This is a genomic window from Paracoccus sp. SCSIO 75233 (genome assembly GCF_027912675.1).
GTDB lineage: Bacteria > Pseudomonadota > Alphaproteobacteria > Rhodobacterales > Rhodobacteraceae > Paracoccus.
The window spans coordinates 3,057,844-3,115,514 of sequence record NZ_CP115757.1 but is presented as its reverse complement, the minus strand read 5'-3'; the positions used below and the strand labels follow the sequence as shown (position 1 = coordinate 3,115,514).

The window sequence follows — 57,671 nt, the reverse complement described above, 5'->3', positions numbered from 1 at the left end:
ACCAATCGGCGTCATAGCCCCTGTCCGCAAGCATCCAGCCGGCCTTTGGCAAACTGCCCAGCAGCGCTGCCGCGCCAGTGTAGTCGCTCACTTGCCCGGCCGACATGAAGAACTGGATTGGGCGTCCTTTCGCATCGGTGACGGCATGCAGTTTCGTGTTCATGCCGCCTTTCGTGCGCCCTATCTGGCGCGCGCGCCCCCCTTTTTGACCCGCAGGCTTGAGGCCGTGCGATGTGCTTTCAGGTAAGTCGCATCGATCATGATCGTCTTGTGTTCGGCACTCTCAGCGGCCAGGCCCATCATGATCCGGGCGAAGACGCCGTTCTCGCACCAGCGCTTCCAGCGGTTATAGAGCGTCTTTGCCGGGCCGTATTCCCTCGGCGCATCGCACCATCGCAACCCGTTGCGATTGATGAATATTATTCCACTCAACACGCGACGGTCATCAACGCGTGGCTTGCCGTGACTTTTGGGAAAGAACGGTTTCAGACGCGCCATCTGCGCGTCCGTCAGCCAGAAAAGATTGCACATTCATCAGATCTCCTTGCGGAGCCTGAATCACGTCAAACGCACGAAATCAATGGGTCTGGAGCCTAGCTTATACTGCCCTAATCACTTGCCTCTATACACGCATTTTCAGGCCGCCTAAGCTGCCCCCAGCATCACATTGGGGGGAACCATGTCCGATATCGTCATCCTGTCCGGCGCTCGCACCGCCATCGGCACCTTTGGCGGCAGCCTCGCCACCGTCGCGCCGATCGACCTCGCGGCCACCGTCACCCGCGCGGCACTTGAGCGCGCGGGCACCGCACCCGACCAGATCGGCACGGTCGTCTTCGGCCATGTCATCAATACCGAGCCGCGCGATATGTATCTCTCCCGCGTCGCCATGCTCGACGCAGGCATCCCCGACACCACACCGGCGATGAACGTCAACCGGCTCTGCGGCTCCGGCGCGCAGGCCATCGTGTCGGCCACGCAGGCGCTGATGCTGGGCGACGCCGATTTCGCCGTCGCGGGCGGTGCGGAATCCATGTCCCGCTCGCCCTACGCTGTGCCGCAGGCGCGCTTCGGCACCAAGATGGGCGACGCGAAGATGCTCGACATGATGACCGGCGCGCTGACCTGCCCGATGGGCACCGGCCATATGGGCGTCACCGCCGAAAACGTTGCCGCCGAGAACGGCATCAGCCGTGAGGATCAGGACGCCTTCGCCCTCGAATCCCAGAACCGCGCTGCCAAGGCCATCGCGGACGGGCTGTTCGCCGAGCAGATCACCCCGGTCGAAATCAGCAGCCGCAAGGGCCCGGTCTTGTTCGAGGTCGACGAACACCCCAAACAGACCTCGGCCGAGAAACTCGCCGCGCTGAAAACCGTGTTCAAAAAGGACGGCACCGTCACCGCAGGCAACGCCTCGGGCATCAATGATGGCGCGGCGGCGCTGGTCCTCGCCCGCGAAGACGCCGCCAAAGCCGCCGGCCTCACGCCCCGTTTCCGTATCCTCGGCTACGCCCATGCCGGCGTCCGGCCCGAGGTCATGGGGATCGGCCCCGTCCCCGCCGTTCAGAGCCTGCTGAAACGCACCGGGCTCTCGGTCGGCGATTTCGACGTGATCGAATCGAATGAGGCATTCGCGGCCCAGGCCCTCGCCGTCAACAAGGAACTCGGCCTCGACCCGGCGAAGGTGAACCCGAATGGCGGCGCCATCGCGCTTGGCCACCCGGTCGGCGCGACGGGGGCGATCATCACCGTCAAGACGATGTACGAGCTTGACCGCATCGGCGGCAAACGCGGCCTCATCACCATGTGCATCGGCGGCGGCCAGGGCATCGCCATCGCGATCGAGCGGATCTGACGGCGGCGCGGCCCCCTCTGCCGGGGGCCGGTTCCCCCACCCCGTCCCGACAGAGGGCAAGCGCCTGCCCGCGGGATGGCGCAGCTTTCGGTCGGGCGGCGCGGTTTATTGCGCAGCCCACATCTTTTCGCGGAGCAGCAAGACCATCGTCACCAAAGCGCCAGCCCGTCCGGGCGGGCAGGCGCTTGCCCGGCGGGGCTGCGCCCCTTGTTCCGGGCCGAGCTATCGCAGGACGCGACCATACAAACGCCGAGGCTCATTCCCTCGCAACACGGGGCCAGCGGCCTGCCGTGGATGGCCGCACCAGCGTTTGTGCTGGGCAGTTTATGGCGCAGCCACATCGAACCGCTGTCCGGCGCGGAACGGCACCAAAGCGGCCAGCCGCCGGGACGGCAGGCCGCTGGCCCGGGCCGCTACGCGGCGCGATTCCGGGCTGGTGTGGGAGGGGATGTCAGCTTTGAATCTAGTGTAACCAATGCTGCAAGTTACATGAACATCTGAATTGTAGGATCCAAAAAAAGAGTCAGTTGGCCGTAACACAACCCCAAGGTGGAAACTCTGACCCACAAAGGTTTGGGTCCGTTTCGCTTAGTCCTCCTGGGCCCCCTATGTATATCAAGCTTCCAGTGACATTGTAGAGTTTACTTGCCTGTCCACCTTGCCATATATCGTTGCCGACTTGCCAAATTGCGATACCTTCGCTGACCTCCATTCCCGAAGCCGGATCAAGCGCGTTCAATTGACAAAAAGTTGCAATCTCTGATACCGGCTGAAGAGATATAAGGCCATCTTCGCCAACAATATGGTAAGTGGGGATTTTCGACGAGCGATCGGCTTCAAACCATGTATGCCTCATTCCGTTTGAGAATCCGCGGCTTATGCCGCTGACTCGTTCATCTTCAGGGGACAGAAACACAGGTTTGCTTTCTAGCCAAGTTCCATCGGTACCCGCCGGGATATCAAAAGTCGCAAGTTCACTTCCCCCAAGTTCAGAAACCGTTATGGGCCGGTCCAACTGGCCTTCAACAGTTGTGTGCAAAACGCGAAACGGCTCTTCATAGTCGACCACTCTTTCGTCAATTTGATCGGCTGCAACACACTTTAACAGGGGGTCGATCATAAGCCGCCTCTCACCCAAATTAGAAACATAGAACGTCACACTCCGCTCAGAAACCGAACTCAGACTTACACTAATTTTGGGCGGGGACGGAAAGAATGCACTTCTGATTTGTGGAAAAATAGAGAACAGGAAAGCAATGAAAGCGAGGATAAAACCAAGAGCAGGAGTCCATGTCTTAATGTGGCGACGCAAATCCTGATATGATCCACATTCAATGCAGATTTTCGCTTGAAGGTCGATTTTATTTCGACACTCAAGGCATTCTCTATCATTTTCCACGCTTCAAGTCTCTTTTTAGGTTGCGAGCCAACTTCCCAGTGTATCAGGGTGTCACGGTCTCCATTCCAGAACAACCCAATGGGACATGTGATCTAATACACTTGATATCAGCTTCACCCCCCACATTGACCTCCGCCCCCCACCATGCGAACCCTTCCGGCGCTTTTCAAAGGTGCCCGCATGTCCGACTTCACCAACGCCGTTACCGCCGCCGAAACCGCCCTCCGCGATCTCTTTCCGGAGACGCCGCTGCAACTGAACGACCATCTCTCGGCCCGCTACGGCACGGAGATCTGGCTGAAGCGTGAAGACCTCACACCCGTGCGCAGCTACAAGCTGCGGGGCGCGTTCAATGCCATGCGCAAGGCCATCGACGCGGGCAGCACGCGACATTTCGTCTGCGCCTCTGCCGGGAACCATGCGCAGGGCATGGCTTTTGCCTGCCGCCATTTCGGCGCGCGCGGCACCATCTTCATGCCGGTCACGACGCCGCAGCAGAAGATTGCCAAGACCCGCATCTTCGGCGGCGACAGTGTCGAGATCGTGCTGACCGGGGATTATTTCGACCAGACGCTCGCCGCCTCGCAGCAATTCGCGGCCGAAAACAGCGCCGCCTTCCTGTCGCCCTTCGACGCCGCCGACGTGATCGAGGGGCAGGCGACCGTCGCCCGTGAAATCCTGACCCAGCTTCCCGCCCCGCCCGATCTCGTCATTCTGCCGGTCGGCGGTGGCGGATTATCGGCGGGGATGACGGGTTACATGGCCAGCGCCGCGCCCGGGACGGAATTCATCTTCGCCGAGCCGCAAGGCGGGTCCAGCCTGAAGCAGTCGCTCGCCGCCGGGGTGCAGGTGACGCTGCCCAAGGTCGACAGCTTCGTCGACGGCGCGGCCGTGGCCCGGATCGGGGATCTGCCGTTTGCACGGCTGCGCGGCTTTTCCGCCGATCAGGTGCTGACCGCGCCGGAGGACAGGCTGTGCATCACCATGCTCGACATGCTGAACGTCGAAGGCGTGGTGCTGGAACCCGCAGGCGCGCTGTCCATCGACGTGTTGCAAGACCTCCATGCCACCGGGCAACTGACCGGCAAGCGCGTCGTCTGCATCGTCTCCGGCGGCAATTTCGATTTCGAACGCCTGCCCGAGGTGAAAGAACGCGCCCAGCGTTACAGCGGCGTCAAGAAATACTACATCCTCCGCCTGCCACAACGCCCCGGCGCGCTGCGCGATTTCCTCGAAATGCTCGGTCCCGATGACGACATCGCGCGTTTCGAATATCTCAAGAAATCGGCCCGCAATTTCGGCTCCGTCCTGATCGGCATCGAAACCTCCGACCCGGCGAACCTCACCACGCTCACCGCCAAGCTCGACGCCGCCGGCTTCACCTATCAGGACATCACCAATGACGACCTGCTCGCCCAGTTCCTGATCTGACCGTTTCCCGGCACCCCCACTTGTGAGACCAGCCAAAACCGCATAATCCGGTGCGACATCAGAAAGGACTCGCCCATGACCGCGCCGAAAAAAGTCGTTCTGGCCTATTCCGGGGGCCTCGACACCTCGATCATCCTCAAATGGCTCCAGACCGAATATGGCTGCGAGGTCATCACCTTCACCGCCGATCTCGGTCAGGGCGAGGAACTCGAACCGGCGCGCGCAAAGGCCGAACTGCTGGGCATCCGCCCCGAGAATATCCATATCGACGACCTGCGCGAGGAATTCACCCGCGATTTCGTCTTCCCGATGTTCCGCGCCAACGCCGTCTATGAAGGCCTTTACCTGCTGGGCACCTCCATCGCGCGCCCGCTGATCTCCAAGCGCCTGGTCGAGATCGCCCATGAACACGGCGCCGACGCCATCGCCCACGGCGCCACCGGCAAGGGCAACGATCAGGTCCGCTTCGAGCTCTCCGCCTACGCGCTCGATCCCAATATCCGCGTCATCGCGCCGTGGCGCGAATGGAACCTCTCCAGCCGCACCAAGCTGATCGAATTCGCCGAACAGCACCAGATCCCGATTGCCAAGGACAAGCGCGGCGAGGCCCCGTTCAGCGTCGACGCCAACCTGCTCCACACCTCCTCCGAGGGCAAGGCGCTCGAAGACCCCGCCGTCGAGGCCCCCGATTACGTCTATCAGCGCACCGTCAACCCCGAGGACGCGCCGGACACCCCCGAACATATCGAAATCACCTTCGAAAAGGGCGACGCCACCGCCATCAACGGCGAGGCGATGTCGCCGGCCACCATCCTGACCGCCCTGAACGAACTTGGCCGCAAACACGGCATCGGCCGCCTCGATTTCGTCGAAAACCGCTTCGTCGGCATGAAATCCCGCGGCATCTACGAAACCCCCGGCGGCACCATCCTGCTGGAGGCCCATCGCGGCATCGAACAGATCACGCTGGACGCGGGCGCAGGCCACCTGAAAGACAGCCTCATGCCCCGCTATGCCGAGCTGATCTATAACGGCTTCTGGTTCTCGCCCGAGCGCGAAATGCTGCAAGCCGCCATCGACAAATCACAGGAACACGTCACCGGCACGGTGCGGCTGAAACTCTACAAGGGCTCCGTGCACACCGTCGGCCGCTGGTCCGACCATTCGCTGTATTCCGAGGCCCATGTGACCTTCGAGGACGACGCCGGCGCCTATGACCAGAAGGACGCGGCCGGGTTTATTCGGTTGAACGCGCTGCGGTTGAAGCTGCTGGCGGCGAGGAATGGGCGGGTTTGAGGTGATGGGTTGGGCAAAGCCGACGTGCGGCTACGCGGCTTGGCTACCTCACTTGGTGGTGACAGCAGCCATTCAATGACTCCGTAGAAGAACCTTTTCTTGAGCACGCCCGTCGGTCGGTGAGGAAAAATTAGCCGCGCCTTGGGCCAAAGTCTGCTGCTTGTAGAGCCGAGGCTCTTCTAGGTCGATCCGCATAGATATTAATTGTCCCTATTCAAGATCTCTACCTATACGCTGTCATGTATTCCAAGGGCGTGGTTCAAATTGAGTAAGTTCGAAAATAGGGTCAATCTCTGGCTACGAGAAGACGAGCCGAGCCTCTTCGGAAAGATATGGAACGGCTTGGTTTTTTTCCGCCACAATACCCTATTGCGGGACTTTAGTATCGGCAGACTGCTGAGCTGGCTCACTAGGTTGGCCATGTCAGCTTCGGGCCCGGCGATCACACACTTCGTTTTTAAGAAGATCACGCTGGTGGAAGCGGTGGTCGCCTCTACCGTGATTTTCTGTCTGTTCACGATAAATTCACTTCTTGAACAGTGGCTAAAGCGCAAGAGCAGTGTAGTTGATGCTGCCTCGGCAGAGACCTGGGTCCGTATTGGGGACCTGATAACTTCCGTCAAATCTTCGGCAACACCAGCGAACACGCGCGATGCCTCCATCACGGCTACGTTGGGCGTCATCGAAGGTTACGCGCGTACCGTTACCCGGTCGCCAAGAGGCGAAATTTCTGTTAGCCTTGCTCTGTACGACGGAGGAGGTGCGACGAGGATGAAGATCAAGCACCGCAACCCCGGTAACGAAAGACCGATTGGACGCCCTGTTAGGAATTTGAACAGGGTTTTAGGGCATATTGCTTGTCAGTCTGGTCCTGGCGCGCGTGTGGTTAATGATCTGAAGGACTTTGGACAGGAGGCAATGTTCAGTCCTACGCAATCGTCGAGGAACTACCGTTCACTACTTCTGATTCCGATTACGTCAAGTCGGACACAAAAGATAAAAGGCTTCATTTCTATAGACTGCGCCAGACCCTACGCATTTTATAGGAACCGGGCCAAGCAACTGGTGGTTACATGTGAGCCACTGATTGACCATGTCCAAGAGCAGTGTTGAGAGGTCGAAGAAATGCCACTAGTGAAAAAAAATACAGTAAACGGTCGTTTTTCTGTCGCCTCAGACAAAGGTGGACCAGCTTCCACTAAGTTGCATTCTATTATGCTGGAAGCGAAGCGCATTCGAATGGCGCACGCGGAAGGCAAACTGACAGCAGAAGAGGCGGCAGAAAAACTGGGCGAACTGTACAATATTTATCGTTTCAAATCATATAGGAAAGGCAACTCTCTCCTTTCCGCTTGAAGCGTATACAGAGTGTTACGCTCAACCAAGCCGACGTCGCCACGGGACTAAGTTTGAAATCCTACAGTCTCTACGCTGAGTGTTTACTTGCTCAGCACTGCAGATGTTGGCCGGGATTGGACGTGGGGCAGGGGACGCTGAGCGACCGCGATTTGCCATAGAACGAGCGCTCGCTCAGGCCCTTCTGCTTCACTACCCGCCCGGAACAAGGCGCTTTAGCGCCGCCGGGCAGAGGACGACCGCCCGCACGGGCGTTCGCTTCGTCGCCGGTCCACACCGACCAGCCGCACAGCGATACGGCACCATAAACCGCCCGGCCACCACCCAAGGCAGCGCACGCCCGCGGTCGCCCGCTGCCCTCTGCCGCTCTCCGGGGGCGGCGTGATCCGGGCCGCGCTGTTTCAGCGGATCGCCTCACTGCCCGCGCTGCGCCGAAGCCCTGCCGCCGGGGCAGGTCTGGCGGCCCCCCTCTCCGTGCCTCCGCCGCCGTCATCCACCCCGTCAGCCGGGTCCACGACCGCCATGTTGCGGGGCCGGTGTACGCCCTGTGTACAGCCTGTGTACGCCCGGTGTACGCGCTGTGCGGCCGGCTTCCCATAAGCTGCGTCTTATGGATGCCGTTCAAAACGCCTCCGCGATCAGCGTGACGGAGATCACCACCAGCAGCGTCATGATCAGCCGGTCGAACAGCTTCACCCCGAAGCGTTTGACCAGCCACGCGCCAATCGGCATGCCAAGAAACAGCGGCACGCAGCCCATAAGGCTGAACAGGAATATCTGCCGGTCCATCACCCCCAGCCCGATCTGGGATGGCAACTGAACGCACGACATTCCAAGGAAAAAGATCGAAATCGACGCGATGAACCGCAGCCGCCCAAGATTAGCCGCATGCATGAAGGTCACCGAAACCGGTGCCGAAATCCCCGCCGCGCCCTGAAGCACTCCCGCCGTAAACCCCGCCGGCGCCGCCAGCCGCCGCGCGGTCTCATAGGGCAGCGACCAGCCCGGTTTGAACAGCTTGAACCCGACATAGCACAGCGCCAGAACACCCACGACCAGCGACAACAGCTCTCCGGGCAGATTGGCCAGCAAAACCGTGCCCAAAAACGCCCCGATCCCGGCCCCAAGCGTCAGTCGCCACAGGAATCCCGCGTCCTCAAGCGAGTGCCGGTAATGCCAGCCCTGCCATATATTTGAAGCTATAGCAGGCAGCGTGAACGCGGCCACGGCATAAGGAACGCCAAAATAAATCGACATAACCGGCACCACCAACACCGGCGCACCGGCGCCGATGGCGCCCTTTAGAATTCCCCCGGCCATGAAGGCGAGCATTGTTATGATGAATTCCGTCATGTCGCCTGTCCAACCCGGCACCCGTTACGCAAGGAGACATAGCGGGCAGTTCGGACCCTTGGCAATACGGGCGCGTGCTCAGATCGCGTCGGGCTGCTGGCTGGGATGGGCGGCGGCGAAGGCTGGCAGGGCGTCGCAGGCGGCGCGGATGTCCTGAAGGCGTGGGAAGGCGGTTATCTCCACCCCGAAGCGGTCGGCGGAGAAAAGCTGCGGGATGAGACATATATCGGCGAGGCCGGGACTGGTGCCGAAGGTGAACGCACCCGCATGGGTCTGTGCGGCAGCGACAGTTTCGCAGGCGGAAAGGCCTTCAGCGATCCAATGACGGCACCAGTCTTGCGCGCCGGTTTGGTCCAGCCCAAATCTCGCTTTGAGGTGGTTGAGCACCCGCAGGTTTTGCAGCGGATGAATATCGCAGGCGATGATCTGTGCGAAAGCGCGGACTTGGGCGCGGGCGACCGGATCGGCGGGGAGCAAGGGGGGCTGCGGATGGACCTCCTCCAGCCACTCGATGATTGCGAGGGACTGGGACAGAACCTCCGTGCCGGTATCCAGTGCCGGAACCAGACCCTGCGGGTTTATCGCGGTGAAGGCGTCGGCCTGTTGCTCACCCGCGCGGAGATTGACGGGCAAGACTTCGGGTTGCACGGATTTCAGGTTGAACGCGATCCGGCAGCGATAGGCGGCAGAGGAACGGAAATAGCCATAGAACTTCAACGCCACAGCCTTCCCCCGGATGGTCTTCCTGATTGGTTCATAACTTACCTCCCGCGCATGGTTGCAAATTCAACCATATGCAGAACTGCGGGCGTGCGCAACAACGCCGCACCAATGCCCCCAACAATACGCGGCCAGCACCGGCCAGATGGCTTCACCGTAAACGTCGTGCTGACCGCATCTGGCGTAACCGCTCGGGATCGTTCATGATCCTGCCAGACGCGAAGCCGGGTGCGGCGCGCAGATAACGGGGAGACAATATGAGCCTGATTGACCGCCTGTCCGCAGAGCTTGACCAGATCCGCGATGACGGGTTGTTCAAGCGGGAACGTGTCATCACCTCCATGCAGGCCGGACGCATCGACGTCGCATCGGGGCAGGCGGTGCTGAATTTCTGCGCCAATAACTATCTCGGCCTCGCGAACCATCCCGACCTGATTGCAGCGGGGCGGGGTGCGCTGGACCGTTACGGCTATGGCATGGCCTCGGTCCGGTTCATCTGCGGCACGCAGGAGGAGCATAAACAGCTTGAGGCACGCATCGCCGGTTTTTTGGGGACGGAGGACGCGATCCTGTTCTCCTCCTGCTTCGATGCGAATACCGGGCTTTTCGAGACCATTCTGGGCGCGGAGGATGCGATCATCTCGGACGCGCTCAACCATGCTTCGATCATCGACGGGGTGCGGCTGTGCAAGGCAGAGCGGCATCGTTACGCGAATAACGATATGGGCGAGCTTGAAGCCTGCCTGAAGGCCGCAGCAGGGTCGCGGAACCGGGTGATCGTGACGGATGGCGTGTTCTCCATGGACGGGGTGATCGCCGATCTGCCTGCGATCTGTGATCTGGCCGAACGGTATGACGCGACGGTCGTCGTCGATGACAGCCATGCGGTCGGGCTGACCGGGCCGGGAGGACGCGGGACACCGGCGCTGCATGGCGTGGCGGATCGGGTCGGCGTGCTGACCGGGACGCTTGGCAAGGCGCTTGGCGGGGCATCGGGCGGCTATGTCGCCGGACCCGGCCCGCTGGTGGAGATGCTGCGGCAGCGGTCGCGGCCCTATCTGTTTTCCAACACGCTGGCCCCGGTGATCGCCGCCGCCTCGCTGACGGCGCTTGACCTGATCGAGGCGGGCGAGGATCTGCGGGCAAGACTGGACGGCAATGCCGCACGGTTCCGGCGGGAGATGGAGGCGGCCGGGTTCACGCTGGCTGGTGCGGGCCATCCGATCATCCCGGTGATGCTGGGGGACGCGCATCTGGCGTCGGATTTCGCCGCGCGGATGATGGAACGGGGGGTTTATGTGACCGCGTTCTCCTTCCCCGTGGTGCCGCGCGGGCAGGCGCGCATCCGCACCCAGATGTCGGCGGCCCATAGCGAGGCAGATCTGTCCGCCTGCATCGCCGCCTTTATCGAGACGGGCCGCGAATTGAAGGTGATCGCATGAGCAATATGATGAAAGCCCTGGTCAAATCGCGGCCCGAAGCAGGGCTGTGGATGGAACAGGTGCCCGTGCCGGAGCCGGGACCGAACGAGGTGCTGATCCACATCCGAAAAAGCGCCATCTGCGGGACGGATGTGCATATCTGGAACTGGGACGAATGGGCTTCGCGCTCGGTTCCGGTGCCGCTTGTCACGGGGCATGAGTTCTGCGGCGTAATCGCTGATACGGGCAGCGCCGTGACCCGGTTCCGGGCCGGACAGCGCGTCTCGGGCGAGGGGCATATCACCTGCGGCTTCTGCCGGAATTGCCGCGCGGGGCGGGGGCATCTGTGCCGCAACACGCTCGGCGTCGGCGTACAGCGGGCGGGGTCGTTTGCGGAATATCTGTGCCTGCCGGAGAGCAATGTCGTGGTGATCCCGGACGATGTGCCCGACGAGATCGCGGCGATCTTCGACCCGTTCGGCAATGCGGTTCACACGGCGCTGAGCTTCGACTGTGTGGGCGAGGATGTGCTGGTCACGGGTGCCGGTCCCATCGGGATCATGGGCGGGCTGGTGGCGCAGCGGGCCGGGGCGCGGAAGGTGGTCATCACCGACATCAACCCCAACCGGCTGGCGCTGGCTCGCAAGCTGGGGCTGGAAAATGCGGTCGATGTGACCAGCGAGGATCTGCGCGATGTCATGACCCGCCTGGGCATGACGGAGGGGTTCGATGTCGGGCTGGAGATGTCGGGCGCGGCCCCGGCCTTCCGGCAGATGATCGAGTCGATGAATAATGGCGGCAAGATCGCCATTCTCGGTATCGCGCCCGCCGGGTTCGAGATCGACTGGAACAAGGTCATCTTCAAGATGCTGCATCTCAAGGGGATTTACGGCCGCGAGATGTATGAGAGCTGGTACAAGATGATTGCCTTCGTGCAATCCGGGCTCGACCTGACGCCGCTGATCACGCATCGCCTGCCGATTGACGAGTTTGCCAAAGGCTTTGCCGCGATGCGCACGGGCGAGGCGGGGAAAGTGGTGCTGGATTGGGGTTAGCGTTCGGGACGGACCGCCCGCGAGAAGACGCGGGCGGGTCCGGTTGAGATCAGGCCGCCGCGCGGCCCTGCCCGCCCATGCGCTGCATCGCGTAGACTGCGGCAGCGACGGCCAGCCCGATCCCATCGGTCAGCCAGCCGCCATCCACCATGGCGAGCGCGGCGGCGAGCAGGATGATGCGAAGCACGATATTCAGCCGTCCGAAGAAATAGCCGATCACCGACGCGGACAGCAGGAACATGCCCAGCATGGCGGAGATGAACACATGCAGGATGTCCAGCCAAGCGCCCTGCATCAGCAACTCATGCGATGAGAAGAACATGAACGGCACAATGAAGGCGGCAAGGCCGAGGCGGAAGGCCTCGAACGAGGTTTTCATCGGGTCCGATCCCGACAACCCGGCCCCGGCATAGGCAGCGAGCGCCACGGGCGGCGTGATGGCCGACATGACCGCGTAGTAGAACACGAAGAAATGCGCGACCAGCACCGGGATGCCAAGCGAGATGAGGCCCGGCGCAACCACGGCTGCCGCCACGGCATAGGCCGCCGTTGTGGGCATCCCCATGCCGAGCAGGACGGAGATACACATGGCGAAGAACAGCGCGAGAAGCTGGCTCTGATCCGCAATGGTCAGCAGCAGGGTGGAGAAGCGCGCACCGACCCCGGTCAGCGCGATCACCCCGACGATGATCCCGGCGGCGGCACAGACCGCGACCATCTGGATCGACATGCGCGCGCCCAGATCAAGCGCGTGCAGGATCTGGCGCGGGCCCATCTTGTGCGGCGTCAGCCAGCTCACAACCGCTGCCGAGACCATGGCGAGCGTACCGGCGCGGATAACCGAATAACCGGCGAACAGCGTGTAGATCAGGATGATGATCGGAAGGAACAGATAAACCTGCCGCACCAGAACCGCGAATTTCGGCAGTTCCTTGCGCGGCAATCCCTTCATGTTCAGCTTCAGGGCCTGAAGATCGACCATGAAATAGACGGATATGAAATAGAGGATCGCCGGAATGATCGCGGCGACAACAATCTCCGTATAGGGAATGCCGGTGACCTCGGCCATGATGAAGGCGCCCGCGCCCATGATCGGCGGCAGGATCTGGCCGCCGGAGGATGCGGTCGCCTCGATCGCGGCGGCGGACTGGGCGGGGTAGCCGACGCGGCGCATCAGCGGAATGGTCAGCGAGCCGGTTGAAACCACGTTGCCCGCGGAGGTGCCGTTGATCATGCCCATCAGGCCGGACGCGAACACCGCCACCTTGGCCGGGCCGCCACGCGCCTGACCGGCAGCGGCGAAGGCGAAGTTGACGAAGTAATCCCCGACTTTCGACGCTTGCAGGAACGCGGCGAAAACGATGAACAGGATGATATAGGTCGAGGAGACCGCGATTGGCGCCCCAAGGATCCCCTGATCGGTGAAGATATAGGTGAAGAAGCGCGCGGCGTCGTAGCCGCGATGGTTCAGGAAGCCCGGCAGGAACGGGCCAAGGAAGGAATAGGCGATAAAGACGCTGACGATCACCACCAGCACCAGCCCGGTCAGGCGCCGCGTCAGTTCGAGGATCAGGATCACGCCCGCTGCCGCCGCGTACATATCCGCCGGTTGCGCCATCGCCGTGCCCGCGCGCAGACGCAATGCACCGACGACGAACAGGATATATCCCAGCACCGCGACCGAGGCGATGGCGAGCAGCCAGTCACCTTCATAGACATGGCTGCGGTCGCGGTTGGAATAGAGCCACCCGGCGACGACCGCGGCAATGGTTCCGACCAGCAGCGGGATGCCGAAGCTGCTGAACACGAAACCGGGCGGGTTCGCCGCGCCCAAAAACCATTTCCCTAGCCAGGCGATGGCGACCATTGCAAAAGCGTAAGCCGTCCCGACCAGAGCCACGGTGAGCAGCGCCTTTTCGGGCATGCTGCGGGCCTGAACGGCGGTCCTGTGCCCTTGCGGCTCGTCCGACTGGCTGAGGGCGGAATATCCCAGAAACCCGATGACCAGACCGCCGGTGATATGGATCAGGCGATAGGCCCATGTTTCAAGCGGAAACAGGTTCATCACCAGCAGGTGAAACATCGTATAGGCGATACAAAGCGCCGTGAAAATCAGGCCGAGCCTGCCGGTCAGGTCGCGCTGCGTGCCCATCAGGGGCTCGTCATCCACACCTTGCGCAATAACGGGGCTGTTCTGATCTTCGTCGGCGCGCTGTGACGGGTTGCTGTCGGACATCTGCTGCTCCGGTATCTGAAGGTCACGCCGGAACCAGCGGTCCGGACCTTGTGGCGAAGCGCGCGAATACCGCGCGCTTCGCATGACTCATGGGTTCACACTATCCGCAGGACATCCCGGCCCCGCGTGGCAGTGCGTGGCGCTGTTTTATCCGCGCAGTTCCTCGGGGATTTCGATACCCGCTTCGTCGAAGTAGCGAACCGCGCCCGGATGATACGGCAGGAAGGTGTTCTTATCCGCGTTCTCCGGCAGGGTTTCCTTCGCCGCTGCGTGGATCTGCATCATGCCTTCGTTATTTTCCATCACCATCTTGGTGATTTCATAGGCGAGGCTTTCGGGCATGTCCTCCGACGCGGTCGCGAAGTTCCACATTGCCACGGTGCCATGCGCCGGCACGCCCGGATACATGTCTTCCGGGATGTCGTAAGCGGCAACTTCCGGCATGGCTTCGAGGATCTGGTTCCGCTGCTCTTCGGTAAAGCCGAAGATGTTCACGTCGTTCTCAGCCGCGATCTGCGAGAAGGCCGAGATCGGCACGCCCGCTGCGAAGGAGAATGCGTCGATCAGCCCGTCCTTGACCTGCCCGGTCGAGTCGCTGGCCCCGGCATAGCTGATATTGGCGTTAACCCCGAGCACCTCGTAAAAACGCGGCCAGTAGGTCGCGGCGGTGCCGCCAGCCGGGCCGACCGAGACGCGCTTGCCGTCGATCTTGCTGACATCGTCAATCCCGGTGGAGGTCAGCGCCACAGCCTCGAACGGGGTCTGATACATCGGGAACAGGGCGCGCAGCTTGGTATGCTCCACCCCCGGGGCGAGTTCGCTTTTGCCGGTCCACGCTTCATAGGCCGGACCCATCGTGACCAGCCCGATCTGGTGGTCGCCGGTCTGTACCAGCGTGGCGTTCTGCACCGGGCCGCCGGTGACTTCCGCCGAGGCGTTCACGCCGAGGTTCTGGCTGATCATGGCTGCAAGGCCGGTGCCGTAGATGAAATATGTGCCGCCCTGGCTGGCAGTGCCGACGGTCATGCTGGTGGGCCAGCCTTCACGATCTTCCTGCGCCAATGCAGGCTGGACGATCATCATGGCGGATACGGCAGCGACGGCTATGCGATGTAGTTGCATCGAATTCCTCCCGGTTGTGTTTTTCCGCAGCTCTTTTGTCTGCGATCATAATAACCAACATGCCCGCAAGTTTTATTCGCCGCAAGCGGTCCGAAACGGGTAGGACGCTAAGACGCAGTTATCCTGTCGGAAGATCGGCCCGGGAAGCGGTTCCGGACTTGTGCTTGACAGGAAGGATCGCGCAGCTTGTAAAGGTCGGAATGGTGCATGTCGGTTCAGCGTTGGAAAGCTTTCACGCCCGCTATCTGGGTTGGAAACATTATCGAAATCCGGCCGGCGCGACCGCTTACGACGCGGCGCTGGACGGTGTGACCGAAAGCAATGTCGCGCGCCAGTTTTCCTCCCCTGAACATGCGCTTCACTTATATGCGCGCGGCGTCCGGTCGGGGCGGGTGGAACTGGCCGCGCGGAGATTTCTGCTGAAAAATGTCTCTTCAGACGATTTTCGCGGCAACAAGCGGGATCTGTTCGAATACTGCCTGTTCCTGTTTTCGGAGAAGGACTGGTCCTCACTGGCCGCTATTCTGATCGACAGCGATTTCGCGACCATGCTGCGGGGCGATGCGGCACAGGCCGCGATGATGGGCGATCTGGCGTTTTTGTCGGCGCATCGCTTGCGCCAGAAAGGCAAAGCGGATCTGGCGGGGCTGGTCGACGCGACGGAAAGCTGGAAGCCGGTTATCGGTCAGGGACAGCGGCGCGTTCATGAGGCCTGCATCGCCTTTCTCGATGGGGAGATTGATCGGGGACGCGGACTGATCCAGCAGAGCGTTTTGCAGTACAGACCGCATTTTGCGCTGTCGGGCCTGAGAACCGTTTTTGATTTTCAGCCAGACGCCGCTCCTGCCCTTTCCGGGGGCATCGACCTGATAAGGCGAAGCAGCAAGCGGGTGGTCCTGCTCGTCTCCGTCGACAAGAGCTATTTCGATCTGTTCGCGATGCGGTTTCAACAGACGGCGTTTCGGGCAAGCAGCTCTGTCGGGGTGCATTTTCACTGCATAGGTTTCACGCCCGACGCAGCTGCCATGCCGGAGGAATGCGGGTTCAGCACCGAGAGGTTTGGTGGCAATACCGTGGTGCGCGCCAGCGACGATGCGCTGCGCAAGCGCGCCTATTACGCCGTCGCGCGCTATATCCATCTCGAGCATTTTCTTGGCCATTACGACGCCGTCCGGGTCTCGGATGTCGATGGCGAGGTTTATCCACGGGCCGGTGACGCGATCACCCATCCGGTAATCCTGCATTCCTTTGTCGAAAGAAATCTCGGTCTGCGCCTGCCGACCGAAATGGTGTCGGCTGGGAATGTAAGCCTGCGCGCCTGTGAAAAGGGCACCGCCTTCGCCGCTTATGTCAGGCAGTATATTCTGCAAGGCTTCGCCAGCGGGCTGGATCCGCTGTGGTATCTGGATCAAAGCGCGCTGTTCAGCGCCTGGGCCGACCTGAAGGACAGCGGCAGCGTCGTGACGGATATGCGTCCGTTCTTTACCCAAAAGGGCGATTGGAGCCTCGCGAAGGGGCTTTCCGACAAGCTCGAAGGGGTGACAAAGAATGCCGGCGCCGCGTCATCGGACTGACCGAGCGCGGCATTGGCGTCCGGCCCTTCTCAGCCACCGACGCGGCGCAGGAATTTCTTCAACCTGTCATCACGCGGCGCACTGAATATCTGCTCCGGCGGGCCGCTTTCGACGATGCCGCCTCCCTCCATGAACAGGACCCGGTCCGCGATCTCGCGCGCGAACTGCATTTCATGGGTCACGATCAGCATGGTCTGCCGTCGCTCCGCCACGCGGCGCATGAGATCCAGCACCTCGCCCACCCATTCCGGGTCAAGGGCCGAGGTCGGCTCATCAAACAGCATCAGATCGGCGTCAAGCGCCATCGCGCGACCGATCCCGACCCGCTGCTGCTGACCGCCCGAAAGTGCCGCGGGATAGCCGTCGGCTTTATCGGCGAGCCCAGTTTCCGCCAGCACGTCCAGCGCGCGGCGCTCCGCCTGCGCACGGGGCTGGCCCTGAACCGTGACCAGCGCTTCCATGATATTCTCTTTCGCGGTCTTGTTGCCGAACAGCGCGTAGTTCTGAAACACAAACGCCGTTCTGCGCCGCAGGGCGAGGATATCCGCACGGCTCGCCTTTGCCGCATCGACGGTCAACTCACCAATCGTGATGCGCCCCGCCTGTGGGCGGTCAAGAAAGTTCAGGCAGCGCAGCAATGTGGATTTGCCGGTGCCTGACGGGCCGATCACGACGACACGCTCCCCCTGCTCGATCCGCAGGTCGATGTCGTGCAGAACCGGCGTTCCGTCGAAGCTCTTGGTCAGTCCCTTGACGTCGATCATCTTGCGTAAGCCCTGTTCAGATAGGTTTCCAGCCGCTTCTGCCCCTGGCTGAGCAACTCGACGATGATCCAATAGATGACCGCGACGACAAGAAACGCTTCGAAATAGAGGAAGCTGCCTGCCGCCTCTTTCTGCGCCGCGCCCATCATTTCGGTCACACCGAGGGTGAAGGCAAGCGAGGTGCTTTTGATCATGTCGATGAAATAATTCACCAGCGTCGGGGCGGCGACCCGGGCCGCCTGCGGCAGGATGATCCGCCGCATCATCTGCCATTGGGTCATGCCGATGGACCGCGCCGCCTCCCACTGACTGCGGTCGACGCCGGTGATCGCAGCGCGGATGCTCTCGGCCATGTAAGCCGAGAAATGCAGCGTCAGCCCCATGATCGCCGCCGTCACCCCGTTGATCTGGGTCAGGAACGACATGACCTGCGGCAGGCCGTAATAGAACAGGAACAGCTGCACCAGCAGCGGCGTGCCCCGGAAGAAGCTGATGAACAGCATCACCAGCCAATCCAGCACGGGCACCGGAAACACCCGCTCTATCGCCAGAAACGAAGCAAGGATCAGCGCCAGAATCATGGCAACAACCGCCATGAACAGCGTCAGCGGCACATAGCTCAGGATAACGGGCACCAGCCCCAGCATATAGTCGAGGTCGAGTGCCCGCATCGTTCAGTTTACTCCGCCGTGGTGATGTCGCTGTCGAACCACTTCTCCGAGATTTCGGTCAGCGTGCCGTCTTCGCGAAGCGCCGTCAGCGCAGCATCGACGCGGTCGCGCATGGCCTGACCGTCCTCGTCATTGCGGAACGGCAGCGCATTGCGGATCTCCGAGAACGGCGCACCGGCAAGTTGCAGCGGCAGCGGGCTTTCCTTGATGACCTGCGCCGAGGACACGCGATCCATGACGAAGGCATCAACGCGGCCAAGTGCAGTGTCCTGCTCGATATTCGACTCATAGGTGCGGATGTCGATTTCGTCCGCGAATGGCAGCTCACGCAGCAATTGCTCGAAATTAGAGCCGAGATTGACGGCGACGGTCTTGCCACGCAGCGATTCGACTCCGGCGACCTCATCATTGCCTTCGCGGGTGACGACTTGCGCACCGTCGATCACATAGGGCTGGGTGAAAGCAAATTTCGCCTCGCGCTCCGGCGTGATGGTGATCTGGTTGGCAATAGTATCGATCCGCCCGGTTTCAAGCGCACCGACAAGGCCCGAGAAGGACATGGTTTCGAACTCGATATCCAGCCCGGCCTCTTCGCCGACGGCGTTCATGACATCGACCTCAAAGCCCTGAAGCTCGTTCTGGTTGACGAAGGTAAAGGGGAAATACCCGCCGGACATGCCGACCACCAGCGTGTCATTTTCCTGAGCGGTCACCGAACCGGCGAGGGCCGCTGCGATTACTGCCGTGAGTGCGGTCGTTCTGAGCATCTTCGTTCTCCTGAGTTGTCTTTGGCCACAACTGCGTTTTTCCGACCACTATTTCAATGTGACGAGAATTTCAGGACGATTCACTCGCGACAAGAGGTCCGGTTCGAAATTACCGCTAGACGATCGCTGTTACGTTAGGATTTTTTCATCCAGGCAGGTGATTTACAGGGAACTCTTCCCGGACAACTGGCGTGAAACGCCCACATAGCGGATATGATTTCGTTGTGATGTCAGCCACTGCGACACCCGATCACAGCCCCTGCCAACCCTGTCCGGCGCGGTTTGCCGCCCGACCATCGTCCGCATCATCAAACAAAAGCCACAGATAACGCGCCGCATATTCGTCGATGCTTCCCCAAACAACCTGCCCGAATGCCCGCAAAGCGTCATGGCGCGGCGGCACGGTCCGCTCCTCTTTGGCTTCGTCTCATTCGTTCGTCGTCAGTTCCGGCGGTTCAAGGCCGAGCAGCCTCCAGAAACACTTGCTGCTCATCGTCAAGGTCATCGGCGCGATTGATATGCCCGTCACTGATCTGCTGATAGAAAAAGCAGGACACCACTGAATTTCCGCAATGATCCAGATCGGCCTTGACCCGGGCGATCCGATCACGCTTGGTCTTACGAGTTCAGACATAGGGGGAGGGTAGATCGTGAAAATCGGATTTATCGGCACCGGAGATATCACCAAAGCAATCGTCACCGGCCTGATGCAGTCGGAATATCCGGTGGATGCCGTGATATTGTCGCCGCGAAACGCTCAGGTTTCAGCGCGACTTGCGGCGGAGCATGCGAGGGTCAGCGTCGCGGAAAGCAATCAAGAGGTTGTCGATCAGGCCGATCTGGTTTTCCTCGCGATCCTTCCGCAGGTCGCTGAAGAGGTGATCCGCAGCCTGCAGTTCCGCGACGACCAGAAGATCGCCAGCCTGATCGCGATGGTGACCAGCGACAAGGTGCAGGAATGGACGGAGACGTCGAAACCCATCCCGCGCGCGGTCCCTCTGCCCGCCGTTGCGAACCAGCAGGGCGCGACCGTGCTGTTTCCGGATGACGACGATTTGCGGGCGCTGTTTGGTGAGTTGGGCCCTGTTGTCACCGCGACAACGCCTGACGAGTTCGACTCCTACGCGACGGCGAGTGCCGTTATGGGACTCTATTTCGACATTCTGACAACCGGCAGTGAGTGGCTGACGGCGAAGGGTGTCAGCGAAGCGGATGCCCGTGTCTATCTCGGCAAGATTTTCCTCGAACTCGGACGCACGGCGGAGCAGCATGCCGATGCGGATTTTCCGACCTTACGGAAAGAGCATTCCACCACAGGCGGGCTGAACGAACAGATCGTCAGCGTGTTCACCTCCGAAGGCGGGCCCGCAGCGCTCAAAACCGCCTTTAACAAGGTGTTCAGGCGCATCACGGATGCGCGCAGTGCTGAGCGGTAACACGACTGAACGACTCATGTCGCGAATGCCTGAACGAAGCCGCCATCTCCCGCGGCCCTGAAGCAGGCTTGACGGCGACGAAACACTGGTTCCCTATGGCCATATCGGCGTAGCTGAGGATATCGCGGCATTTATTGCCATCCCAGCCTCGGACAAGGCCGGATTTATCTGTGGCCTGGCGGCTCAGGCATTGCCGCGCAGGCCGTTTGCTGACGAGAAAGGACGACCGATGAACAAACACACCCCGAACGATCTGAACGCTTTCTGGATGCCGTTCACGGCGAACCGGCAGTTCAAGCAGGATCCGCGCATGTTCGTGGCATCGAAGGACATGCATTACACGACCGCCGACGGGCGTCAGGTGCTGGACGGCACGGCGGGGCTGTGGTGCTGCAATGCCGGGCATTGCCGTCCGAAGATCACCGAGGCGATCCAGAAACAGGCGGCGGAGCTGGACTATGCGCCGGCCTTCCAGATGGGTCATCCGCTGGCCTTTGAACTGGCAAACCGGCTGGTCGATATCGCGCCGGACGGGCTCGACCATGTGTTCTACACCAACTCGGGATCGGAATCCGTCGAGACCGCCCTGAAAATCGCGCTCGCTTACCATCAGGCACGGGGAGAGGGGCAGCGCACCCGTCTGATCGGTCGCGAGAGAGGCTATCACGGGGTGAATTTCGGCGGCATCTCGGTCGGCGGGATCGTGAACAACCGCAAGGCCTTCGGCACGCTTCTGACCGGCGTGGACCACCTGCCCCACACCCATCTGACCGACAACAAGTTCACCAAGGGCCAGCCCGAACACGGCGCACATCTGGCCGATGAGTTGGAACGGATCGTTGCCCTGCACGGCGCGGAAACCATTGCCGCCGTGATCGTGGAGCCGATGGCCGGATCGACCGGCGTCCTGCTGCCCCCCAAAGGCTACCTGCAAAAACTGCGGGAGATCACGGCGAAACACGGCATCCTGCTGATCTTCGACGAGGTGATCACCGGCTTCGGACGCCTCGGTTCGGCCTTTGCGGCGCAGCATTACGGCGTCACGCCGGATCTGATGACCACGGCCAAGGGGCTGACCAACGGGGTCATTCCGATGGGCGCGGTTTTCACCTCTGCCGCTGTGCATGATGCGTTCATGAGCGGCCCGGAACATCTGATCGAGCTGTTTCACGGCTACACCTATTCGGGCAACCCGATCGCCTCTGCCGCCGGGATCGCGACGCTGGACACCTACAAGGAGGAAGGGCTGTTCGAGCGCGCGGCGGAACTTGCCCCGCACTGGCAGGAAGCCTTGCATTCCCTGCGTGACGCCCCGCATGTGATCGACATCCGCAATGAGGGGCTGATCGGCGCGGTCGAGTTGGAGCCGATCCAAGGCCAACCCACGAAGCGCGCCTTCAACGCTTTCCTGCGCGCCTATGAGAAGGGCATCCTGATCCGCACCACGGGCGACATTATCGCCATGTCTCCGCCGCTGATCATCAGTGAGGCGCAGATTGACGAGCTTATCTCAACGCTGCGCAAAACACTGGTCGAACTGGCCTGAGATCAGCCGCTGGCCCCCGATGCGTTCTGGCTCAGCCAGTCACGGAACAGGGCCAGCGAGGTATCCTGATCGTTCCCGTCCGGCCAGACCAGCCAATAAGCCCCGCTGGTCGGCACCGCCTGACGGAAGACCGGGACCAGCCGGTTTTCCGCGATCTCGATCCGGGCGAGATAATCCGGCAGCAACGCAATCCCGAGACCGGAGATCGCCGCCTGTATCATCATCGAAAACTGATCCATCAGCATGCCGCCAGCACCGACCGGCTCTTGCCCCTGCCCCCGGAACCAGTCGGCCCAGGCGGTCGGACGGGTCTCCAGTTGCAGCATGGGCAGCGCGGCGAGATCCTGCGGCGTGTCCAGCCGGTGACGCTGGCGGAACTCCGGCGAGACACAGGCCGTGACCTGTTCGTCGAATAGCTTCAGATGGTTCACACGCGGCCAGTCGCCATCCCCGAAATAGATCGCGGCATCATAGGCTTCGGTGGCGAAATCGACGCGGTCGTAGCGGGTCGACATATTCAGCGCCACACCGGGATGCGCGGTCAGGAACCGCCCAAGCTGCGGCCCCAGCCAGCGGGTCGCGAAGGTCGGCAGGACAGCCAGCGAAAGCGTGCCGCCAGCGGAGTTGGCGACCGCCGACATGCTTGCCCGCTGCACCATATCGAGCGCGCGCGCAATATCCCGCTGATAGCTGATCGCGGCGGCGTTCGGGATCAGGCGGCGGCGTTCCCGCGTAAACAACTCTCGCCCAAGCTGTTCCTCCAGCGACAGGATCAGGCGGCTGACGGTGCTTTGCGTGAGGTTCAGCTCAGTCGCCGCAGCCGTGACCGAGCCATGCCGGACCACGGCATCGAGCGCCAGCAGCAGCTTGATCGAGGGCAGAAAGCGACGTTGCCTCATATGATCTCCGGTTCAGGTCATGCAATTTTTGCATGATTTAATGAGATAATGGCGATTTTTATTGCGGTTTACCATTGGTAAGCTCGTCGAAACTGCATGAATCACGCGAACAACCCGGAGGAACCCCATGTCGTCGAAATCCCATAAAGGTATCCCGTTCAACTGGTCGGACCCGTTCCTGATGCAGGAACAACTGACCGAAGAAGAACGCATGATCAGCGAGGCGGCGCGCGCTTTCGCGACCGACCGCCTGCTGCCAAGGATCCAAGATGCCTATCTGAACGAGACGACGGACCCGGAAATTTTCCGCGAAATGGGCGAGAACGGCCTGCTGGGCGTCACCGTGCCGGAGGAATATGGCGGGGTTGGTGCCTCCTATGTCGCCTATGGTCTGGTCGCGCGCGAGGTGGAGCGGGTCGATTCCGGCTACCGTTCGATGATGTCGGTCCAGTCCTCGCTGGTGATGTTCCCGATCTACGCCTACGGCTCGGAAGAGCAGCGCAAGAAATACCTGCCGAAACTGGCCAGCGGCGAGTGGATCGGCTGTTTCGGCCTGACGGAGCCGGACGCAGGTTCCGATCCGGGTGGCATGAAAACCCGCGCGAAGAAGGTCGATGGCGGCTATGTGCTGAACGGCTCGAAAATGTGGATCTCGAACTCGCCGATCGCGGATGTGTTCGTGGTCTGGGCGAAGTCCGAAGCCCATGACAACAAGGTGCGCGGCTTCGTGCTGGAGAAGGGCATGAAGGGGCTGAGCGCGCCGAAAATCGGCGGCAAGCTGAGCCTGCGCGCCTCGATCACCGGGGAAATTGTGCTGGATAATGTCGAGGTCGGCGAGGACGCGATCCTGCCCGATATTCAGGGCATGGGCGGGCCGTTCGGCTGTCTGAACCGCGCACGCTACGGCATCTCCTGGGGCGCTATGGGCGCGGCGGAGGACTGCTTCCACCGGGCGCGGCAATACGGGCTGGACCGCGTCCAGTTCAACCGCCCGCTGGCGGCGACACAGCTTTTCCAGAAGAAGCTGGCCGATATGCAGACGGAAATCACGCTGGGCCTGCAAGCGTCCCTACGGGTCGGTCGCCTGTTCGACGAAGGGCGGTTCGCGCCCGAGATGATCTCCATCGTCAAGCGGAACAATTGCGGCAAGGCGCTCGATATTGCACGCATGGCGCGCGACATGCATGGCGGCAACGGCATCCAGATCGAATATCACGTCATGCGCCACGCCCAGAACCTTGAAACGGTGAATACCTATGAGGGCACGCATGACGTTCACGCCCTGATCCTGGGCCGCGCGATCACTGATCTTCAAGCCTTCGCCTGAGGCCGCGCGATGACGCAGGACGCGCCGCTGAAAGGGCTGAAGGTCATCGAGCTTGCCCGCATTCTGGCCGGTCCGTGGATCGGTCAGACGCTGGCGGATCTGGGTGCCGAGGTCATCAAGATCGAAGCGCCGGAAGGCGACGATACCCGCAAATGGGGCCCGCCCTTCGTGGAGCGGCCCGACGGGCAAGGCGGAACGGAGGTCACGGCGGCCTATTTCCACGCTGCCAATCGCGGCAAGACCTCGGTCATCTGCGATTTTTCGGACGCCGACGATCTGGCGCGACTGAAGGAGATGATCGCCGGGGCCGATGTGCTGGTCGAGAACTTCAAGGTCGGCGGGCTGAAGAAATTCGGCCTCGACTACGACAGTATCTCCGCGCTTAACCCCCGGCTGGTCTATGCCTCGGTCACCGGCTTCGGGCAGGAGGGACCGCGTGCGAAGCAGCCCGGCTACGACTTCCTTATTCAGGGCATGTCCGGGATCATGGACCTGACCGGCGACCCGGAGGGGGAGCCGCAGAAAATCGGCGTCGCGTGGATCGACATTTTCACCGGGCTTTATGGGGTGATCGGCATTCAGGCCGCATTGGCCGAACGCGAACGCTCCGGCCTCGGGCAGCATGTCGATCTGTCGTTGCTGGATTGCGGCGTGGGCGTACTGGCCAATCAGGCGACCAATTATCTGCTCGGCGGGACGGTGCCGAAGCGGTTGGGCAATGCGCATCCGAACATTGTGCCATATCAGGTATTTCCCGCCTCTGACGGGCATCTGATTATCGCTTGCGGGAATGACCGCCAGTTTGCGGCGCTCTGCCGGGTGCTCGGGCTGGAGGGGCTGGAGACGAACCCCGACTACGCCACCAATCCGGCGCGGGTCGCAAATCGCGGCCCCCTCTGCGAGCAGATCGCGGCGGCAACGGCGCAGCACGGAAAAGCGGATCTGATCGCGGCGCTTGAAGCGGCAGGCGTTCCCGGCGGGCCGATCAACACCGTGGCCGAGGCGCTTGAGGAACCCCAGATCCTGTCGCGCGGAATGCGCATCGCACCGCAAGGGATCGAGGGGCTGCGCACCCCGATCCGCTTCTCGCGCAGCGAGTTGTCGCTTGACCGGGCTGCCCCGGTCTTGGGCCAATCCGGGGATCAACCCGCCTGTTGAAGCTTTCGGGGATGACGGCCCGCCCTCATCCCCGGACAGCTCGTCTTAATCCAGCAGATCCAACTGGATCACATCAGCCGCACGGCTAAGTTCGGCCTGATGGGCTTTGAACGCTTGCAGATGTTCCGTCTCCCCATGGGCCTTGAAGGCCGCCATATCGGCCCAGATTTCGTAGAACACGAAATGGCCGGGCTGTTTTGCGTTTTCGTGCAGGTCGTAGCGGACGCATCCCGTCTCGGCCCGGCTCGGCGCGACGAGATCGCGAAGTGCGTCGCGCAACTCGTCGATGCAGTCAGGATGTGCTTCATGGGTCGCGACAATATAGATCATCATCTGTCTCCAGGTTTCTTGAATCGGTGAGCATCAGGCCTTCGTCAATTCCTCACCAATCACTCTTGCGCACAACGCCAATGAGATCGCGCCTGCATCGGGATGGCCGATGCTGCGTTCCGCCAGCGGGCGGGCGCGACCAAGTTTCGGGGACAGATCAGCCGTCGCATCCGCCGCTTCGGTAGAGCGGGTCGCCGCCTTCTGCCACGCATCGGCCAGCGACGCGCCGGAATTGACCGCCGCCCCTAGCGTTTCAACGAACGGAACCAGAGCATCCACCAATGTCTTGTCACCGGGCTTCGCGCCGCCAAGCCGGGTGATGGCGTCAAGCGCGGCCTGCGCGCCAGCCGCGACGTTGCCGGCGACCAGCCCGTCCTCGTCCGTCAGCGCATTGCCCCAACTGCGCAGCGCCACACCCCAAAGCGCGCCGGACGTGCCGCCCGCACGATCCGCCCAGGCGTCCCCGGCACTGGCCAGCACCGTACCGGCCCCTGCCCCGGCCTGCGCCGCTTCGGCAGCAGCGGACGCCGCCGCTTTGGAGCCGCGTGCCATGCCCTGACCGTGATCGCCGTCGCCTGCCTGCGCATCGATCCGGCCCAACATCTCCTCCGCCTCGGCCAGCTCCTCGGCCAGCCGCGCCATCAGCCGGGCCACACAAGCCCCCAGTTCCTGCGAGGCGGCAGAGCCTTGCGCGATCTTCGCCGCCGCCGTGGCCTCTGCCCGCGCGGTCGCAGACCCAACCGAACGCTGAGCAACATTACCCTTGCGGAAGGCCGGCGCATCGGCGGGCGCGCGCCAATATCCCTCCAGTTCTTCATCCAGCCACATGATCGAAAGCGAGCAGCCCGCCATATCGAGGCTGGTCACGAATTCGCCTACCTCCGGGTCAACGACCTCCAACCCCTCGGCTTCCAGCCGTCTGGAGATGTGATGCCACAGCACGAACAGCTCTTCATATTTCGTGCATCCAAGCCCGTTCAGCACCACGGCAATCCGCCCGCCATGATCCTTCGGACGTTCCGCCAGCAGCGGTTTCAGCAGCAGATCAGCCATCTCGGCGGCGGTTTTCATGTCTTCCGTGCTGATGCCCGGCTCGCCATGAATGCCCAGACCAAGCGCGACCGTGCCCTTGTCGACGGTGAAGAGCGGTGCGCTTTGCCCCGGCAGCGTGCAGCCCGCAAATGCCACCCCGAAAGAAACAGACGCCGCATTCGCCTTGCGCGCCACAGCCTCGACCGCGTCGATGTCCAGCCCGGCCTCTGCCGCCGCCCCGGCGATCTTGAAGACCAGCAGGTCACCCGCCACACCACGGCGCTTTTCGCGTTCGTCAACGCTGGCACTGGCCACGTCATCGGTCACGGCGAGGATACGGGCGTCGATCCCCTCCCCCCGCAAACGCTCTGCCGCTGCACCGAAATTCAGCACATCCCCGGCGTAATTCCCAAAACCGAGGATCACGCCGCCGCCCATATCCGCCGCCCGCGCCACGCCGGCCACGGCACTGGTCGAAGGCGAGGCAAAGACATCCCCCGCAACGGCGGCATCCGCGAGACCGGCACCGACATAGCCCAGAAACGCCGGGTAGTGGCCCGATCCGCCGCCGACAAGTATCGCCACCTTGCCCTGCGGTCCGGGGGCGGCGCGCAACGCGCCATGCGGCACCTCCGCAATACGATCACGGTTGGCGGCGCAGAAACCGGCAAGGGCGGTCGCGGCAAATTCCTCGGGATCGTCAAATAATCTGGTCATGGCGGCTCCTCCTCCTGCCCGTGTTGGTCGGGGTATCATGGCATTTCCGCGCGGCGCCGCCCAGACAGGCTGAACGGACAACACGCAGGCATGCTAGCTGATGAATGTCCGTGCGGCGGCGACGGTCTGATCCAGCCACGGTTCTTCCTTCGCCCGCGCGTCGTCCAGCCCGTCGGTCATCGGCAGCCAGTGTTCGAGGATGACGCTCATATCCGGCGGACAATGGCTCAGCTGATCGAGGATCCAGCGGATCGGCGCACGGCCCTGACCGAGCGGGACACCGTGGATCCGGAAACCGACACCGTAAGGGTCGGGTGTGATCACATAATCCTTCAGATGCAGATTGATCGCATAGGGTGCGAGCATCCGCACCGTCTCCTCCGGCCACTCACCTGCGCAGATGGAGTTCGCGACGTCAAGACACACGCCCAGAGCCGGATGGTTCAGCGTGTCCAGCAGCGTCACCATCCGGGGTGAGGGGTAGTTGAAATGGTTCTCGATGGCGATGCGGATGCCCGCGTCCTGCGCGCGGTCCAGCAATGGGCGAAGCTGTTCGGCAAGCACATGCACCGGCATCTCCGCATCTTCGGCATCCAGCGCGACCCGCAGGATCTTTGCGTCAAGCCGCTGGCCGATCTGCAGATAACGGCTGACCTCATCGGCATCGAAACACTGCGTGCCGAGTTCAAGCGCAATGCCGCGGCCTGCGGCCTCCGCCGCCAGACGATCATGATCCGCCGCACTCAACCGGTCGAGCGGCAGATTGTCGGCATATTGCATGACCTTCAGCCCCCGCTTCGCCACCTGATCGAGAAGGTCAAACGCCGTCATCGGCTGCGCCGGCTGCTGATCCTTGATGCCGATATTCCAGCGGAACGCATAGCTTCCGAGTCCGAGTTCCATGACTTTCCCTTTCCGCGATCACTCCCGCCCGAGGAGGCGGCGATAGGAGCGGATGACCTGGCTGTCATCCAATGCACCGTCACCGGCACCCGACGCGGACAGGAACATCTGCAATGCGGCGGCGGCCAGCGGCAGAGGTGCCTTCGCCGCGCGTCCCGCATCTGCCACGATGGACAGATCCTTGACGAAGATGTCCACGGCACTGGTAATCTCGCCCGGTGGCCGGATCATACGCGGGCCCCGGTCCCGGATCATCCAGCTTGAGGCGGCAGAGCCGGAGACGATATCGAGCATCACCTGGGTGTCGAGTTCCAGCGTCTCGGCCAGCGCCATCGCCTCCGCACAGGCCGCGATATGCACGCCGCACAGAAGCTGGTTCACCGATTTCGCGACCGCGCCCTGACCGGGATTGCTGCCGACCACATAGGTCTTGCTGCCCAGCACGTCGAAGACGGGTTGCAGCGCCCTGATCCGCGCCGGATCGCCCGCCGCCATGATCGACAGGCTCGCCGCCTGCGCACCCGCCACCCCGCCGGAGACCGGGGCGTCGACCAGATGCCGCCCGGTTGCCTCAACTTCCCGGGCCAGCGACGCAACGTCTTCCGGCAGGCAGGTGGACATGAGGGCGACGATGCCGCCCTCTGCCATAGCCTGCGCGGCACCGTCCCCGATCAGGATCGACCGCGCCTGCGCGGCGTTCACCACCATCAGGACCAGCACGCCCGCCCCCTCGGCCGCCGCTGTCGCAGAGGCAGCGCGACCGCCGCCCTGCTTTTCCAGCTTCGCCATTGCCTCGTCCCGGAGATCGAAGCCGGTCACGTCGTATCCGGCGGCCTGCAGATTGCAGGCCATCGGCAGACCCATCGAGCCGAGCCCGACAAATCCGATTTTCACACGCTCACTCATCGTTTCGTCCTCAGTAGATCGTCAGGGCGGGAACGAAGGTGAACAGCATCAGCACCGTGAAGGCGACCAGATAGAACGGCCACAGCTCCTTCACCACAGCACCGATAGGCTGGCGCGCGATCGAGGACGAGATAAACAGCGTCGTCCCGATCGGCGGCGTGAACAGCCCGATGGACAGGTTCACGGCCACGATAATGCCAAGCTGCACCGGATCGATCCCCACGGCCTGACCCAGCCCGACCAGCGTCGGACCCAGCAACAGAATGGCCGCTGGCAGGTCGAGGAACATCCCGATGACAAGCAGCATGGCGTTCATCAGCAGCAGGATCAGCACGGGCGAGCCAAGCGTGTCGAGCGCCCATTGCGCGACCGTGTCCGGGATGTGTTCCACCGTCAGCACATAGCCGACAAGGTTCGAGCCCATGATGACCATCATGACCACGCCGGTTGCGATGCCCGTTTCCTTCAGCGCCAGCGCCAGCCGCGCAATCGTCATGTCGCGGTAGAGAAGCGAGCTGACCACAAGCGCGTAGGCCACGGCGATCACGCTGACCTCGGTCGGGGTTGCGATACCGGCCCGCAGCAGCACGAGAATGAAGATCGGCATGGCAAGCGCGGGCAGTGCTGCCCAGAAGTTCTGCATGACATGGCCCGCCTGCTCACGCGAGATGACCGGGAAGCCACGGGTGCGGCCCGAGACATAGCAGACCGTCATCAGACCAATGGCCAGCATGAGGCCCGGCAGAATACCGGCGATGAACAAAGCCGCAATCGAGGTGTTCGAGACAGTCGCATAGATGATCAGCGGGATCGAGGGCGGGATCAGCCCCGCAATCACCGAGGACGACGCCGTGACGGCGGCAGCAAATGCGGGCGGATAGCCTTCGCGCCGCTGCCACGGGATCAGCATGGAACCGAGCGCCGAGGCCTCTGCCACGGCGGAACCCGACACCCCGCCGAACACGGTGGAGCCGACGACGGAGACCTGCCCCAGACCGCCAGGATAGCGCCCGACCAGAGCCGCGGCGAAGCCGACCAGCTTGCGGCCAAGCGAGCCGCTCATCATCAGGCTGCCCGACAGGATAAAGAATGGAATGGCCAGCAGCGGATAGCTTTGCGTTGGCGTGAACAGCTTCACGATCAGCAGCGGTGCCTGCGCCATGCCCTGCGACAGCACCGCCAGCCCGCCAGCAACGATCAGGGCGTAAGCAACCGGCACCGATGCGAGCATCAGGACGAAAAAGGTAACGACTAGGATAATGCTCATGGGTGCTCCTCCGGCACTTCACGGGCGGATACGGGCCGGTCGGATTTCAGGATGACCGGGATACTGGTCAACGCAGTCAGCGACAGCCCGACAAAGCCGGAAATCAGCGCGGCATAGGCGAAATTCGCGGTCATGCCGGTGACGGGGTAGACCTCGCCGCCTGCGATCTTCATGACGGCAAATCCGTGCCAGGTGAGAAAGGCGAAGGTGACCGCCGCGAGCACGCTGCCCGCGACCATCAGCCAGCGCGCGGCATTCAGCGGCAGCATCTCGGCGCCAAGCTGAACGGCGATGTGACGGCCATATTGCGCGGCCAGAACCGCACCCGCCATCGTCAGCCACGGAAACAGCAGGGCCGGCATCTCGTTCGGCCAGCCCAGCCCGGCATTTGTCGCGTAACGGACGATAACCTCCGCAACCAGCGACAGGAACAAGCCCGACAGGGAGATCAGGATGACCGCCGTCGCGACAAAGATCAGAACGCGATCCAGAAGCAGGGCGGCCTTGGGGCCGCCCTCCGGTTGAATGTCTTGGCTGGACATGGACTCAGCGTCCCGTCGCGGTCATCAGCACGCCGACCAGATCAGGGTATTTTTCCTGCCACTCGGCAATGATCGGCTGCGTCGCCTCGACGAACGGAGCCGTATCGAGCTCGTTGAACTCCACCCCGGCCTCTTCCAGCATCGGGCGCAGTTCCTCATCCGATTTCTTCGACAATTCGCGGTTATATTCACCCGCTTCCTTGGCCGCCTCCAGCATCGCCGCCTGATCTTCTTCGGACAGCCCGTCCCAGACGATCTTCGACATCAGCAGCGGGGTGCTTTCATATTTATGCCCGGTGAGGCTGATATATTTCTGCACCTCGTACAGCTTGGAGCTTTCGATGTTCATCAGCGGGTTTTCCTGCCCGTCGACGACGCCCTGCTGAAGCGCGACATAAAGCTCCGAGAAAGCCATCGGGGTCGGGTTCGCACCCAGCGTGGTGAAGATTTCCAGCGTCATCGGATCCGGCGGGGTGCGGATTTTCAGACCAGCTAGATCGTCCGGCGTGTTGATCGGGCGGACATTGTTCGAGGTCTGGCGGATGCCGTTATCCCAGAAGGCCAGCACCTTCAGACCGTTTTCCTGCGCGGCTTCGTCGAGCTTCTGACCGACTTCGCCATCCAGCACTTCCCAGGCCTGCTCCAGCGAATCGAACAGGAATGGCAGGCCGAGCACCGCGAATTCCTCCACGACGCCGGAGGCCGGGCCTTGCGAGTTCGCAGACAGAGCCAGCGTGCCGAGACGCATCTGGGTCAGCGCTTCGACATCGTCGCCATATTGCGCGGAACCGCCCGCGTCGACGGTAATGCGGCCCTCGGTCTTTTCCGCGACCAGTTCGGCAAAACGCTCCGACGCCAGATCCTTGGGGTTGCCGGGCGCCGCGTTATGCGCCAGCCGCAGGGTCTCGGCGGATGCGCTGCCAGCCAGCAATGCGGCAGCCGTCAGGGCACCGATAAACAGGTGTTTCATGAGTAACTCCTCCAGTTTTGACGAACGGGTTTCCTGTCTCCCGGCCGTTCGTGACTGATTAACGATGGCATCTCCACCCTTGCCAAGAAAGCAAATCTTCTTAACTTTGAGTAAAGCTCAGCTAAAGGATATTTCGGTGGCACAGGATATTAATCTGAACAGCATGGCCTATTTTGAAGCCGTAGCCCGTCTGGGCCAGGTCGCCAAGGCTGCAACGGAACTCGGCGTGTCGCCATCCGCCGTCAGCCAGCAGATCCGCGCGACCGAGCAGCAATTCGGCGTGAAGCTGTTCCGCCGCGAAAACCGCCGCCTGATCCTGACGATGGACGGGGAGCGGCTGTACCGGGCCGCGACGCTTGCCTTCCACACGCTGCGCGACGCCCGCGCCCAGATCCTGCGCCAGCACGCTCAACGCCAGCTCAGCCTGCGGGTCAGCCCCAGCTTCGGAACGCTCTGGCTGGCACCGCGCCTGTCGCAGTTCCTCGCCCGGCATGAGGGTTGGGATATGCGCATCGACGCCACGCCGGAACTGTCCGATTTCATGACCGAGATGGTCGACCTCGATCTGCGATACGGCACCGGCGATTGGGGCGGTCTGTATGTGGAACCGATTATTGAGGATCACGTCCTACCGATGTGCAGCCCGGAATATCGCGACCGCCTGCGCGCGATCTCGGACGATGTGCAGGAACAGATCGCCCATGCCAAGTTGATCGACAATGTGAAGGGGGTGTACCGCTGGGATATGTTCCTGTCGGATCATAACTTGCGCGCCCCTCATGACGCCGTGCGCACGGGGCTGGATCGTTCGCAGATGTCGATGCAGCTTGCGCTGGACGGCGTCGGAATGGCGATGGATTCCGTAACTCTGGGCTACGATCATCTGAAATCGGGGCGGCTGGTCCCGTTCGCGCCAGAACTCGGCCTGCGCAGTTTTCCGGCCTATTGGCTGGTCTGCCCGCCCCGTCACACGAACAGGCGAATTGTCCGGCTGTTTTTCGACTGGATCAGGGAGGAAGCGGCGGTTTTTTCCGCCGCGGCGTCCGATTTGATGGTCGCATTAGGTTACGGGCCGGTCGCGTCTGCGAACCGGCCCGAACAAACAAATAACTGATTACTCGTAACTTTGTCGTCTTAAACGTTACACTCGTTACGTCTTACATGTCTGCAACGCGCGAAACGCGATTTGGTTCAATAATTTTTTGCTTTAATGAATCAGAGATCCACCATTTACGTCGACCTCCGATCCGGTGACGTAGGCTGACAGGCCAGAGGCGAGGAACAGGGCGCATCCCGCCACGTCGCTTGCCTCACCCGCGCGGTTCATCGGGATGCCTTCAAGGATCGCCTTGTTCATTTCCGGCGTCAGCTTACCGGCGGTGATATCGGTGGCGATAAAGCCCGGGCAGATCGCATTGACCCGGACGTTGTCGGGCGCCAGTTCGCGCGCCATCGCCTTGGTCAGGCCAAGAACCCCGGCTTTTGCTGCCGAATAATGCGGCCCTCCGAAAATTCCGCCGCCGCGCTGCGCGGAGACCGACGACAGGTTCACGATGCTGCCCGATTTCTGCGACCGCATTTGCGGGATGACCGCCTGCGACGCATAGAGCGTGCCGCGCAGGTTCACGTCCAGAACAGCCTCATAATTTTTCGCTTCAATCTCCATGATCTTCAGCGGCTGTGTGATGCCGGCATTGTTCACCAGAACATCGATCCGGCCCCAGCGAGCGATCAGGTCAGCCATAACTTTATCGCATGCCGCCTTGTCGGTGACGTCGCATGCCAAGCCGATATGACCTGCGCCCAGATCGGCTGCGGCCGCTGCCGCTGCGTCACCGTTCAGGTCGAGAATGGCGACCGTTGCGCCGTGTTCAGCGAATAGCTGCGCCGTGGCTTTTCCCAATCCGCGCGGGCTGGCCGCCCCGGTGATAACGGCAAATTGTCCTTCCAGCAGTTTCATGATGTCTCCTCCGAAACCTTAAACCCAGCCCTTGATCTGACGGGCCACGCCGTCGACCGAGATGCCATACATGTCGTGAAGCGTCGGCAGCGCGCCGGCCTCCAGAAATTCATCGGGCAGGCCGATCATGCGGAATTGCGGATGCACGGCTTCGCGCATGAGCAACCCCGCGACCGCCTCTCCCAGACCGCCGATAACGGTGTGGTTTTCCGCTGTGACGACCAGCCGCCCGCCTTTACGCGCCTCGGCCAGAATGGTCTCGCGATCCAGCGGCTTGATCGACGGGCTGTGCAGGACCGCAACATCGACGCCGTCCTTCGCCAGCTTCTCCGCCGCGTCGAGCGCGCGCATCGTCATCAGCCCCGACGAGATCACCAGCACATCGCCGCCGTCGCGCAGAAGCGCAGCCTTGCCGATCTGGAACCGGTAATCCGGCTTGTAGCGGTCAATGACGCTCGGCACCTTGCCGCGCAGCAGACGCGCGTAAACCGGACCGGAATGATCTGCGATGACCGGCACCATCTGCGTGATGTCGACCGCGTCGGCGGGATCGATGATGGTCAGGTTCGGGAGGCCGCGGAAAATCGCCAGATCCTCGAACGCCTGATGGCTGGGGCCGTATCCGGTCGTCAGGCCCGGCAGGCCGCACACGATCTTGACCGGCAGGTTTTCCTCGGCAATCGCCATGCAGATGAAGTCATAGGCGCGGCGCGCGGCGAAAACCGCGTAGGTCGTCGCGAATGGGATAAATCCTTCCCGCGCCATGCCAGAGGCTGCCGACATCAGCAATTGTTCCGCCATACCCATCTGGAAGAACCGATCCGGGTGCGCCTTTGCGAAGATATGCAGGTCGGTGTATTTCGCCAGATCGGCGGACAGGCCCACGATCTCCGGTCGATCCTTGGCAAGCTCCGCCAGCGCGTGGCCGAAAGGCGCGCTGACCGTGTCATATCCTTCCGCCGCGAGCGAGGCGATCATGGCCGAGGTCGCAACCCGCTCCGATTTCGGGGTAACCTTGCGGGCCTCGTATTTGCGGGCGTGTGAATCGGTCGTCATTGCGGTTTCCCCTGCTCCAGAACATCAAGCGCACGGGACCACTCATCGGCTTCAACCCGCACGAAATGGGTGATCTCGCGCTGCTCGAGGAACGGCACGCCTTTACACATCGTGGTATCGCAGATGATGATGCGCGGTCGGCTGTCATCGAGTTTGCGCGCGCGATCGAACGCCGCGACAAGCGCCGGGATGTCGTTGCCGTCCACGCGCTGCGTGTGCCAGCCAAAGGCCTCCCATTTCTCGGGCAGCGGCTCGGAACTGAGCGTGTCCGTCGACGGGCCATCCGCCTGCTGGTCGTTGAAATCGACGATGCAGATCAGATTGCCGAGCCCCTGATGCGCGGCACTCATCGCCGCTTCCCAGGTCGAGCCCTCGCCCAGCTCACCATCCGACATCAGGTTATAGACGAAAGCGTCGGATTTCTTCTGGCGCAGGCCCATAGCCATGCCGACAGCGATCCCCAGACCGTGGCCAAGCGAACCGCCGGTGATCTCCATCCCCGGTGTGTAGGACGCCATGCCCGACATCGGCATCCGCGAGTCGTCCATGCCGTAGGTTTCCAGTTCCTCTTCCGGCAGAATGCCGGCCTCCATCAGCGCGGCGTAAAGCGCGATGGCATAATGGCCGATCGACAGCAGGAAGCGGTCGCGGCCTTCCCATTCCGGGTCACTTGGCCGGTGATTGAGGGCGTGGAAATAGGACACCGCCAGCACATCCGCAACGCCGAGCGCCTGCCCGATATAGCCCTGTCCCTGAACCTCGCCCATCAACAGCGCCTTGCGCCGAATATTCCACGCGCGCCGGTCCAGCGAGATATTAGACCGCGCGGCATCGGTTGTGCCTGCTGGCATTTGCTCCTCCTACATGCTCCACGGGGGGCAGATTGCAGAAGCAGGCAGGCGCTTAAAAGAATTTATTCTTTATAGAATGTGAAGCTATACTTCACTGAAGTCGCCGGACAACTGAGAGGTCTTATCCTGCGCGCCGTTCAGACCACGCGCCCGCAGGCACCAGTCGACAATATCATCAGCCTGAGCGGGCAAAGCTGTGGCCATATCACCCGCAAAGGCAAGGAACGGCCCCAGATTGAGGCCATTGACCCCGACGAGGACCGGCATGTCGCGATCCAATGCATTGGCAATTGTGGCGGTCAGCCCGCGTCCTTCGGCTTCCATCTTGCCGAATTTGTTGACCACCAGCATCTCGGCACGATCCAGCGCAGCATCGGCCCAGACAACGGAACGCTCCAGAGCATCGGCATCAAGCCGACAGCCTTTTGCCTCCGGCCCTCGATCGACGCTGATCCGCACTTCCGGGCCATCGGGCAACAACCGCAGATCCATGTCGCAATGCGCCTGATCGGCCCGGTCGATATTGGTCTGTACCGTCCCGGCCAGCGCGATTCCTTCCGCCTCCAGCCGTGCGACCACCTCGGCCAGAAGAAGGTCGATGGCCCCGCGACCGGACAGGGTGACATAGGCAATCTGCATCTGTTTCTCCAGCGTCAAGCGTCCAGTTGCAGCCCGACGATATCAGCATCCTTGATCAGGCCGACGATATATTCCCGGCTGGCACGCAGCCACGCGGATTTCTCATGCGCCTCGCTCAGGCGGGGCAGGACGGCCTCGAACGGCAGCACCTCGCCGGTGACGCGCGCGTCCAGCCGGATGATATGAATGCCGTAGCGGGTCTGGACCGGCTCGGGCGAAATGCTGCCTTCGGGCATCCGGGCCAGTGCCGCCTCGAACTCCGGGACCGTATCGCCGGACGACAGCTGCCCCAGCAACCCGCCGGAGTCCTTGGACGAACAATCGCTGTGCTCAGCGGCGAGTTTGGGGAAGTCCTGCGGCGCACGCGCCAACTGGGCCAGCACCCCTTCGGCAGTATCACGCGCCTTTGCCATCGCAGCGAGATTATCCGGCGCGGCGGCGAAAAGGATATGCGCCGCCTCATAGAGGGAAGGGGCACGGAAGCGATCCGGCTCCGCCTCATAGATGCCGCGCAATTCCGCCTCATCGGCGGCGGCAGGGTCCAGCGCCGCGTCAAGCACGGCGCTGATCAGCGCTTCCTCATCTGTTTCCCATTGCCCCGGCGCGATTTCCACGGGTTCGGCTTCGACGCCAAGCCGTGCCGCCTCCTGCAAAAGCAATTCGCGGATGACCAGCGCACGGGCCGCGGCCTTCCACGCAGCGCCGGGCTTGCCCTTTGGTGCCGGATGGTTCTGGGCCTCGGCGGCGATGCGGGCCGGGTCCAGTGTCACGCCGTTCACGAGGATCGGCGGCAAAAGCGGTTTCATCTGCATGGTCATCATTACTCCGCCGGATGGCGCGCGGTTGCGTCGTCGTCATGCTGCTTGCTGCGCACGATCTGATAGCCCGGACGCCACAGATAGCGCACCGGGGCCGAGATCATGTGAACCAGCCGCGTGAAGGGGAACAGCAGGAAGATGGTCAGCCCCAGGAAGATATGCAGCTTGAACAGCGGGTTTACGTCGATGATGTGATCGGCCGCGCCAGCCTGGAAATAGGCGATGCCTTGCGCCCATGACATCAGCTTGGTCATTTCTTCACCGTCCAGATGACCCAGCGAAACGACGATGGTCAGCAGCCCCAGCACAAGCTGCGCCAGCAACAGTGCGAGGATCCCGGTATCGGCCAGCGTCGAATTTGCCCGGATGCGGGGATCGGTCAAACGGCGATGCAGCAGCAGCGCCCCGCCCGCCAGTGCCATGATCCCGGCGATGCCGCCCACGGTCACCGCCATGATCTGCTTGGCGCTGTGGCTGATCCCGAATGCGTCGAAGATTGCAATCGGCGTCAGCAACCCAACCAGATGGCCGAACAGGATCACCAGCACGCCGACATGGAACAGGACCGAGCCGATGACGAATTGCCGCTTGCGCAGCAACTGGCTGGATTTCGATTTCCATGTGAAGGGGTCGCGGTCATAGCGGATGATCGAGCCGAGGATCATCACCGTGATCGCGATATAGGGGTAGATGCCAAAAATGAAATTATGCATCGCTGCCTCCTGTCATTCTGCCGCAGCCGGGCTGCGGACGGGTTCCATGCGGGCGAGAATATCGCGGCTGACCGGGCAACCGGCATTCGGATCGGGGCCGAAGGTGACTTGCGCCTCCTCCCAGACGGCATCCAATGCCTCCAGGTCTTCGGGGTCGTCATCGGGAATATCCGCCAGTTCCGGCGGCAGCTCGGCATCGGTTTCGGCAATGGTGACCAGCGCCGTGAACACCGCCGCATAGGGGGATTCGCGGCGCTGCAACCGCTCAGCGAGAGCCACGAGGATATGCCCGGCGTCAGCGAGGATTTCTTTCGCCTCGTCCAGTGTCCGGGTCGACAGGAATTCCAGCAACACCGGCAGGTGATCGGGCAGTTCGGTGCCCGCCAGATCGAAGCCGCCCGCGCGATAGGTTTCCAGCAGATCGACCATTGCGCCACCCCGGTCACGGCTTTCGCCGTGGACATGCTCGAACAGGTTCAGCGACAGGGTGCGCGAGCGGTCGAACAGCAGGACATAGCGCTCCTGCAGGTCGTAGAGATCGCCCTCGGTCAGACCCTGAAGCAGCGGCGCAAGCTCGTTCTGGCGCGCCGGACCCAACAGGCCCTCGGCATGCAGCACTGCGTCAATCTCGGGGATGGCGGCGATCAGTTCACTGCTGGGATAGCTGAGAAGGGCAGATAATGCCTTGAAGGTCTTCATGCCAGAAACTCCTGCGGGCTGCGGAATTTCTTGCCACCGAACATGGAGCCGGTGTCGCCCGACGAACAGCCATTGCCGTCGGTAAAGCCACAGCCGCCGCGCAGGTCATAAGCATCCTCGACCAGCTCCCGGTGCGTGGTCGGAATGACAAAGCGGTCCTCGTAATTGGCGATGGCCAGCAGGTCATACATCTCGTCGATCTGCTGCGGGGTCAGGCCGACGCGCTGCGCGGCACCCAGATTGACCACGCCGTCGATGGATTTCGACCGCATATAGGACCGCATCGCCAGCATCCGTTCCAGCGCCAGCGCCACGGGCGCCTCATCCCCGGCGGTCAGCATATTCGCCAGATAGCGCAGCGGGATCCGCAGGCTGCGCACATCGGGCATATCGTCCTGCGCGGCGATCTTGCCGGCTTCGGCTGCGTTCTGGATGGGCGACAGCGGCGGCACATACCAGACCATCGGCAGGGTGCGGTATTCGGGATGCAGCGGGAAGGCGATCTTCCATTCCATCGCCATTTTCCAGATCGGAGATTTCTGCGCCCCGATGATCCAGTCCTCGGGCACGCCTTCGGCCCGCGCGGCGGCGATCACCTCGGGGTCGTTGGGGTCCAGAAAAACGCCAAGCTGCGCATCATACAGATCCATTTCGTTTTCGGCAGCGGCGGCCTCGGCGATCTTGTCGGCGTCATACAGCATCACCCCCAGATAGCGGATGCGCCCGACGCAGGTTTCCGAACAGACGGTAGGTTGGCCACTTTCCAGACGTGGATAGCACAGCACGCATTTTTCCGATTTGCCGGTGGACCAGTTGTAATAAATCTTCTTGTAGGGGCAGCCGGACACACACATCCGCCAGCCCCGGCATTTTTCCTGATCGATCAGGACCACGCCGTCATCTTCGCGCTTGTAGATCGCGCCCGAGGGGCAGGAGGCGACGCAGGCCGGGTTCAGGCAATGCTCGCAAAGGCGCGGCAGATACATCATGAAGGTGTTTTCATATTCCCCATAGATGTCCTTCTGCACGCCCTCGAAATTGTAATCCTGAGACCGCTTGGCGAATTCTCCGCCCAGGATTTCCTCCCAGTTGGGGCCCCATTCGATCTTCTCGATCCGCTCGCCCGAGACCAGCGAACGCGGCCTTGCGGTCGGGAAGGCGGGCATCTCGGGCGCCGATTTCAGATGGTCGTAATCGAAGGTGAAGGGCTCATAGAAATCGTCGATCTCGGGCAGGTCGGGATTGGCAAAGATATTCGCCAGAATCCGCCATTTGCCGCCCTGTTTCGGCTGCAAATGCCCCGATTTCGTCCGCGTCCAGCCGCCTTTCCAGCGTTTCTGGTTTTCCCAATCCTTGGGATAGCCGATGCCGGGCTTGGTTTCGACATTGTTGAACCACGCGTATTCGACGCCTTCGCGCGAGGTCCAGACATTCTTGCAGGTGACAGAGCAGGTGTGACAGCCGATACATTTATCGAGGTTCAGCACCATGCCGATTTGCGCACGAACTTTCATTCCGCTGCCTCCGTTTTCGGGGTTGCTTCCTTGGCCAGCGGCGTATCCAGCCAGTCGACCTTGTTCATCTTGCGGACGATCACGAATTCGTCCCGGTTCGAGCCAACCGTCCCGTAATAGTTGAAGCCGTAGGACAGCTGCGCATAGCCGCCGATCATGTGGGTCGGCTTCAGCACGATCCGGGTGACCGAGTTGTGGATGCCGCCGCGCTGGCCGGTGATCTGGCTGCCAGGCGTGTTCACGATCTTTTCCTGCGCGTGATACATGAAGAGGCTGCCCTCTTTCATGCGCTGGCTGACCACGGCGCGGGCCGCGATGACACCATTGCTGTTGAATACCTCGACCCAGTCGTTATCGACCAGCCCGGCTTTCTGCGCATCGACCTCGGACAGCCAGACGACCGGGCCGCCGCGATTCAGCGTCAGCATCATCAGGTTGTCTGAATAGGTCGAGTGGATGCCCCATTTCTGGTGCGGCGTCAGGAAGTTCAGCACCACATGCTTTTCGCCATTGGCTAGCGATTTCGTGGCATCCGTACCCACGGTTTTCAGATCGACCGGAGGGCGCCATGTCACGAACCCCTCGCCAAAGGCCCGCATCCATTCATGGTCCTGATAAAGCTGCTGGCGTCCGGTGACGGTGCGCCATGGGATCAGCTCATGCACATTGGTATAGCCGGCGTTATAGCAGACCTTCTCGCTTTCGATCCCTGACCATGTCGGGCTGGAAATGATCTTGCGCGGCTGTGCGGCAATGTCGCGGAAGCGGATTTTTTCGTCTTCCTTGACCTCGGCCAGATGCTTGTGATCGCGGCCCGTGGCCTTGCCGAGTGACTCCCACGCTTTCACCGCGACCTCGCCATTGGTTTCGGGCGCCAGCATCAGAACGACCTCGGCGGCGTCGATCGCGGTTTCGATCCGGGCCATGCCCTTGGTCGGGCCGTCCTCGGTCACGGTGCCGTTCAGGGCCTGCAGGTGATGCACCTCTTCCTCGGTGTTCCATGCAATGCCCTTGCCGCCATTGCCGATCTTTTCCATCAGCGGGCCAAGCGCGGTGAACCGTTTGTAGAGATTGGGATAATCCCGCTCGACCGGGATATAGTTCGGCGCGGTCACACCGGGGATCAGATCGCATTCGTCCAGCTTCCAGTCGGCGACCGCGTTCTGCGCGATCTCGCCGGGGCTGTCATGCTGCAAGGGCAGTTGCACGACATCGGTTTCGACGCCCAGAATCTCGGGCGCGACCTCGGAGAATTTCTTCGCAATGGATTTGAAGATCTCCCAGTCGGATTTGGATTCGTAGGCCGGATCGACCGCCGCTTGCAGCGGGTGAATGAAAGGATGCATGTCCGAGGTGTTCATGTCGTCCTTTTCATACCAACTGGCAGTCGGCAGAACGATGTCGGCATAGACGGCGGTTGTGGACATGCGGAAATCGATGGTCACCAGCAGGTCCAGCTTGCCCTCGGGGGCGGCGTCGTGCCACGCGGCCTCGACCGGCTTTTGCCCGCCCTGTTCGCCCAGATCCTTGCCTTGCACGCCGTGCGCGGTGCCCAGCAGGTGTTTCAGAAAATATTCATGCCCCTTGCCGGACGATCCCAGCAGGTTCGACCGCCACACGAACAGGTTGCGGGGCCAGTTTTCAGGCGCGTCGGGGTCTTCGCAGGACATCTGCAGCTCGCCCGATTTCAACTGCTGCGCGACATAGTCCTTGACCTCAGCCCCGGCCTCTTTCGCGGCACGGCCCACTTGCAGCGGATTGGTTTTCAACTGCGGGGCCGAGGGCAGCCAGCCCATCCGTTCCGCCCGGATATTATAGTCGATCAGGCTGAGCTTGCCCCAATCGCCCTCGGGCGCCGTGGGCGAAAGGATTTCCTTGGCGGCAACGGTTTCGTAGCGCCATTGATCCGTATGGGCATACCACGCGCTTGTCGAATTCATATGGCGCGGCGGACGGCCCCAATCGAGCGCAAAGGCCAGCGGCAGCCAGCCGGTCTGCGGTCGCAGTTTTTCCTGCCCGACATAATGCGACCAGCCGCCGCCCGATTGGCCCACGCAGCCACACATGACCAGCATATTGATGGCGGCACGATAGTTCATGTCCATGTGGAACCAATGGTTCATCGCCGCGCCGATGATGATCATGGACCGGCCATTGGTCTTTTCGGCATTGGCGGCGAATTCGCGGGCGACCTGAATGATCTTGTCGCGGCGAACGCCGGTGATGCGTTCCGCCCAAGCGGGGGTGAAGGGCACATCGGCGTCGTAATCGCTGGTGACGTGATCGCCGCCTAAGCCCCGGTCGAGGCTGTAATTCGCGCAGAGCAGGTCAAAGACCGTCGCCACGAGCGCCTCGCTGCCGTCGGCCAGCGTGATGCGTCGGGCGGGGACGTTGCGGGTCAGAATTTCGCCCCGGTCGTCATTTTCAAAGCCATTGCTGGCCGCGCCGCCGAAATAGGGGAAATCGACCGCCGCGACCTCGTCATGATCCTCTTCCAGCAGCAGGCTGAGGCGCAGTTGCACATCCTTGCCATCGGCCTTTTCCTCAAGGTTCCAGCGCCCGGCCTCTTCGCCTTCGCGACCCCAGCGGAACCCGACCGAGCCATTCGGCACGACCATCTCACCGTTATCGTCGTTGATGGCGATGGTTTTCCAGTCAGGGTTGATCTTCTGACCCAACCCGTCGGCCAGATCGGCGGCGCGCAATTGCCGACCCGGCACCAGCCGGTCGCCCTGCCGGTCCAGCCGGACCAGCATCGGCATATCGGAATAGCGGCGGCAGTAATCCTCGAAATAGGGAACCTGCCGGTCGAGATGGAATTCACGCAGGATGACATGTCCGAAGGCCATGCCAAGCGCCGCATCGGTGCCCTGCTTGGCGTTCAGCCAGATATCCCCGAATTTCGCGGCCTCGGAATAATCGGGACAGATCACCGCCGATTTCGTGCCCTTATACCGGACCTCGGTATAGAAATGCGCGTCCGGCGTCCGCGTCTGCGGCACGTTCGAACCCCAGAGCAGCAGGTAACCGGCATTATACCAATCGGCCGATTCCGGCACATCGGTCTGTTCGCCCCATGTCTGCGGGCTGGCCGGCGGCAGGTCGCAATACCAGTCATAGAAGGACATGCAGGTGCCGCCCAGCAGCGACAGATAGCGCGTCCCGGCGGCGTAAGAAATCATCGACATCGCCGGGATGGGCGAAAAGCCGAACACCCGGTCGGGGCCATAGGTTTTGGCGGTATAGGCATTGGCGGCGGCCACAATCTCGGTCGCTTCGTCCCATGTCGCGCGGACAAAACCGCCCTTGCCGCGCGTGCTGGTATAGCTTGCGCGCGCCTGCGAGTCGTTCTGGATCGCAGTCCATGCCTCGATGGGTGACATGGTCCGGCGCTTCTCCCGCCACAGCCGCATCAGGCGGCCCCGGATCAGCGGGGTTTTCACACGGTTCGCGGAATAGAGATACCAGCTATAGCTCGCCCCCCGGGCGCAACCACGCGGTTCGTGGTTGGGCAGATCGGGGCGGGTGCGCGGGTAATCCGTCTGCTGGGTTTCCCAGGTCACGATCCCAGATTTGACATAGATCTTCCACGAACAGGACCCGGTGCAGTTCACCCCGTGGGTCGAGCGGACGATCTTGTCGTGCCGCCAGCGGGACCGATAGGTGTCCTCCCAATCGCGGCTTTCGGTGGTGGTCTGGCCGTGGCCATCCGAAAACACATCCTTGCGGTTGCTTTTCAGGAAGTTCAGGCGATCCAGAAGATGGCTCATTTCGCTGTCTCCTTTCAGGGTATCAGGCGGTTTGCGCCGCGGGCGGCACCGACTGCCCACGTTCGATGTCATAGAGAAGTCCGCCGCGCCGGGTGTAGTAGACCCAGGTGAGCAGCAGGCAGAGCACATAGAAGATCAGGAACGCCCAGAGCGCGCCGACGGGCGAACCCATCATGCCGATCGAGGTCCCGTAGGCCTTCGGGATAAAGAACGCGCCATAGGCTGCGATGGCCGAGGTAAAGGCGATGATTGCAGCGCTTTCGCGTTCGGATTGGCGACGCTTCGCCTCCGGCTCCAGTTCCGGCATCAGGCGCGGCACCTCTTTCGACATGATGATCGGGATCATCTGGAAGGTCGAGGCATTGCCCACCCCGGTCAGGAAGAACAACGCCATGAAGGCCGCGAAGAAGCCGATGAAGCTGCCCGCGCCAAGCGCCGTGATCACACCGAATGTGGCAAGGATCATCCCGAAGAAGGTCCAGAAGGTGACCCGGCCGCCGCCGAAACGGTCGCTGACCCAGCCGGTGCCAGCACGGCTCAAGGCACCGACCAGCGGGCCGAGGAAGACGAATTGCAGCGCATTCACCTCCGGGAAGGCCAGCTTGGTCAGCAGCGGGAAGCCCGCCGAGTAGCCGATGAAGCTGCCGAACGTGCCGGTATAGAGGATGCACATCAGCCAGTTATGCTTGCGCGAGAAGATGATCGCCTGCTCGCGGAAGCTCGCCCGCGCATCGGCAATGTCGTTCATGCCAAGCCAGGCCGCAGCAGTCGAGATCAGGATGAAAGGCACCCAGATAAAGCCCGCATTCTGCATCCACAGCTGACCGCCTTCGGTCAGTTCCTGCGGCGCGCCGCCCATTGCGCCAAAGACGCTGGTGGTGATGACGATCGGTACCAGGAACTGCATGACCGAGACGCCCAGATTGCCCAGCCCGGCGTTCAGTGCCAATGCGTTGCCCTTTTCCGCTTTCGGGAAGAAGAAGGCGATATTGGCCATCGACGAGGCGAAGTTACCGCCGCCGAAGCCGCAGAGCAGCGCAAGTGTCAGGAAGATCAGATAGGGCGTGTCAGGGTTCTGCACGGCATAGCCGATGCCCAGTGCAGGCAGCAGGAGCGAAGCGGTCGAAAGCGTCGTCCACAACCTTCCGCCGAAGATCGGCACCATGAAGCTGTAGAAGATGCGCAGCGTCGCGCCCGACAGGCCCGGAAGGGCGGCCAGCCAGAAAAGCTGCCCGGTGGTGAACTCAAACCCGATGGCGGGCAGGCGCGCGACCACGACCGACCAGACCATCCAGACCGAGAAGGCCAGAAGCAGTGCCGGGATCGAAATCCACAGGTTCCGTTGTGCGACCTTGCGGCCCTTATCCGCCCAGAATGACGGATCCTCCGGACGCCAGTCGTCCAGAACTCGCGGCATGACGGTCCGTTCCGGGTCGTGGACTTCGGCCAGTTCGGGGAAGCTGGGCAGCTTGTCCAGCACCTCGCCATGCGCCTTGCGCTCCATATTGCGGATCGACAGATGCATCCAAGCCATCGACACGATGACGATCAGGAACAGCAGGACGAAGCAGGAGGTATAGATCCCCGTCAGGTCCAGCAGCGCCCCGAAGATGATCGGCAGGATAAAGCCGCCAAGCCCGCCGATCATCCCCACAAGACCGCCGACGGCGCCGACATGCTTGGGATAATAGACCGGGATATGTTTATAGACCGCCGCCTTGCCAAGGCTCATGAAGAAGCCCAGCACGAAGAGCGTGATGACAAAAGGCACCATGCCCATCTCGGTCGAGAAGGTGATCGGGCCGTCCTTGCCGCGGATCACATAGTCGGTCGGCGGATAGGACAGCATGAACAGCAGCACCGCCGAAAACCCGAAGGTCCAGTACATCACCGTCCGCGCGCCGAAGCGATCCGACAGCACGCCGCCATAGGCGCGGAACACGCTGGCAGCGAGGCTGAAGGCAGCCGCACACATGCCGGCCACACGCACATCAGCAGCGTACACATCCGTCAGGTAGTGCGGCAGCCAAAGCGCCAATGCGACAAAGCCGCCGAAGACGAAGAAGTAATACAAGGCGAAGCGCCAGACCTGAAGGTTCTTCAGCGGCGCAAACTGCTCTGCGAGGGTCGGGGCGGGAATGCCCTTTTCGCGACGTTCGCGGAAATCCGGGTCGTCGCGGGCAACGATGAAGAAGACCACGCCCATCAGCGCGATGGCGGCGGCCCAGATCAGCGCAACGCTCTGCCAGCCCCAGGCCACCAGAACGAAGGGAGCGAGGAATTTGGTAACCGCTGCACCCACGTTACCCATCCCGAAAATACCGAGCGCTGTGCCCTGTTTTTCTGGCGGAAACCATTTCGAGACATAGGCGACGCCAATGATGAATGACCCGCCTGCAAGCCCGACGCCAAGCGCCGCGATCAGGAAGGTCGTATAGCTGTCGGCCCAGATCAGCGCCGCCGTCGCAGCGCCGGTCAGCAGCATCTGCAGCGAGAAGACCAGCCTGCCACCATAACGCTCCGTCCAGACGCCGAGGATCAGCCGCGACAGCGACCCGGTCAAGATCGGCGTGGCGATCAGCAGGCCATACTGGAATTCTGACAGGCCAAGCTGGTCTTTGATCTCAAGCCCGATGATCGAGAAAATCGTCCAGACGGCAAAGCACAGTGTAAATGCGAAAGTGCTGAGCCATAGCGCCCGGTTCTGCTCGGTTTGGTCGGGATAAGATGTATTGCTCATGGAGACACCTCGATACGACTTCCGCAGAAACGACATGTCTGCGGACTTGCGCGTCAAAGACCATGATCCGCCAGCGGAAGCCTTGACCAAACTCAATCGAAGGCCGCCACTGTCGGTCCCAAAGGCAAAACATGCCCTTACAAATCAGGTTTTATAGGTTAGGAAAATTCAACCTAATACGTTAATAATTATGGATGATTTTTCATCTTGTTATTAAAATTTCATACCCTGATAGCGGACTCCAAAGGAAGAGAAACCACGCTCGCTGCGACAATTCTGCACAGCACCCTGCGACCGCCCTCGTCCCTGAGGCGTCCCGTTAATTCAGATGGGATTCGCCGGTCTGGTTCGCTGATATTTCAGCCTCCGCCGCAAGCTCACGGCTACCGGTCGCCAATAGCTGGGCGACATGGGGCGCGAAACTATTCCAGACATCCATGCGAAAGCGATCCGCTGCGTCGTGCCACAGGATAACGGTCACGCCATCAAACACGGTCCGCCGCGCTTCACCCTCCGGGATAGATGCGATGTCGCGCGGGCAGCCGATCGACAGCAGCCCGGCAGCACCCGGCCCTTCAACGCGGAAAGTGATCTCGCGGCCCGACAGATCGACCGCGCTATGAGGATGACCACCATAAATCGCCGCCAGCCGCTCCAGCAGTGCGCCGACCTCATCGACATGCAGCACAAGCACCCATTCATCGGGACCGAGTTGCAGCGCCTCCATCCCCTCACGGCTGGCCCGCTGCCCGATGCGGCGCGGCAGCGACAGGCCAAGCGGGGCGTCAAAGGCCAAGAGATCGCCGCGCGCCCGGAGCGAAACGCGGCCATGCGGGCCGAGCATCTCGACGCGCAGCAGATCCGTGTCAGCCAGTATCTCCGGGTGCAGCGCAGAAAGATGTTTCGCCATGTTCAGCCCTCAACCCGAATTTTCAGGCGCGCGTTGTCGGGATCGTAGAATGCCGCTGGCACAATCTTCGCAGCGATCACCCGGTCAGGCATCGGGATATAAACCGTATCACCCATCCGGCCCTGCCCGCCCTCAATCAGCGCCAGCGCTATGGGTCGCCCGGTCGTTCCCTGATCGTAGGAGGAGGTGACGTGACCGACCATTTTCATCGGCACCAGCTGATCGGGGTCGAAGACGATCTGCGCACCCTCCTCCAGCTTGCTGCGATCCTCGGTCAGAAGCCCGACAAGCTGCTTGCGCCCCTCGGCCACCAGATCGGGGCGCATGAGGCCGCGCATGCCGACAAAATCCGCCTTCTTCTTGCCCACGGCCCAGCCCATCCCGGCATCGTAAGGCGTGACCGTGCCATCGGTGTCCTGCCCGACGATGATATAGCCTTTCTCGGCCCGAAGCACATGCATGGCCTCGGTGCCGTATGCGCAGATGCCGTGATCCTGCCCGGCCTGCCACAGCGTCTCCCAAAGCTGCAGCCCATACGGCGCGGCGACGTTGATCTCGAACCCCACCTCGCCGGTGAAGCTGAGCCTGAAAAGCCGCGCGGGCAGTCCGGCGACCACGCATTCAGCGCAGGACATATGCGGGAAGGCATCGTCGGTCAGCATCACACCTTCAACGAAGGGTTGCAGAAGGGCGGCGGCGCGCGGACCGTTCAGCGCAATGGTCGAGAATTGCTCCGTGGTCGATGTCAGCCAGACATTCAGATCCGGCCATTCGGTCTGGAGATAATCCTCCATCATGTTCAGCACCCGCGCCGCCGCGCCGGTTGTGGTGGTGACGTGGAAGCGGTCCCGCGACAGCCACCCGATCACCCCGTCATCGCGAATGAACCCGTCATCGCCCAGAAGCAGCCCATAGCGGCAGCGACCGGGGGCGAGCTTCGTCCAGGGGTTGGTATACATCCGGTTCATGAACTCGACCGCGTCAGGGCCGACCACCTCGATCTTGCCGAGGGTCGAGGCGTCGAACATTCCCACCCCGTCCCGCGTCGCGGCGCATTCGCGGCGGACGGCGTCGTCCATACTTTCGCCCGCATGCGGGAAGTATCGCGCACGCCTCCATTGGCCGACATTCTCGAACACTGCGCCATGCGCCTCGGCCCAGGGGTCGATCTGGGTCTTGCGGGTGACCTCGAAATGATCGCCGCGATGATAGCCTGCGAAAGCCCCGAATGTCGTTGGCGTGTAGGGCGGGCGGAAGGTGGTCAGCCCGACCTGCGGCTGCGGTTTGCCGAGGGCGTCGGCGGCGATGTTCAGCCCGTTGATATTGGACAGCTTGCCCTGATCGGTTGCCATGCCGTTGGTGGTGTAGCGCTTCACATGCTCGATAGACCGCATCCCCTCCCGCACTGCCAGACGCAAATCCTTGGCTGTCACGTCGTTCTGGAAATCGACGAAGGCCCTGAGGCGGGACGGGTCGCGATTGGTTGGCAACTCGCGCATCGTCTCGCCGCTGCCCTTGCGATCATGATCCACCCGGTAGCCATGCGCCTCGCCTTTCGCTCCGACTGCCTGCACGGCCTCAAGCCCCTTGGCCACCCCGTCATTCAACGCCGCCTCGATGCCCCAAAGGCCACGGCCCGCACCCGCGATCACGCAGTCCTCCGGCGTATCTTGCGGCAGGAAGGTGGTCAGATCGTCGTCCCATTGCAGGCTGCCGCGCGTATGCGAGAACAGATGCAGGGAGGGCGTCCAGCCCCCCGACATCAGCAGGCAGTCACAATAAATCCGCTCGCCCTCGCCAACGGCGCCGCCCTCGACCGGGTTCACCGTCACATGCGCCACGCGCAGCCTCCCGCCGGTCGCGGTCACCGTATGCCCGGCACGGATATGGATGCCGCGCAGTCGGGCGGCCGAGGACAGATCGTCGGACACCCTGTCCCGCGTGTCGATGATCGCCTTGATCCGCGTGCCAGCGTCGCTGAGGTCAAACGCCGTGTGATAGGCACTGTCATGGCTGGTCACGACAACCGCCTCGTCGCCGACCCTCACACCGAAGCGGTTCAGATATGTCTGCGCCGACCCCGCCAACATCACACCGGGCCGGTCATTGCCGTCGAAAACCAGCGGCTTTTCCAGCGCCCCTTGCGCCAGCACCACCTGCAGGGCGCGAACCCGCCAGAGCCTCTCGCGCGGCAGATCGGCAGGCGGTTCGGCCAGATGATCGGTCAGCCGCTCGACCATGCCGATCATGTTCTGGTGGTAGTACCCGATTGCCGTGGTCCGGGTCATCACCCGCACCCCCGCTGCCCGCAGCTTGTCCAGCGTCGCTGCCAGCCAGTCCCAGGCGGACTGGCCGTCGATCACTGCCTGCGGCTCAGACAGAAGCGTACCGCCAGCCTCGGCATGTTCATCCACGATCACCACCGAAAGCCCCTGCTCCGAAGCCGCCTCCGCCGCCGCGAGGCCGGCTGGACCCGCACCCACAATCAGCAGATCGCAATGCAGATAGCGGGAAGCATAATGGTCGGGATCATCCTCGACCGGTGCGACCCCCAGCCCGGCGGCAGCGCGGATAAAGGGTTCATAGATTTTGTGCCAGAAGCTCCGCGGCCATTTGAACGTCTTGTAATAGAACCCCGCGGAGAACAGTATATAGGCCGCGTCGTTCACAGCACCGATGTCGAAGCGCAAACCCGGGTATTTGTTCTGCGAGGTTGCCTGAAGCCCCGGCCAGATATCCTGCATCGTGGCGCGGGTATTGGGTTCGAACCGGCCCGGACCGCGCCTTGTGCCGATCAAAGCGTTCGGTTCTTCGGATCCCGCCGCAACCGGCCCGCGCGGACGATGGTATTTGAAGGATCGCCCCATAAGATGCTCGCCATTGGCCAGCAGCGCAGAGGCGACGGTATCGCCCGCAAGGCCCTGAACGGTTTTGCCATCGAAGCTGAAACTTACCGGGCGCGCATGATCTACGCGGCCCTTGCCGGGGATGCGGAAGCTCATGCGTGGTCCTCCGCGCGCATTACGTCGGGGCGCGGTTCACCCGCCTTGTAGGTGGTCAGGAAGCGGTCGCTGACCGTGTCGCGCACGGCATTGAAAAAGCGCCCGCAGCCGTGGACATGCCGCCAGCGTTCAGCATGCGCGCCGCGTGCGTTGTCACGGATGAACAGGAACTCTTCCCATTCGCTATCCGTACTCTCTGCGGGTCGGGCAGGCCGGATCACATGGGCCTGACCGGCATAAACAAATTCCGCCTCTGGCAGGGTTTCCTCGCAATAGGGGCAATGGATCAGCAGCATGGGAACCTCAATGCGCGACGGCGGCGGCAGCGGCCTCGTCGATGAGGCGGCCGCTACGGAACCGCTCCATCGTGAAGGGCGCGTTGATCGGGTGCGGCTCATCCTTTGCGATGGTCCAGGCGAAGGTATGGGCAGCACCGGGCGTGGCCTTGAACCCGCCCGTGCCCCAACCGCAATTGACATAAAGCCCCGGCACCGGGGTCTTGGAAATGATCGCCGAACGGTCCGGCGTCACATCCACGATCCCGCCCCATTTCCGCAGCATCCGCATCCGGGTGAAGATCGGAAAAATCTCGCAGATCGCGGCGACGGTATGTTCGATCAGCAGCAGCCCCCCGCGTTGGCTGTAGCTGGTATACTGGTCGGTGCCCGATCCGATCACCAGCTCGCCCTTGTCGGACTGGCTGATATAGGCGTGAACCGTGTTCGACATGACCACGCAGGGGAAGACCGGCTTCACGGGTTCAGAAACAAGCGCCTGCAGGGGATAGCTTTCTAGCGGCAGCCGCACTCCGGCGCTTTGCATCACGACCGAGGTATGGCCCGCTGCCGAGATCGCGACCTTCTTCGCCCTGATAAAGCCCTTCCCCGTCTCGACGCCTGCGACCGAGCCGTCGGGGTTGCGCCGGATCTCCGTCACCGGACAGTTCTGGATGATGTCCACGCCGCGCGCCGCCGCCCCGCGCGCATAGCCCCAGGCCACCGCGTCATGCCGCGCCGTGCCTGCGCGTTCCTGCAACGCACCACCGAGAACCGGATGCCGCGAGGTCGGAGAGATATTCAGCGGTGGGCAATACGCCTTGCACTCTTCCGCCGTCAGCCAGCGGTTATCTACCCCGTTCAACCGGTTCGCATGGATATGGCGCTGCGCGCTTTGCACGTCATGGACGTTATGCGCCAGCATCAGCACGCCACGCCGCGAATACATGACGTTATAGTTCAGCTCCTGGCTCAGCCCCTCCCACAGATCGACCGAGTGATCATAAAGCCGCGCGCTTTCGTCATAGAGATAATTCGAACGGATGATCGTGGTGTTCCGCCCGGTATTGCCGCCGCCAAGCCAGCCCTTGTCGATGACCGCGATATTGGTGAGGCCGTGCTGCTTGGCGAGGTAATAGGCCGCGCCCAGCCCATGCCCGCCCGCACCGACGATCACCACGTCATATTCCGCCTTGGGCTGGGCGTCGGGCCATTGCTCCGTCCAATGCCGGTTCCCGGTCAGGGCATTGGCCAGCAAGGTGAGGGCATTGAAACGGGTCATGCGCAGTTCCCGGTCACAAGGATCAGACTTCAGAATAGATCACGCGACAATTTCACGATTGAATATTTGCGCCAAACCGGCTGTAGAATTGCGCCATGCCGGAACAGTCCTCAACTATGCGCCTGCGGGTCGGGTTTCTTCTGGCCGATGACTTCACCCTGTCGGCCTTCGCGAATTTCGTCGATGTGCTGCGGCTGGCAGCGGACGACGCAGACCGATCCCGCCCCATCCTGTGTAATTGGGACGTTCTGTCGGACCGGATGGACACGATCCGGTCAAGCTGCGGTGTGCGGGTTCAGCCGAACAGGTCGCTGAGAGAGGCCGGAAATTACGACTATCTGGTCGTGGTCGGCGGGGTCATGCGCGACACGGCGAGGCTGAATGCTCATATGCTGCGTTTCCTCCACGAAAAGGCGATCCGCACGCCGCTTGTCGGGCTTTGCACCGGGGTGTTCATCCTGCAGGAGGCCGGGCTGCTGAAGGGCTACCGCTGCTGTGTCAGCTGGTTCCACCATCAGGATTTCATCGACAGGTTTGATACGGAGCGCCCGATCTCCGACCAGATCTTTGTCGTGGATCGCGACCGGCTGACCTGCTCCGGCGGACAGGGTGCGGCGCATCTCGCCGCGTTTCTGGTTGCCCGACATATCGGCCAGTCGGCGGCGATCAAGAGCCTGAACATCATGATGATCGACGATGCTCAGGCGGGCGAGCGCCCACAACCCGGCGCGAGAACAGGCCACAATCCGACAGACGCTCTTGTCAAACGCGCCCTGCTGCTGATGCAGCAGAATATCCAGACGCCCTTGCCGCTTGGCAGGGTGGCCGCGCATCTGGCCATCAGCCGCCGCACGCTGGAACGCCGCTTCCTTGCCGATATCGGCCAATCACCGGGTCAGGCCTATCTCGGCCTGCGGCTGGAGCGCGCATTGCATACGCTGCGGACGACGCAGCGCCCGGTCACGGAAATCGCCCTGTCCTGCGGCTTCTGCGATGCGCCGCATCTGGCCCGAACCTTGCGCGCCGAACATGGTATCACCCCGGCGCAGTACCGCCGGGGTTCTCACCAAGCCAGCCGCGCCCCATAGGACCGTAACCCCGCCTGCCTGCCGGGCGCCGACGAAGCACTCAACACAGCGGCTTGCGATTGCGCAAGTGACGCTGCGCCAGCTTCCTGGCCTGCCGACCCGGGGCAAGCAGGCGCGCACCGACCGGGGAATAGCTGTCGAGGATCAGTTCCGGGAAGATCGTCAATATCTCATCCACGGCGTCATCCGGCAGCGCCTTGATCGCCTCCGGCCCCAGATAAAGCGACTCGGTCGCAGCGCCGTTGGCCAGAACGACTTCGTGCCGGTCGAACAGGATATGCACATACTCCACCTCCGCCAGATCGTGCGCTTCCTCGACGCCGTCCAGCCGCAGCAGATGCTTCGCCGCAATCAGGATTTCCTCGCAGTTGAACATACGCCGCGCGATGCGCGAGCGCACCAGCACGCGATGCTGAGGTGAGATGACCAGATCGGTCGACGGGGTATCCGGACCAAGCGCCCCCGACCTGATGCGGATGGGTACGAGATTGGGGTTTTGGGCGAGTTGCCGGGCTGAAAAGCGCCGGCGACCGATCCAGCGCACCGGTTGGGCCGAATGATCCGCCGTCAGGACCAGATCCCCGACACCGAGCGCGTCGACGGCAATCGGACCGCACGGGGTGTCGATGAGCGTACCTGATGTGAAGCAGGGGAAGACCTGTTCGTCTGACAGCAGGAGCGTGCCATTCGGATCATGGGTAGGTGTGAGAGCTACAGCATTGAGCCCTTCGAGTACGTTCGTCAGTGCGCCACCAAGAAGACTGTCGGTTAGCTGCGAAATGGGAAGCGTCAGGTCCACAGGAAGAACCAGAACGGTGCCGCTAACCGTCACCTTCACATAATCATCCGCCAGCGGGTCATCCGTTACGAAATAGAGCTTTTCATCGTCGCCCTTGATATATGAGCCGCTGATTGGATCCACCTGAACGTCGAGATTTGCAACCAATGGCACATTGACATTGAAAGTTGCGATCGACATCGTTCCTGTCCCGGCGAATGTACCGTTCAGTAGGGATGTGTTACTTTCATCAATCAGCGACACGTCATCACCTAGCTTCAACACCGTGGTACCCGTCGCATCGACATCGTATTGGCTGAACTCCGTCGAGCTCCCAATGATGTTCAGTAATTGCGTACCTCCGAGGTCGACTATGGGAGTTTCTAGATTCAGGGGAACTACGGCATCGGGAAAAACGGTAAAATACGGCATTTTCAAATCCTCAAGCAGATCGGACGAGGCGGGAAAAACGGGTGCGTCGGCCGGTGATCGCTTGGTAGAATTAGACAAACTGAACGCCTTGGTATATTTATGCAAAATTTTGCAAATTAACTTAATTTGTTGAAAATATTGACGAATTTAGGATGTTGTGCTCAACCCCGCCGCGTCGACGGGTGGCATTTCCATCGTCACATGCAGGGCGGCAGGGGGACAGCCACGAAGCTGGCCCGGTTCGGAAGGGTTTAACCCCCTCGAAATACAAACTGCCCGCCACTCGCGTGACGGGCAGGGATATCAGGACCAGACGGTCGCGGTTGCGTCAGATATCGAAGCTTACGCCCTGTGCCAGCGGCAGCTCATCGGAGTAGTTCACCGTGTTGGTCTGCCGACGCATGTAGCCTTTCCATGCGTCCGAGCCGGACTCGCGACCGCCGCCGGTTTCCTTTTCGCCGCCAAAAGCGCCGCCGATCTCTGCGCCCGAGGGGCCGATATTGACGTTGGCGATGCCGCAATCGGAACCCACGGCGGACAGGAACGTCTCCGCTTCACGCATGTTCAGCGTGAAGATACAGGATGACAGGCCCTGCGGCACCTCGTTCTGCATCGCAATCGCGTCCGACAGATCATCATAGCCCATGACATACAGGATCGGGGCGAAGGTTTCCGTCCGAACCGTATCGGTCTGCTGAGGCATTTCCGCGATGGCCGGCTCGGCATAGGTGCCGCCTTCCGGAACCCCGTCAATGACGGTTTTGCCGCCATGCACGGTCCCGCCCTCGGCCCGCGCCTTGTCGAGCGCCGCCTGCATTCTGTCGCGCGCGGCATCGTCGATCAGCGGGCCGACCAGCGTCTTGGCATCGCGCGGATCGCCGATCGGCAGGCTGCCATAGGCTTTGACCAGCTTACCCACCAGTTCCTCGCGGATGGAATTATGCACGATCAGCCGCCGAAGCGAGGTGCAGCGCTGACCAGCCGTGCCGACCGCAGAAAAGACGATGGCGCGCACCGCCATATCCAGATCAGCGGAAGGCGCGACGATCATGGCGTTATTGCCGCCGAGTTCCAGAATGGACCGCCCGAAACGCGCCATGACCTTCGGCCCGACAATCGCCCCCATCCGGGTCGAGCCGGTCGCGGAAAGGATCGGGACGTCCTTGGAATTAACCAGCGCCTCGCCAATCTCCGGCCCGCCTATGACAAGCTGAACCAGCCCTTCGGGCGCATCACCGAAGCGATCCAGCGCGCGCTGCATGATCTTCATCGTCGCCATCGCGGTCAGCGGGGTCTTTTCCGACGGCTTCCAGATCACCGGATCGCCGCAGACCAGCGCAAGCGCCGTGTTCCACGACCAGACCGCGACAGGGAAGTTGAAGGCCGTGATGACACCGCACGGTCCCATCGGGTGCCATGTCTCCATCATCCGGTGACCGGGACGTTCGGAGGCAATGGTCAGGCCATAGATCTGCCGGGACAGACCGACGGCGAAGTCGCAAATGTCGATCATCTCCTGCACCTCGCCAAGACCTTCGGACAGGATCTTGCCCGCCTCCAGCGTCACGACCGCGCCAAGTTCCTCCTTGGCCGCGCGCAGTTCCTCGCCCAGCAGGCGAACCAGCTCACCTCGCCGCGGGGCGGGCAGCGTGCGCCACGAGGCGAAGGCCGCCTGAGATGTCGCGATGATCTTTGGCATGTCGGCCGGATCGGTTTCGGCAACCTTCGCCACCTCGGTGCCATCAATGGGCGAACGCACCGAGAGCGTGCCGCCGGTGATCTCAGCGTGGCTCAGCCCCGCTGCCGTCAGAACTTCCTTATGGGTCATGTCAGTCTCCCTTCATCACGATGCCGCGCTGATCCTCCAAACCCATAGAGACCATGAGCGGCGCCTGTTGTTGATGTTTCTGAAAATCGTCTTTCGATCCCATCCCGCGCCACTGGCTCAGGAGCAGGCTTTGCGCGACCGCCCCGCCGAGCGAGTTCCCGGGCCCGGTGATGATGAACAGGTCCGGCGCGAATTCCCGTGCAGCGATCCGGATGGCATGGGTGAAGTCGTATGTCTCCGTCACCTGATGGCCGAGCGTATAGTCCCAGAGCGCATGGGCATCGGTCGCCCCCGGCCACCAGATAGCACCGCAACCGTCGATCAGCGGCAGATCGGGTTGCTGGAAGAGATCAGGCGAAAGCCGCGTCCGGCCCTGCGCGGCCACCGGAGCTTGCATGGTAGAGTGGAAGGCCGCGTGATTGGACAGCCGCATCGGAAACCGGCCCTGCTCCGGCGGAACCGCATCCTCGAAGGCACTCAGCCCGGCTTCGTTTCCCGCAAGCACCAGCATCCCGCCAAGGTCGATGGACAGCGTCAGGGCGTTGCCGGGGCGGGCATTGATCTCCGCGATCTTGCCGAGAAGTTCTGCCTTACGCGCCGCGTCAGGTCTCCAGTCCTCGCCCAGAAACGGATGCACGAGTTGTCCGCCGATCAGCGACTCCTGCATCAGCGTTCCCATCGTGTTAACGACATCAAACCCCGCCTCAGCGGACAGCGCACCGCCGCAGGCAAGGGCAGAATACCAGCCCATCGAATTGCCGGTGACCGCCACGATCTCCACGGTGTCCCGGTCGATGGCCCGGAAATCGCCCAGCGTTGCAGCATAGATCAGGGCGGATGCATTATCCCCACGCGTGTGCCGGGCCACCGAATATCGCGCGGCACCGTCAAGCGCGCTGAGGCTTTCCTGACCGAGGGCCTCGCGACGGCTATCGAAAGATGCGAGCAGCGGCTTGTCAGGGAAATGGCGCGAAAGATAGCCCAACTCCGCCTTGTTATAGGTCCCCCGTCCGGGGCAGATCACGACTGCGGTTTTCATTTTTCAGCCTCCACCAAGGCCATCGCCGCATCGAAGATACTATCGGCGGAAGGCATCGTCGCGGCATAGGCCGGACCTGTCGCAATGAAGCTGTCCTCCGCCGTGATCCGCGCGTGAGGGACCGATGTCCGTTCGCTGAACAGCGCCATAAGCGCCTCCGCAACCCCGCCGCTGCGCCGGGTTTCATCAACGATCAGGATATGTTCAGCCCCGTCCGTCGCGTC

General features: G+C 62.0%; 51 protein-coding genes (2 of these 51 only partly in view). 15 read left to right on the top strand and 36 right to left on the bottom strand.

Annotation, left to right across the window (positions count from 1 at the left end; translation table 11 throughout):
• Window positions 1-531 (bottom strand): IS5 family transposase gene (locus PAF12_RS15065; protein WP_271107826.1). Its coding sequence is split into 2 segments (ribosomal slippage): window positions 1-207 and window positions 207-531, totalling 759 coding nucleotides; it reaches 227 nt to the left of the window's first position; the frame shifts between segments, so codons are not numbered across the junction.
• Window positions 532-679: 148 nt separating this feature from the next.
• On the opposite strand from PAF12_RS15065, the gene PAF12_RS15060 reads away from it, so the two are divergent.
• Complete coding sequence (locus PAF12_RS15060; RefSeq protein WP_271107825.1) at window positions 680-1,855, top strand: acetyl-CoA C-acyltransferase family protein; 1,176 nt, start codon at window positions 680-682, stop codon at window positions 1,853-1,855.
• Window positions 1,856-2,378: 523 nt separating this feature from the next.
• Here the strand turns inward: PAF12_RS15060 and PAF12_RS15055 are convergent.
• Window positions 2,379-3,254 (bottom strand): hypothetical protein, encoded by an 876-nt coding sequence (locus tag PAF12_RS15055; protein WP_271107824.1) that lies wholly within the window; start codon window positions 3,252-3,254, stop codon window positions 2,379-2,381.
• Window positions 3,255-3,434: 180 nt separating this feature from the next.
• On the opposite strand from PAF12_RS15055, the gene ilvA reads away from it, so the two are divergent.
• The 4 genes from ilvA (at window position 3,435) to PAF12_RS15035 (ending at window position 7,337) form a co-directional block, all read left to right on the top strand.
• Window positions 3,435-4,685, top strand: coding sequence for a threonine ammonia-lyase IlvA (gene ilvA / locus PAF12_RS15050; protein ID WP_271107823.1), 1,251 nt, complete (start codon window positions 3,435-3,437; stop codon window positions 4,683-4,685).
• A 75-nt stretch (window positions 4,686-4,760) separates the two neighbouring features.
• A complete protein-coding gene (locus PAF12_RS15045; protein WP_271107821.1) occupies window positions 4,761-5,981 on the top strand; it encodes an argininosuccinate synthase in 1,221 nt (406 codons plus the stop codon).
• A gap of 264 nt (window positions 5,982-6,245) precedes the next feature.
• Window positions 6,246-7,094, top strand: coding sequence for a hypothetical protein (locus PAF12_RS15040; protein ID WP_271107819.1), 849 nt, complete (start codon window positions 6,246-6,248; stop codon window positions 7,092-7,094).
• 12 nt (window positions 7,095-7,106) lie between these two features.
• The gene (locus PAF12_RS15035; protein ID WP_271107818.1) at window positions 7,107-7,337 is read left to right on the top strand and encodes a hypothetical protein; all 231 of its coding nucleotides are present in this window, start codon (window positions 7,107-7,109) and stop codon (window positions 7,335-7,337) included.
• A gap of 401 nt (window positions 7,338-7,738) precedes the next feature.
• Here PAF12_RS15035 and PAF12_RS15030 read toward each other — a convergent pair whose 3' ends face one another.
• The 3 genes from PAF12_RS15030 to maiA form a co-directional block, all read right to left on the bottom strand.
• On the bottom strand, window positions 7,739-7,861 hold the full coding sequence (locus PAF12_RS15030; RefSeq protein WP_271107817.1) for a hypothetical protein: 123 nt from the start codon (window positions 7,859-7,861) through the stop codon (window positions 7,739-7,741).
• Window positions 7,862-7,958: 97 nt separating this feature from the next.
• Complete coding sequence (locus tag PAF12_RS15025) at window positions 7,959-8,690, bottom strand: sulfite exporter TauE/SafE family protein (RefSeq protein ID WP_271107816.1); 732 nt, start codon at window positions 8,688-8,690, stop codon at window positions 7,959-7,961.
• A 78-nt stretch (window positions 8,691-8,768) separates the two neighbouring features.
• Window positions 8,769-9,413 (bottom strand): maleylacetoacetate isomerase, encoded by a 645-nt coding sequence (gene maiA / locus PAF12_RS15020; RefSeq protein WP_271107815.1) that lies wholly within the window; start codon window positions 9,411-9,413, stop codon window positions 8,769-8,771.
• 254 nt (window positions 9,414-9,667) lie between these two features.
• Between maiA and PAF12_RS15015 the strand changes: the two genes are divergently transcribed.
• The gene (locus PAF12_RS15015; RefSeq protein WP_271107814.1) at window positions 9,668-10,852 is read left to right on the top strand and encodes a glycine C-acetyltransferase; all 1,185 of its coding nucleotides are present in this window, start codon (window positions 9,668-9,670) and stop codon (window positions 10,850-10,852) included.
• 8 nt (window positions 10,853-10,860) lie between these two features.
• The gene (gene tdh, locus PAF12_RS15010; RefSeq protein WP_368045173.1) at window positions 10,861-11,886 is read left to right on the top strand and encodes an L-threonine 3-dehydrogenase; all 1,026 of its coding nucleotides are present in this window, start codon (window positions 10,861-10,863) and stop codon (window positions 11,884-11,886) included.
• 49 nt (window positions 11,887-11,935) lie between these two features.
• Here tdh and PAF12_RS15005 read toward each other — a convergent pair whose 3' ends face one another.
• Both PAF12_RS15005 and PAF12_RS15000 read right to left on the bottom strand, forming a co-directional pair.
• The gene (locus PAF12_RS15005) at window positions 11,936-14,122 is read right to left on the bottom strand and encodes a TRAP transporter permease (RefSeq protein ID WP_271107812.1); all 2,187 of its coding nucleotides are present in this window, start codon (window positions 14,120-14,122) and stop codon (window positions 11,936-11,938) included.
• Between the two features lie 147 nt (window positions 14,123-14,269).
• On the bottom strand, window positions 14,270-15,244 hold the full coding sequence (locus PAF12_RS15000; RefSeq protein ID WP_271107811.1) for a TAXI family TRAP transporter solute-binding subunit: 975 nt from the start codon (window positions 15,242-15,244) through the stop codon (window positions 14,270-14,272).
• Between the two features lie 164 nt (window positions 15,245-15,408).
• On the opposite strand from PAF12_RS15000, the gene PAF12_RS14995 reads away from it, so the two are divergent.
• Complete coding sequence (locus PAF12_RS14995) at window positions 15,409-16,818, top strand: hypothetical protein (protein WP_271107810.1); 1,410 nt, start codon at window positions 15,409-15,411, stop codon at window positions 16,816-16,818.
• 29 nt (window positions 16,819-16,847) lie between these two features.
• Here the strand turns inward: PAF12_RS14995 and PAF12_RS14990 are convergent, their stop codons facing one another.
• Genes PAF12_RS14990 through PAF12_RS14980 form a run of 3 tightly spaced genes read right to left on the bottom strand, consistent with a single transcriptional unit; the run spans window position 16,848 to window position 19,020 of the window.
• Window positions 16,848-17,582 (bottom strand): amino acid ABC transporter ATP-binding protein, encoded by a 735-nt coding sequence (locus PAF12_RS14990; RefSeq protein WP_271107809.1) that lies wholly within the window; start codon window positions 17,580-17,582, stop codon window positions 16,848-16,850.
• Window positions 17,579-18,253, bottom strand: a complete 675-nt coding sequence (locus tag PAF12_RS14985) for an amino acid ABC transporter permease (protein WP_271107808.1) — start codon at window positions 18,251-18,253, stop codon at window positions 17,579-17,581. Before PAF12_RS14985 ends, PAF12_RS14990 begins: the two co-directional genes overlap by 4 nt.
• 8 nt (window positions 18,254-18,261) lie before the next feature.
• Complete coding sequence (locus PAF12_RS14980) at window positions 18,262-19,020, bottom strand: amino acid ABC transporter substrate-binding protein (RefSeq protein ID WP_271107807.1); 759 nt, start codon at window positions 19,018-19,020, stop codon at window positions 18,262-18,264.
• A gap of 347 nt (window positions 19,021-19,367) precedes the next feature.
• Here PAF12_RS14980 and PAF12_RS14975 point away from each other — a divergent pair, with 347 nt between their 5' ends.
• The 3 genes from PAF12_RS14975 (at window position 19,368) to PAF12_RS14965 (ending at window position 22,002) form a co-directional block, all read left to right on the top strand.
• The gene (locus tag PAF12_RS14975) at window positions 19,368-19,583 is read left to right on the top strand and encodes a hypothetical protein (RefSeq protein WP_271107806.1); all 216 of its coding nucleotides are present in this window, start codon (window positions 19,368-19,370) and stop codon (window positions 19,581-19,583) included.
• 87 nt (window positions 19,584-19,670) lie between these two features.
• The gene (locus PAF12_RS14970) at window positions 19,671-20,456 is read left to right on the top strand and encodes a pyrroline-5-carboxylate reductase (protein ID WP_271107805.1); all 786 of its coding nucleotides are present in this window, start codon (window positions 19,671-19,673) and stop codon (window positions 20,454-20,456) included.
• Window positions 20,457-20,685: 229 nt separating this feature from the next.
• Window positions 20,686-22,002, top strand: coding sequence for an aspartate aminotransferase family protein (locus PAF12_RS14965; RefSeq protein WP_271107804.1), 1,317 nt, complete (start codon window positions 20,686-20,688; stop codon window positions 22,000-22,002).
• A 2-nt stretch (window positions 22,003-22,004) separates the two neighbouring features.
• On the opposite strand, the gene PAF12_RS14960 is transcribed toward PAF12_RS14965, so the two are convergent.
• A complete protein-coding gene (locus tag PAF12_RS14960; protein ID WP_271107803.1) occupies window positions 22,005-22,901 on the bottom strand; it encodes a LysR family transcriptional regulator in 897 nt (298 codons plus the stop codon).
• Window positions 22,902-23,028: 127 nt separating this feature from the next.
• Between PAF12_RS14960 and PAF12_RS14955 the strand changes: the two genes are divergently transcribed.
• A complete protein-coding gene (locus PAF12_RS14955) occupies window positions 23,029-24,228 on the top strand; it encodes an acyl-CoA dehydrogenase (protein ID WP_271107802.1) in 1,200 nt (399 codons plus the stop codon).
• A gap of 9 nt (window positions 24,229-24,237) precedes the next feature.
• Window positions 24,238-25,386, top strand: coding sequence for a CaiB/BaiF CoA-transferase family protein (locus PAF12_RS14950; RefSeq protein WP_271107801.1), 1,149 nt, complete (start codon window positions 24,238-24,240; stop codon window positions 25,384-25,386).
• 45 nt (window positions 25,387-25,431) lie between these two features.
• Here the strand turns inward: PAF12_RS14950 and PAF12_RS14945 are convergent, their stop codons facing one another.
• The 7 genes from PAF12_RS14945 to PAF12_RS14915 all read right to left on the bottom strand — a co-directional run bounded on the left by PAF12_RS14945 (window position 25,432) and on the right by PAF12_RS14915 (window position 32,053).
• The gene (locus PAF12_RS14945; RefSeq protein WP_271107799.1) at window positions 25,432-25,716 is read right to left on the bottom strand and encodes a putative quinol monooxygenase; all 285 of its coding nucleotides are present in this window, start codon (window positions 25,714-25,716) and stop codon (window positions 25,432-25,434) included.
• A gap of 33 nt (window positions 25,717-25,749) precedes the next feature.
• Window positions 25,750-27,465: a dihydroxyacetone kinase family protein gene (locus PAF12_RS14940; RefSeq protein ID WP_271107798.1), complete on the bottom strand. Its 1,716-nt coding sequence runs from the start codon at window positions 27,463-27,465 to the stop codon at window positions 25,750-25,752.
• Between the two features lie 93 nt (window positions 27,466-27,558).
• A complete protein-coding gene (locus PAF12_RS14935) occupies window positions 27,559-28,368 on the bottom strand; it encodes a sugar phosphate isomerase/epimerase (RefSeq protein ID WP_271107796.1) in 810 nt (269 codons plus the stop codon).
• 18 nt (window positions 28,369-28,386) lie between these two features.
• Window positions 28,387-29,274, bottom strand: coding sequence for an NAD(P)-dependent oxidoreductase (locus tag PAF12_RS14930; protein ID WP_271107795.1), 888 nt, complete (start codon window positions 29,272-29,274; stop codon window positions 28,387-28,389).
• Window positions 29,275-29,284: 10 nt separating this feature from the next.
• Window positions 29,285-30,541 (bottom strand): TRAP transporter large permease, encoded by a 1,257-nt coding sequence (locus tag PAF12_RS14925; protein ID WP_271107794.1) that lies wholly within the window; start codon window positions 30,539-30,541, stop codon window positions 29,285-29,287.
• Complete coding sequence (locus PAF12_RS14920) at window positions 30,538-31,083, bottom strand: TRAP transporter small permease (RefSeq protein WP_271107792.1); 546 nt, start codon at window positions 31,081-31,083, stop codon at window positions 30,538-30,540. The genes PAF12_RS14925 and PAF12_RS14920 overlap by 4 nt, the downstream gene beginning before the upstream one ends.
• 4 nt (window positions 31,084-31,087) lie before the next feature.
• Window positions 31,088-32,053: a TRAP transporter substrate-binding protein gene (locus PAF12_RS14915; RefSeq protein WP_271107791.1), complete on the bottom strand. Its 966-nt coding sequence runs from the start codon at window positions 32,051-32,053 to the stop codon at window positions 31,088-31,090.
• Window positions 32,054-32,189: 136 nt separating this feature from the next.
• On the opposite strand from PAF12_RS14915, the gene PAF12_RS14910 reads away from it, so the two are divergent.
• On the top strand, window positions 32,190-33,167 hold the full coding sequence (locus PAF12_RS14910) for a LysR substrate-binding domain-containing protein (protein WP_271107790.1): 978 nt from the start codon (window positions 32,190-32,192) through the stop codon (window positions 33,165-33,167).
• A gap of 93 nt (window positions 33,168-33,260) precedes the next feature.
• Here the strand turns inward: PAF12_RS14910 and PAF12_RS14905 are convergent, their stop codons facing one another.
• From PAF12_RS14905 to PAF12_RS14840, 14 genes are all read right to left on the bottom strand, one after another.
• Window positions 33,261-34,013, bottom strand: coding sequence for an SDR family NAD(P)-dependent oxidoreductase (locus PAF12_RS14905; protein WP_271107789.1), 753 nt, complete (start codon window positions 34,011-34,013; stop codon window positions 33,261-33,263).
• An 18-nt stretch (window positions 34,014-34,031) separates the two neighbouring features.
• A complete protein-coding gene (locus PAF12_RS14900) occupies window positions 34,032-35,069 on the bottom strand; it encodes a transketolase family protein (protein ID WP_271107788.1) in 1,038 nt (345 codons plus the stop codon).
• Window positions 35,066-35,920 carry a transketolase gene (locus tag PAF12_RS14895; protein WP_271107786.1) on the bottom strand — a complete coding sequence of 285 codons (855 nt, stop codon included), beginning with the start codon at window positions 35,918-35,920 and terminating at the stop codon, window positions 35,066-35,068. The genes PAF12_RS14900 and PAF12_RS14895 overlap by 4 nt, the downstream gene beginning before the upstream one ends.
• Window positions 35,921-36,004: 84 nt before the next feature.
• Window positions 36,005-36,577 carry a DUF2478 domain-containing protein gene (locus PAF12_RS14890; protein WP_271107785.1) on the bottom strand — a complete coding sequence of 191 codons (573 nt, stop codon included), beginning with the start codon at window positions 36,575-36,577 and terminating at the stop codon, window positions 36,005-36,007.
• Window positions 36,574-37,377 (bottom strand): peptidylprolyl isomerase, encoded by an 804-nt coding sequence (locus PAF12_RS14885; RefSeq protein WP_271107783.1) that lies wholly within the window; start codon window positions 37,375-37,377, stop codon window positions 36,574-36,576. Before PAF12_RS14885 ends, PAF12_RS14890 begins: the two co-directional genes overlap by 4 nt.
• Before the next feature lie 2 nt (window positions 37,378-37,379).
• Entirely contained in the window at window positions 37,380-38,090 is a 711-nt protein-coding gene (narI, locus tag PAF12_RS14880; protein WP_271107781.1) for a respiratory nitrate reductase subunit gamma, read from the bottom strand.
• Window positions 38,091-38,102: 12 nt separating this feature from the next.
• Window positions 38,103-38,789: a nitrate reductase molybdenum cofactor assembly chaperone gene (gene narJ / locus PAF12_RS14875; RefSeq protein ID WP_271107780.1), complete on the bottom strand. Its 687-nt coding sequence runs from the start codon at window positions 38,787-38,789 to the stop codon at window positions 38,103-38,105.
• Window positions 38,786-40,303, bottom strand: a complete 1,518-nt coding sequence (narH, locus tag PAF12_RS14870) for a nitrate reductase subunit beta (protein ID WP_271107779.1) — start codon at window positions 40,301-40,303, stop codon at window positions 38,786-38,788. Before narH ends, narJ begins: the two co-directional genes overlap by 4 nt.
• Window positions 40,300-44,073, bottom strand: a complete 3,774-nt coding sequence (locus PAF12_RS14865) for a nitrate reductase subunit alpha (protein ID WP_271107778.1) — start codon at window positions 44,071-44,073, stop codon at window positions 40,300-40,302. Before PAF12_RS14865 ends, narH begins: the two co-directional genes overlap by 4 nt.
• Before the next feature lie 22 nt (window positions 44,074-44,095).
• The gene (locus PAF12_RS14860) at window positions 44,096-46,813 is read right to left on the bottom strand and encodes an MFS transporter (RefSeq protein ID WP_271107777.1); all 2,718 of its coding nucleotides are present in this window, start codon (window positions 46,811-46,813) and stop codon (window positions 44,096-44,098) included.
• Between the two features lie 319 nt (window positions 46,814-47,132).
• Window positions 47,133-47,723, bottom strand: coding sequence for a sarcosine oxidase subunit gamma (locus tag PAF12_RS14855; RefSeq protein WP_271107776.1), 591 nt, complete (start codon window positions 47,721-47,723; stop codon window positions 47,133-47,135).
• A 2-nt stretch (window positions 47,724-47,725) separates the two neighbouring features.
• The gene (locus tag PAF12_RS14850; protein ID WP_271107775.1) at window positions 47,726-50,725 is read right to left on the bottom strand and encodes a sarcosine oxidase subunit alpha; all 3,000 of its coding nucleotides are present in this window, start codon (window positions 50,723-50,725) and stop codon (window positions 47,726-47,728) included.
• Window positions 50,722-51,021 (bottom strand): sarcosine oxidase subunit delta, encoded by a 300-nt coding sequence (locus PAF12_RS14845; RefSeq protein ID WP_271107774.1) that lies wholly within the window; start codon window positions 51,019-51,021, stop codon window positions 50,722-50,724. Before PAF12_RS14845 ends, PAF12_RS14850 begins: the two co-directional genes overlap by 4 nt.
• A 7-nt stretch (window positions 51,022-51,028) precedes the next feature.
• Complete coding sequence (locus tag PAF12_RS14840; RefSeq protein WP_271107773.1) at window positions 51,029-52,282, bottom strand: sarcosine oxidase subunit beta family protein; 1,254 nt, start codon at window positions 52,280-52,282, stop codon at window positions 51,029-51,031.
• Window positions 52,283-52,398: 116 nt separating this feature from the next.
• Here PAF12_RS14840 and PAF12_RS14835 point away from each other — a divergent pair, with 116 nt between their 5' ends.
• The gene (locus PAF12_RS14835) at window positions 52,399-53,370 is read left to right on the top strand and encodes a GlxA family transcriptional regulator (protein ID WP_271107772.1); all 972 of its coding nucleotides are present in this window, start codon (window positions 52,399-52,401) and stop codon (window positions 53,368-53,370) included.
• A gap of 40 nt (window positions 53,371-53,410) precedes the next feature.
• On the opposite strand, the gene PAF12_RS14830 is transcribed toward PAF12_RS14835, so the two are convergent.
• The 4 genes from PAF12_RS14830 to PAF12_RS14815 all read right to left on the bottom strand — a co-directional run.
• Window positions 53,411-54,580, bottom strand: coding sequence for a Hint domain-containing protein (locus PAF12_RS14830; protein ID WP_271107771.1), 1,170 nt, complete (start codon window positions 54,578-54,580; stop codon window positions 53,411-53,413).
• 328 nt (window positions 54,581-54,908) lie between these two features.
• Entirely contained in the window at window positions 54,909-56,408 is a 1,500-nt protein-coding gene (locus PAF12_RS14825; RefSeq protein ID WP_271107770.1) for an aldehyde dehydrogenase family protein, read from the bottom strand.
• A gap of 1 nt (window position 56,409) precedes the next feature.
• Complete coding sequence (locus PAF12_RS14820) at window positions 56,410-57,447, bottom strand: ACP S-malonyltransferase (protein ID WP_271107769.1); 1,038 nt, start codon at window positions 57,445-57,447, stop codon at window positions 56,410-56,412.
• Window positions 57,444-57,671: the final stretch of an alpha-ketoacid dehydrogenase subunit alpha/beta gene (locus tag PAF12_RS14815; RefSeq protein ID WP_271107768.1), read on the bottom strand. The gene runs 1,962 nt beyond the window's last position; 228 of the gene's 2,190 nt are visible here — the last part of the coding sequence; its start codon lies off the right edge, out of view; it ends in the stop codon at window positions 57,444-57,446. The genes PAF12_RS14820 and PAF12_RS14815 overlap by 4 nt, the downstream gene beginning before the upstream one ends.

Bases quoted from the DNA above. Each gene is read 5' to 3' on its own strand.
- PAF12_RS15060 (WP_271107825.1), top strand. From the start codon at position 680: ATGTCCGATATCGTCATCCTGTCCGGCGCTCGCACCGCCATCGGCACC.
- ilvA (WP_271107823.1), top strand. From the start codon at position 3,435: ATGTCCGACTTCACCAACGCCGTTACCGCCGCCGAAACCGCCCTCCGC.
- PAF12_RS15045 (WP_271107821.1), top strand. From the start codon at position 4,761: ATGACCGCGCCGAAAAAAGTCGTTCTGGCCTATTCCGGGGGCCTCGAC.
- PAF12_RS15035 (WP_271107818.1), top strand. From the start codon at position 7,107: ATGCCACTAGTGAAAAAAAATACAGTAAACGGTCGTTTTTCTGTCGCC.
- PAF12_RS15030 (WP_271107817.1), bottom strand. From the start codon at position 7,861: ATGGCGGTCGTGGACCCGGCTGACGGGGTGGATGACGGCGGCGGAGGC.
- PAF12_RS15025 (WP_271107816.1), bottom strand. From the start codon at position 8,690: ATGACGGAATTCATCATAACAATGCTCGCCTTCATGGCCGGGGGAATT.
- PAF12_RS15015 (WP_271107814.1), top strand. From the start codon at position 9,668: ATGAGCCTGATTGACCGCCTGTCCGCAGAGCTTGACCAGATCCGCGAT.
- tdh (WP_368045173.1), top strand. From the start codon at position 10,861: ATGAAAGCCCTGGTCAAATCGCGGCCCGAAGCAGGGCTGTGGATGGAA.
- PAF12_RS15005 (WP_271107812.1), bottom strand. From the start codon at position 14,122: ATGTCCGACAGCAACCCGTCACAGCGCGCCGACGAAGATCAGAACAGC.
- PAF12_RS15000 (WP_271107811.1), bottom strand. From the start codon at position 15,244: ATGCAACTACATCGCATAGCCGTCGCTGCCGTATCCGCCATGATGATC.
- PAF12_RS14990 (WP_271107809.1), bottom strand. From the start codon at position 17,582: ATGATCGACGTCAAGGGACTGACCAAGAGCTTCGACGGAACGCCGGTT.
- PAF12_RS14985 (WP_271107808.1), bottom strand. From the start codon at position 18,253: ATGCGGGCACTCGACCTCGACTATATGCTGGGGCTGGTGCCCGTTATC.
- PAF12_RS14980 (WP_271107807.1), bottom strand. From the start codon at position 19,020: ATGCTCAGAACGACCGCACTCACGGCAGTAATCGCAGCGGCCCTCGCC.
- PAF12_RS14975 (WP_271107806.1), top strand. From the start codon at position 19,368: ATGCTTCCCCAAACAACCTGCCCGAATGCCCGCAAAGCGTCATGGCGC.
- PAF12_RS14965 (WP_271107804.1), top strand. From the start codon at position 20,686: ATGAACAAACACACCCCGAACGATCTGAACGCTTTCTGGATGCCGTTC.
- PAF12_RS14960 (WP_271107803.1), bottom strand. From the start codon at position 22,901: ATGAGGCAACGTCGCTTTCTGCCCTCGATCAAGCTGCTGCTGGCGCTC.
- PAF12_RS14955 (WP_271107802.1), top strand. From the start codon at position 23,029: ATGTCGTCGAAATCCCATAAAGGTATCCCGTTCAACTGGTCGGACCCG.
- PAF12_RS14950 (WP_271107801.1), top strand. From the start codon at position 24,238: ATGACGCAGGACGCGCCGCTGAAAGGGCTGAAGGTCATCGAGCTTGCC.
- PAF12_RS14945 (WP_271107799.1), bottom strand. From the start codon at position 25,716: ATGATCTATATTGTCGCGACCCATGAAGCACATCCTGACTGCATCGAC.
- PAF12_RS14940 (WP_271107798.1), bottom strand. From the start codon at position 27,465: ATGACCAGATTATTTGACGATCCCGAGGAATTTGCCGCGACCGCCCTT.
- PAF12_RS14935 (WP_271107796.1), bottom strand. From the start codon at position 28,368: ATGGAACTCGGACTCGGAAGCTATGCGTTCCGCTGGAATATCGGCATC.
- PAF12_RS14930 (WP_271107795.1), bottom strand. From the start codon at position 29,274: ATGAGTGAGCGTGTGAAAATCGGATTTGTCGGGCTCGGCTCGATGGGT.
- PAF12_RS14925 (WP_271107794.1), bottom strand. From the start codon at position 30,541: ATGAGCATTATCCTAGTCGTTACCTTTTTCGTCCTGATGCTCGCATCG.
- PAF12_RS14920 (WP_271107792.1), bottom strand. From the start codon at position 31,083: ATGTCCAGCCAAGACATTCAACCGGAGGGCGGCCCCAAGGCCGCCCTG.
- PAF12_RS14915 (WP_271107791.1), bottom strand. From the start codon at position 32,053: ATGAAACACCTGTTTATCGGTGCCCTGACGGCTGCCGCATTGCTGGCT.
- PAF12_RS14905 (WP_271107789.1), bottom strand. From the start codon at position 34,013: ATGAAACTGCTGGAAGGACAATTTGCCGTTATCACCGGGGCGGCCAGC.
- PAF12_RS14900 (WP_271107788.1), bottom strand. From the start codon at position 35,069: ATGACGACCGATTCACACGCCCGCAAATACGAGGCCCGCAAGGTTACC.
- PAF12_RS14895 (WP_271107786.1), bottom strand. From the start codon at position 35,920: ATGCCAGCAGGCACAACCGATGCCGCGCGGTCTAATATCTCGCTGGAC.
- PAF12_RS14885 (WP_271107783.1), bottom strand. From the start codon at position 37,377: ATGACCATGCAGATGAAACCGCTTTTGCCGCCGATCCTCGTGAACGGC.
- narI (WP_271107781.1), bottom strand. From the start codon at position 38,090: ATGCATAATTTCATTTTTGGCATCTACCCCTATATCGCGATCACGGTG.
- narJ (WP_271107780.1), bottom strand. From the start codon at position 38,789: ATGAAGACCTTCAAGGCATTATCTGCCCTTCTCAGCTATCCCAGCAGT.
- narH (WP_271107779.1), bottom strand. From the start codon at position 40,303: ATGAAAGTTCGTGCGCAAATCGGCATGGTGCTGAACCTCGATAAATGT.
- PAF12_RS14865 (WP_271107778.1), bottom strand. From the start codon at position 44,073: ATGAGCCATCTTCTGGATCGCCTGAACTTCCTGAAAAGCAACCGCAAG.
- PAF12_RS14860 (WP_271107777.1), bottom strand. From the start codon at position 46,813: ATGAGCAATACATCTTATCCCGACCAAACCGAGCAGAACCGGGCGCTA.
- PAF12_RS14855 (WP_271107776.1), bottom strand. From the start codon at position 47,723: ATGGCGAAACATCTTTCTGCGCTGCACCCGGAGATACTGGCTGACACG.
- PAF12_RS14850 (WP_271107775.1), bottom strand. From the start codon at position 50,725: ATGAGCTTCCGCATCCCCGGCAAGGGCCGCGTAGATCATGCGCGCCCG.
- PAF12_RS14845 (WP_271107774.1), bottom strand. From the start codon at position 51,021: ATGCTGCTGATCCATTGCCCCTATTGCGAGGAAACCCTGCCAGAGGCG.
- PAF12_RS14840 (WP_271107773.1), bottom strand. From the start codon at position 52,282: ATGACCCGTTTCAATGCCCTCACCTTGCTGGCCAATGCCCTGACCGGG.
- PAF12_RS14835 (WP_271107772.1), top strand. From the start codon at position 52,399: ATGCGCCTGCGGGTCGGGTTTCTTCTGGCCGATGACTTCACCCTGTCG.
- PAF12_RS14830 (WP_271107771.1), bottom strand. From the start codon at position 54,580: ATGCCGTATTTTACCGTTTTTCCCGATGCCGTAGTTCCCCTGAATCTA.
- PAF12_RS14825 (WP_271107770.1), bottom strand. From the start codon at position 56,408: ATGACCCATAAGGAAGTTCTGACGGCAGCGGGGCTGAGCCACGCTGAG.
- PAF12_RS14820 (WP_271107769.1), bottom strand. From the start codon at position 57,447: ATGAAAACCGCAGTCGTGATCTGCCCCGGACGGGGGACCTATAACAAG.